The organism is Enterococcus sp. UD-01 (genome assembly GCF_044909655.1).
Classification (GTDB): Bacteria; Bacillota; Bacilli; order Lactobacillales; family Enterococcaceae; genus Enterococcus_L.
In genome coordinates this window covers 57,672-111,207 of the sequence record NZ_JBIYEU010000011.1, presented here as the reverse complement: position 1 = coordinate 111,207, position 53,536 = coordinate 57,672, and the positions used below count along the sequence as shown (strand labels likewise).

48 protein-coding genes are annotated in these 53,536 nt (G+C 38.6%); 10 read left to right on the top strand and 38 right to left on the bottom strand.

Features of this window, described 5'->3' with window-relative positions:
• Positions 1-154: 154 nt before the first annotated feature.
• The 9 genes from dhaM to ABH902_RS10525 all read right to left on the bottom strand — a co-directional run bounded on the left by dhaM (position 155) and on the right by ABH902_RS10525 (position 10,184).
• The gene (gene dhaM / locus ABH902_RS10565) at positions 155-523 is read right to left on the bottom strand and encodes a dihydroxyacetone kinase phosphoryl donor subunit DhaM (protein WP_404590684.1); all 369 of its coding nucleotides are present in this window, start codon (positions 521-523) and stop codon (positions 155-157) included.
• Positions 516-1,103 carry a dihydroxyacetone kinase subunit DhaL gene (gene dhaL, locus ABH902_RS10560; RefSeq protein ID WP_404590683.1) on the bottom strand — a complete coding sequence of 196 codons (588 nt, stop codon included), beginning with the start codon at positions 1,101-1,103 and terminating at the stop codon, positions 516-518. The genes dhaM and dhaL overlap by 8 nt, the downstream gene beginning before the upstream one ends.
• A gap of 527 nt (positions 1,104-1,630) precedes the next feature.
• Positions 1,631-2,614, bottom strand: coding sequence for a dihydroxyacetone kinase subunit DhaK (dhaK, locus tag ABH902_RS10555; RefSeq protein ID WP_404590682.1), 984 nt, complete (start codon positions 2,612-2,614; stop codon positions 1,631-1,633).
• 391 nt (positions 2,615-3,005) lie between these two features.
• Positions 3,006-3,764, bottom strand: a complete 759-nt coding sequence (locus tag ABH902_RS10550; RefSeq protein WP_404590681.1) for a hypothetical protein — start codon at positions 3,762-3,764, stop codon at positions 3,006-3,008.
• 11 nt (positions 3,765-3,775) lie between these two features.
• Complete coding sequence (locus ABH902_RS10545; RefSeq protein ID WP_404590680.1) at positions 3,776-4,639, bottom strand: ABC transporter ATP-binding protein; 864 nt, start codon at positions 4,637-4,639, stop codon at positions 3,776-3,778.
• Between the two features lie 296 nt (positions 4,640-4,935).
• Positions 4,936-5,319: a hypothetical protein gene (locus ABH902_RS10540; RefSeq protein ID WP_404590679.1), complete on the bottom strand. Its 384-nt coding sequence runs from the start codon at positions 5,317-5,319 to the stop codon at positions 4,936-4,938.
• Positions 5,320-5,511: 192 nt separating this feature from the next.
• Positions 5,512-7,278, bottom strand: coding sequence for an ABC1 kinase family protein (locus ABH902_RS10535; RefSeq protein ID WP_404590678.1), 1,767 nt, complete (start codon positions 7,276-7,278; stop codon positions 5,512-5,514).
• Between the two features lie 102 nt (positions 7,279-7,380).
• On the bottom strand, positions 7,381-9,396 hold the full coding sequence (locus ABH902_RS10530) for a hypothetical protein (protein WP_404590677.1): 2,016 nt from the start codon (positions 9,394-9,396) through the stop codon (positions 7,381-7,383).
• Between the two features lie 203 nt (positions 9,397-9,599).
• Positions 9,600-10,184, bottom strand: coding sequence for a TMEM175 family protein (locus ABH902_RS10525; protein WP_404590676.1), 585 nt, complete (start codon positions 10,182-10,184; stop codon positions 9,600-9,602).
• 135 nt (positions 10,185-10,319) lie between these two features.
• On the opposite strand from ABH902_RS10525, the gene ABH902_RS10520 reads away from it, so the two are divergent.
• Entirely contained in the window at positions 10,320-10,520 is a 201-nt protein-coding gene (locus ABH902_RS10520; RefSeq protein ID WP_404590675.1) for a hypothetical protein, read from the top strand.
• Between the two features lie 65 nt (positions 10,521-10,585).
• Here the strand turns inward: ABH902_RS10520 and ABH902_RS10515 are convergent, their stop codons facing one another.
• Positions 10,586-11,113 (bottom strand): HdeD family acid-resistance protein, encoded by a 528-nt coding sequence (locus ABH902_RS10515; RefSeq protein WP_404590674.1) that lies wholly within the window; start codon positions 11,111-11,113, stop codon positions 10,586-10,588.
• Positions 11,114-11,400: 287 nt separating this feature from the next.
• On the opposite strand from ABH902_RS10515, the gene ABH902_RS10510 reads away from it, so the two are divergent.
• Positions 11,401-11,928, top strand: a complete 528-nt coding sequence (locus ABH902_RS10510) for a hypothetical protein (protein WP_404590673.1) — start codon at positions 11,401-11,403, stop codon at positions 11,926-11,928.
• A gap of 262 nt (positions 11,929-12,190) precedes the next feature.
• Entirely contained in the window at positions 12,191-12,994 is an 804-nt protein-coding gene (locus ABH902_RS10505; protein WP_404590672.1) for a hypothetical protein, read from the top strand.
• A gap of 123 nt (positions 12,995-13,117) precedes the next feature.
• On the opposite strand, the gene ABH902_RS10500 is transcribed toward ABH902_RS10505, so the two are convergent.
• From ABH902_RS10500 to ABH902_RS10475, 6 genes are all read right to left on the bottom strand, one after another.
• The gene (locus tag ABH902_RS10500) at positions 13,118-13,498 is read right to left on the bottom strand and encodes a DUF956 family protein (protein ID WP_404590671.1); all 381 of its coding nucleotides are present in this window, start codon (positions 13,496-13,498) and stop codon (positions 13,118-13,120) included.
• 110 nt (positions 13,499-13,608) lie between these two features.
• On the bottom strand, positions 13,609-14,520 hold the full coding sequence (locus tag ABH902_RS10495; RefSeq protein ID WP_404590670.1) for a PTS system mannose/fructose/sorbose family transporter subunit IID: 912 nt from the start codon (positions 14,518-14,520) through the stop codon (positions 13,609-13,611).
• Positions 14,521-14,540: 20 nt separating this feature from the next.
• Positions 14,541-15,365, bottom strand: coding sequence for a PTS mannose/fructose/sorbose transporter subunit IIC (locus tag ABH902_RS10490; RefSeq protein ID WP_404590669.1), 825 nt, complete (start codon positions 15,363-15,365; stop codon positions 14,541-14,543).
• Positions 15,366-15,400: 35 nt separating this feature from the next.
• Positions 15,401-16,393: a mannose/fructose/sorbose PTS transporter subunit IIA gene (locus ABH902_RS10485; protein ID WP_404590668.1), complete on the bottom strand. Its 993-nt coding sequence runs from the start codon at positions 16,391-16,393 to the stop codon at positions 15,401-15,403.
• Positions 16,394-16,655: 262 nt separating this feature from the next.
• Positions 16,656-17,153: a mannose/fructose/sorbose PTS transporter subunit IIB gene (locus ABH902_RS10480; RefSeq protein WP_404590667.1), complete on the bottom strand. Its 498-nt coding sequence runs from the start codon at positions 17,151-17,153 to the stop codon at positions 16,656-16,658.
• Positions 17,154-17,419: 266 nt separating this feature from the next.
• Positions 17,420-20,281 carry a sigma 54-interacting transcriptional regulator gene (locus ABH902_RS10475; RefSeq protein WP_404590666.1) on the bottom strand — a complete coding sequence of 954 codons (2,862 nt, stop codon included), beginning with the start codon at positions 20,279-20,281 and terminating at the stop codon, positions 17,420-17,422.
• A 246-nt stretch (positions 20,282-20,527) separates the two neighbouring features.
• Between ABH902_RS10475 and ABH902_RS10470 the strand changes: the two genes are divergently transcribed.
• Positions 20,528-22,159 (top strand): ABC-F family ATP-binding cassette domain-containing protein, encoded by a 1,632-nt coding sequence (locus ABH902_RS10470; RefSeq protein ID WP_404590665.1) that lies wholly within the window; start codon positions 20,528-20,530, stop codon positions 22,157-22,159.
• Positions 22,160-22,232: 73 nt separating this feature from the next.
• Here the strand turns inward: ABH902_RS10470 and ABH902_RS10465 are convergent, their stop codons facing one another.
• The 8 genes from ABH902_RS10465 to rpsF form a co-directional block, all read right to left on the bottom strand.
• Positions 22,233-23,099 (bottom strand): DegV family protein, encoded by an 867-nt coding sequence (locus ABH902_RS10465; RefSeq protein WP_404590664.1) that lies wholly within the window; start codon positions 23,097-23,099, stop codon positions 22,233-22,235.
• Between the two features lie 126 nt (positions 23,100-23,225).
• Positions 23,226-24,518 carry an adenylosuccinate synthase gene (locus ABH902_RS10460; protein ID WP_404590663.1) on the bottom strand — a complete coding sequence of 431 codons (1,293 nt, stop codon included), beginning with the start codon at positions 24,516-24,518 and terminating at the stop codon, positions 23,226-23,228.
• A 260-nt stretch (positions 24,519-24,778) separates the two neighbouring features.
• On the bottom strand, positions 24,779-26,149 hold the full coding sequence (gene dnaB, locus ABH902_RS10455) for a replicative DNA helicase (protein WP_154776989.1): 1,371 nt from the start codon (positions 26,147-26,149) through the stop codon (positions 24,779-24,781).
• A gap of 230 nt (positions 26,150-26,379) precedes the next feature.
• Positions 26,380-26,832, bottom strand: coding sequence for a 50S ribosomal protein L9 (rplI, locus tag ABH902_RS10450; protein ID WP_404590662.1), 453 nt, complete (start codon positions 26,830-26,832; stop codon positions 26,380-26,382).
• A 120-nt stretch (positions 26,833-26,952) separates the two neighbouring features.
• Entirely contained in the window at positions 26,953-28,929 is a 1,977-nt protein-coding gene (locus tag ABH902_RS10445) for a DHH family phosphoesterase (protein WP_404590661.1), read from the bottom strand.
• 167 nt (positions 28,930-29,096) lie between these two features.
• The gene (gene rpsR / locus ABH902_RS10440; protein WP_154776992.1) at positions 29,097-29,336 is read right to left on the bottom strand and encodes a 30S ribosomal protein S18; all 240 of its coding nucleotides are present in this window, start codon (positions 29,334-29,336) and stop codon (positions 29,097-29,099) included.
• 25 nt (positions 29,337-29,361) lie between these two features.
• Positions 29,362-29,916 carry a single-stranded DNA-binding protein gene (gene ssb, locus ABH902_RS10435; RefSeq protein ID WP_404590660.1) on the bottom strand — a complete coding sequence of 185 codons (555 nt, stop codon included), beginning with the start codon at positions 29,914-29,916 and terminating at the stop codon, positions 29,362-29,364.
• Between the two features lie 47 nt (positions 29,917-29,963).
• A complete protein-coding gene (rpsF, locus tag ABH902_RS10430) occupies positions 29,964-30,266 on the bottom strand; it encodes a 30S ribosomal protein S6 (protein WP_154776994.1) in 303 nt (100 codons plus the stop codon).
• Positions 30,267-30,617: 351 nt separating this feature from the next.
• On the opposite strand from rpsF, the gene ABH902_RS10425 reads away from it, so the two are divergent.
• The gene (locus ABH902_RS10425; RefSeq protein WP_404590659.1) at positions 30,618-32,144 is read left to right on the top strand and encodes an AMP-binding protein; all 1,527 of its coding nucleotides are present in this window, start codon (positions 30,618-30,620) and stop codon (positions 32,142-32,144) included.
• Between the two features lie 45 nt (positions 32,145-32,189).
• Here ABH902_RS10425 and menC read toward each other — a convergent pair whose 3' ends face one another.
• The 7 genes from menC to ABH902_RS10390 form a co-directional block, all read right to left on the bottom strand.
• A complete protein-coding gene (menC, locus tag ABH902_RS10420) occupies positions 32,190-33,296 on the bottom strand; it encodes an o-succinylbenzoate synthase (RefSeq protein ID WP_404590658.1) in 1,107 nt (368 codons plus the stop codon).
• Complete coding sequence (menH, locus tag ABH902_RS10415) at positions 33,286-34,119, bottom strand: 2-succinyl-6-hydroxy-2,4-cyclohexadiene-1-carboxylate synthase (RefSeq protein ID WP_404590657.1); 834 nt, start codon at positions 34,117-34,119, stop codon at positions 33,286-33,288. The genes menC and menH overlap by 11 nt, the downstream gene beginning before the upstream one ends.
• 1 nt (position 34,120) lies before the next feature.
• Positions 34,121-35,845, bottom strand: a complete 1,725-nt coding sequence (menD, locus tag ABH902_RS10410; RefSeq protein ID WP_404590656.1) for a 2-succinyl-5-enolpyruvyl-6-hydroxy-3-cyclohexene-1-carboxylic-acid synthase — start codon at positions 35,843-35,845, stop codon at positions 34,121-34,123.
• Entirely contained in the window at positions 35,820-37,208 is a 1,389-nt protein-coding gene (locus ABH902_RS10405) for an isochorismate synthase MenF (RefSeq protein ID WP_404590655.1), read from the bottom strand. The genes menD and ABH902_RS10405 overlap by 26 nt, the downstream gene beginning before the upstream one ends.
• On the bottom strand, positions 37,205-38,674 hold the full coding sequence (locus ABH902_RS10400; protein WP_404590654.1) for an o-succinylbenzoate--CoA ligase: 1,470 nt from the start codon (positions 38,672-38,674) through the stop codon (positions 37,205-37,207). Before ABH902_RS10400 ends, ABH902_RS10405 begins: the two co-directional genes overlap by 4 nt.
• Before the next feature lie 12 nt (positions 38,675-38,686).
• Positions 38,687-39,502 (bottom strand): 1,4-dihydroxy-2-naphthoyl-CoA synthase, encoded by an 816-nt coding sequence (gene menB / locus ABH902_RS10395; protein WP_404590653.1) that lies wholly within the window; start codon positions 39,500-39,502, stop codon positions 38,687-38,689.
• A gap of 222 nt (positions 39,503-39,724) precedes the next feature.
• Positions 39,725-40,090 carry a YccF domain-containing protein gene (locus ABH902_RS10390; RefSeq protein ID WP_404590652.1) on the bottom strand — a complete coding sequence of 122 codons (366 nt, stop codon included), beginning with the start codon at positions 40,088-40,090 and terminating at the stop codon, positions 39,725-39,727.
• Between the two features lie 155 nt (positions 40,091-40,245).
• Between ABH902_RS10390 and ABH902_RS10385 the strand changes: the two genes are divergently transcribed.
• Positions 40,246-40,623 (top strand): PaaI family thioesterase, encoded by a 378-nt coding sequence (locus ABH902_RS10385; RefSeq protein ID WP_404590651.1) that lies wholly within the window; start codon positions 40,246-40,248, stop codon positions 40,621-40,623.
• 126 nt (positions 40,624-40,749) lie between these two features.
• Here the strand turns inward: ABH902_RS10385 and ABH902_RS10380 are convergent, their stop codons facing one another.
• The 7 genes from ABH902_RS10380 to dnaA all read right to left on the bottom strand — a co-directional run bounded on the left by ABH902_RS10380 (position 40,750) and on the right by dnaA (position 50,222).
• The gene (locus ABH902_RS10380) at positions 40,750-41,181 is read right to left on the bottom strand and encodes a hypothetical protein (RefSeq protein ID WP_154777002.1); all 432 of its coding nucleotides are present in this window, start codon (positions 41,179-41,181) and stop codon (positions 40,750-40,752) included.
• A 188-nt stretch (positions 41,182-41,369) separates the two neighbouring features.
• Positions 41,370-43,850: a DNA gyrase subunit A gene (gene gyrA / locus ABH902_RS10375; protein WP_404590650.1), complete on the bottom strand. Its 2,481-nt coding sequence runs from the start codon at positions 43,848-43,850 to the stop codon at positions 41,370-41,372.
• A 20-nt stretch (positions 43,851-43,870) separates the two neighbouring features.
• A complete protein-coding gene (gene gyrB / locus ABH902_RS10370) occupies positions 43,871-45,820 on the bottom strand; it encodes a DNA topoisomerase (ATP-hydrolyzing) subunit B (RefSeq protein WP_404590649.1) in 1,950 nt (649 codons plus the stop codon).
• Positions 45,817-46,944 carry a DNA replication/repair protein RecF gene (gene recF, locus ABH902_RS10365; protein WP_404590648.1) on the bottom strand — a complete coding sequence of 376 codons (1,128 nt, stop codon included), beginning with the start codon at positions 46,942-46,944 and terminating at the stop codon, positions 45,817-45,819. Before recF ends, gyrB begins: the two co-directional genes overlap by 4 nt.
• Positions 46,931-47,176: a S4 domain-containing protein YaaA gene (gene yaaA, locus ABH902_RS10360; protein WP_404590647.1), complete on the bottom strand. Its 246-nt coding sequence runs from the start codon at positions 47,174-47,176 to the stop codon at positions 46,931-46,933. The genes recF and yaaA overlap by 14 nt, the downstream gene beginning before the upstream one ends.
• A 373-nt stretch (positions 47,177-47,549) precedes the next feature.
• Positions 47,550-48,680, bottom strand: a complete 1,131-nt coding sequence (gene dnaN, locus ABH902_RS10355; protein ID WP_404590646.1) for a DNA polymerase III subunit beta — start codon at positions 48,678-48,680, stop codon at positions 47,550-47,552.
• Between the two features lie 201 nt (positions 48,681-48,881).
• Positions 48,882-50,222, bottom strand: a complete 1,341-nt coding sequence (gene dnaA / locus ABH902_RS10350) for a chromosomal replication initiator protein DnaA (protein WP_404590645.1) — start codon at positions 50,220-50,222, stop codon at positions 48,882-48,884.
• Positions 50,223-50,920: 698 nt separating this feature from the next.
• Here dnaA and rpmH point away from each other — a divergent pair.
• From rpmH to jag, 4 genes are all read left to right on the top strand, one after another.
• The gene (rpmH, locus tag ABH902_RS10345) at positions 50,921-51,055 is read left to right on the top strand and encodes a 50S ribosomal protein L34 (protein ID WP_002356012.1); all 135 of its coding nucleotides are present in this window, start codon (positions 50,921-50,923) and stop codon (positions 51,053-51,055) included.
• Positions 51,056-51,315: 260 nt separating this feature from the next.
• Entirely contained in the window at positions 51,316-51,654 is a 339-nt protein-coding gene (gene rnpA, locus ABH902_RS10340; RefSeq protein WP_404590644.1) for a ribonuclease P protein component, read from the top strand.
• Positions 51,655-51,669: 15 nt separating this feature from the next.
• Positions 51,670-52,497 (top strand): YidC/Oxa1 family membrane protein insertase, encoded by an 828-nt coding sequence (locus ABH902_RS10335; RefSeq protein WP_404590643.1) that lies wholly within the window; start codon positions 51,670-51,672, stop codon positions 52,495-52,497.
• Positions 52,498-52,512: 15 nt separating this feature from the next.
• Positions 52,513-53,286 (top strand): RNA-binding cell elongation regulator Jag/EloR, encoded by a 774-nt coding sequence (jag, locus tag ABH902_RS10330; RefSeq protein WP_404590642.1) that lies wholly within the window; start codon positions 52,513-52,515, stop codon positions 53,284-53,286.
• Positions 53,287-53,536 lie beyond the last annotated feature (250 nt).

Here is a 53,536-nt window from a genome sequence, read left to right as displayed (position 1 = left end):
GCAAAATTAGGGTATCTTTCACCCGTTGATTATCGATTAACAAGATCAAATTGAGTTGCTCTTTTTATTTTGTATCAAAAAGTAGTTGCACTTCCATTTGTATGTCCAGACTCTTATGATTAAAGCCAGTCGTTTGCCAAAACAGTGTCTTGCTTTATTTAATTTTCATCGGTGTCAATTGTTCCTTAATAGCTTCTAAAGAAGTGTCCACCTGCAGCAGTGCCGCCGCTGTATAGGCACTTTCAATCAATGCCGTATCAAATAAAAGTACGTTCTTCTCCGTTGCATCAATCGCCATTTCTAAATTCATTTTAGCGCTTCCCAAGTCATAAAAAGCCAACAGCGTTTGAGCAGAATTTTCGTCAAAAGCAGCCATAATCTTTTCAAAAGAAGTACCGACTTCTCCCTGCTCTAATCCAGCCGCAACTGTGATCGGTACATCCTGCGCTACTTCCCGAATTAAACGAGTAAGCCCCTCACCAATTTCCTTTACATGCGAAACAATCACAATTCCGTTATTCATTAAAAACACCCGCCTCTATTAAAGATTCAAAAAAATATTTACTGGACATTGCTCCAGGATCAATATGTCCGATAGAACGTTCACTAACATAGGAAGCACGTCCCTTGGTTGCTGTAAGATCTTTTGTTGCTTCTACGGCTGCATCTAAATCAACCTGCGTCAATTTTCCTTTCCTAAGCGCTTCAATAGCAGGAGCCCATTCATCCAGCATCGTCTTTTCTCCCGGCTGACTATTCCCGCGTTTTTCAATCCCGGCAAGACCTGCCTCTAATATCGGCAAAGCCTGATCGGTTGAAGCACTAGCCTTGGCCATCTCCAACATCGCTGTTCCATAAAGCGGCCCGGAAGCTCCTCCCACCTTACTAATCAACGCCATAGCCGTTAATTTAAACACATCCTGAACCGTTTCAGGCTGCTTACTGTCAAGACTTTCCTTCACAGCAGCCATTCCCCGAACCATATTATTGCCATGATCCCCATCACCAATCGGCGTATCCAATTCACTCAAATAATCCTTATTCTTATCAATCTTTTCCTTAAACAAATCCAAAGCCTTAACTAAATTCACAACAGAAAACATAAAATAACCTCCTAATTTAAAAGTGGAACAAATCGTTTAATCTTGTAGAAAATTAGGAAATTGACTTTGAAACGCTCTTTGTTTCACTGGCAATTTATCTATTTTCCTAAAGATTGATTTGTGTAGCTGGATAACTTAAAAGCGGAACAGGCTCGTCCAGCTCTGACAGAAAAATAGGAAATTGAGAAAAAGGCGCTTTTTGCCTTATTCGCAATTTATCTTTTTTCCGAAGAGCTAGCCTGTGCAGCTGGATAGCAATAATGTTCAACACTTTCTTGCGAAAGTCTTGTACTGTTCATCATCAGTTCAATTTCATTTCACTGTGATTCTCAGCAAAAGCGGAACAGGCTCGTTCAGCTCCGACAGAAAAATAGGAAATTGAGAAAAAGGCGCTTTTTGCCTTATTCGCAATTTATCTTTTTTCCGAAGAGCTAGCCTGTGCAGCTAGATAGCAATAATGTTCAACACTTTCTTGCGAAAATCTTGTACTGTTCATCATCAGCTCATTTCTTTCACTGTGATTGCCCCTACCAAGCTGGTGTTTCTACTTCTTCATTCAATCCGTCCACCCATGCTTGTTCTGCTTTCAACATTGTTAATGATAAGCCGGCCATTTCCAAAGAAGTCATGTAATTGCCCACTTTTGAAAAGACAATGTCTAATCCTTTTTCTGCCAACAATTCCAACGCATCATTACAGAAAATATATTGTTCCATCAACGGCGTGCCGCCTAAGCCATTCACTAAAATCGCATAACGGTCTCCTTTTTCCCATTGAAACGCTGTTTTTAGCTTAGATATCAACTCTTGGGCCATTTCTTTTGAGGTTTTGATCTTTTCTCTCTTATATCCCGGCTCACCGTGAATGCCTACACCGAATTCAACCTCATCATCGGCCAATACAAATCCTGGTTTACCCACTTCCGGCACCGTTGCTCCTGTCAAAGCGACTCCAATCGTTTTTAAATTTTTAACGACATTTTCGCCTAATGCAGTTAATTCTTCCACCGTCGCCCCATTCCGAGCAGCAGCACCTATTATTTTATGCACTAAAATCGTTCCGGCAACCCCGCGTTTTCCTTGTGTGTAAGTACTGTTTTCTACGGCAATATCGTCATCGACGACAATCATCCCGACCTTGATTTCTTCCATTTCCGCTAAATCCTTCGCCATTTCAAAATTCATAATATCACCAGAGTAATTCTTCACGATCATGACAACCCCTTGTCCTTGATCAATCGCCTTGATCCCTTCAAAAATCTGATCCGGTGTGGGCGAAGTAAACACCTGCCCACAAACAGCAGCCTGCAGCATACCTGAACCCACAAACCCAGCATGCGCCGGTTCGTGCCCGCTTCCGCCGCCGCTAATCAATGCCACTTGCTTCGAAATCTCTTTTTGCTTTAACACAAAGGTTTCCGGTACTTGTTCAATCGTTTTCTGATGAACACGTACAAAACCGGCGACCATTTCTGGAACCACATCTTGTGCTTGATTAATAATTTTTTTCATGACGTTCCCTCCTGATTTCTATACTTTTACAATACTACCTTCCCATAAAATTTACAAAAGACAGACACCACTTGTATCCGCTTTCATTCATTTTATTAGCAAGTGTCCAATTTAGCAACTAAACACTATAAAAATGAGAGAGGCTGGGACAGAAGCGTTAAACTCCGAGAAATAAGAAGGAATTCACGAAAATTGTTCTTCAAATTTTTGTGAATTTCGGCTTATTTCCGAAGGAGTTGCTTCTGATCCCGCCGTTTATTCGTACTTAGAGCGTGAAGCAAAAGTGTTATTTACTTTTGTCTCACGCTCCTCTACTTACAAATAAACGATAACCAAATGTCAGACCCTTCGGCAATTTCATGAAAATCCGATCAATATAAAAAGTATACTGTTAAAGATTCTGCTTTTCCAATACTCTTAAAGAAATATAACCAAACACAACCGTTGAAATAATCGTTAGAAGTAATTGGAAAGTATACACGCCGTTGAAACTGAAATCAAAAGCAATGGTCAGCGTGCTTAAAATACCTGTTACCAAACTATTCAGCATGTTGAAACCGATAAACAGCATAAATGAAAGATTTTTTCCTTTCATAATAATGCACGCCGCTGCGATTAACATCAACATATTTATATAACCAAAGATCCCTGAGAAGATCAGCTTGACTACACTCAAATCAGTATAATAAAACACGCTAGTAAAGCCTTCAACAAAATCATTCCAGCCGCCTTCCTGTGCTATTTTTGCCACACATAAAATGAACGGAATCAACGTAATTGCCACGGTTAAAGCAATGGTACAAATAAAAATTGCGCCGACCTTTGCAAAAAATAATTTTCTGCGGTTTACACCAGATGCCACCATCATAGCCATCACATTATTCTTATAGTCCATTGAAAGCATATGAAAAGGATAAATATAAGCAAAGATAACATTCCCCATGATCAAAATAACCCAAATAATTGCTAAAGTCCCAATCATAGCAGCTGTTGAGCCTGAATCATAATAAGAATCGGTAAGGTTAAAGGCACTCAAAGCCAATAACGTGAAAATAATATTTAAAACACCGATTATTCCGGCTGCAATTAAAAAGCTTTTGTCACGTAAAAATTTAAACAATTCCATCTTAAAAATCAGTTTACCAGTCATTATCGCCCCTCCTAATTCAATTTCTCATCTAAAATTTTCACTTTAGATAATTCAGAAATCTCGATTTCTTCCTCTAACAAACGTTTTTTCACTTCGCTCCAACGTTCATCTGAGATATCTAATTTAATTCCGTCTTCATCCATCTGATAATAGTAATTCACTTCATCAAGAATCGCTTGTAAACGAGTATTATTTGTTGTAGCTACTCGACGGATTTGTTTTTCTTTTTCAGCATTAATATCAATTGTTTCTGTAATGCGACCGCGGTCGATCACATAAACAAAATCACATAACGCTTCTAAGTCATTTTGGACATGACTGGAGATTAATAAGGTTAAGCCTTGTTCTGTTAATTGTTTCAAGTATTTCTTAAACCATTTTACTGTATCAATATCCAACCCGCGAAACGGCTCATCTAAAATTAAAATTTCCGGCGTATGCATTAACGCTATCAACAATATCAATTTCTTTTGCATGCCATAAGAATAACTTTTGACTTTTTGGTCCAACACAGAATATAAATCTAATTCCTTCGCTAAATCTCTAGCCTTTTCTTCATCAAAATTTCCGCGCAAACCAGAAAAGTACTGAATATTAAACCAACCCGTACGATTGGTATAAACGGACATTCCGTCTAAAACAATCCCCACATTTAGCAGGACTTCATTATGCTGTTTGACAGAAGTATCATCAATTGAAATATCCCCTTGATAATTAGAAATAATATTTGTCATACATTTGAATAACGTTGTTTTTCCGGCACCATTGTGACCTACTAAACCATAAGACGTGCCTTTTTCAAAGTCCAATGAACGAATATTCAATACTTCTACTCGACCATAGCGCATGATTAAGTCTCTTACTTTAATTTCCATAGTAAACTCCTTTAATTTTTTCTGCTGCTTTTCTTTTATTTTTCCTATATATAAAAGCTAACATTATCAGTTTATCATGTTTTTTCATGTACCGGGAGATAATTTCTGAAATAAGATCGTTTCATAAGATAATTTAAACTTATATATTGCTTTTTTCTAAACATTAAATATCATGATACAAATTTCAGACGATAGAAGCCAAACGACGCACCATGTAAAAGCTTCGTCTACTTCTCAGCTGAAAAATCCGAATAATTAGCCAATACTGTATAAAGCGCTTTTTTATCGATATATTTTTAGTCGTTTATATTGGTTTTCACCTGATTGCTATCATCATTTTCTCTTGTGAACAATAAAGTAAACGTACCATCACCGTAAGCAAAATCACTGATTACAAAGCGATATGTCCATTCCTGCATGTCAATCTTTTTAAAATGTTCCGCAACAACATTGTATACACCTCTTTCTCGATGCATGCGCCCTTCAATTTTTATTGTGTCATCTTTTATTTTAATGGTATGAATCGCTTTTTTAGAAAAAGGAAGTTGTCTTAATTGTTCTGGAAACTCAGCGATTGTGCGATCGATGAACCGCTGATGAGTATAATTATTGATAGCAATAATTGTTGTTAAAAATAAAACAACACAACCTATTCCTGCTAAAAAATAAGGCTTTTTCATATAATCTCCTTCCAGCTGTTATCTTAGGATCGAAATTGCTAGCCTATAACTAAGATAAATTAATTTTTCCAAAAACACTGTATTTTCTGTCTTTATTAAACAAAATTTAACCAAAAAACACCAAAAAAGGCGAGACAAATGGAAAAAACAGGTTTGTCTCACCCTATACTTCCTAATAAATAGCAGCTTCTGTTACTTCTTCCGCCCTTTGCGAATAATATCAATGACTAAAAATATAATCGCAAACAAAGCAATTCCATAGCCCATGATCCCTAAAATTGATACAAAATTACTTGTCACACCCTGATGAAACTCAACCAGCATAGAAGAACCAACAATCAATGCAGCTAAAATCAAACCAATCACGACACGATTTACCATATTTTCAATGCGATTTAGCAATTCATCTTGTCGTTTTAGTTCAAAATTAATTTTGGACTTGCCTCGCGTAAAATCATCCAGTGCTTCAACTATTTTCGTTGGGATTTTCGGCGCAGCTTTCGCTGAATAAAGCAAATCAATCCCCGCTTTTTTCGCTTCAAATTCCCAATTTATTTTTTCTGTAAAATACTTTTTGGCAAACGGCGTCGCAATTTCCACCAAAGAAATCGTCGGGTCCAGTTCGCGGATCATTCCTTCGAATGTCGCCACTGCCTTAATCAGCATCGTCACTTCCTGAGGAACCTGCAAGTTGTTTTGGTGACAAATATCAACTATTTGGAAAAATAGGGTCTGCAGATTCATTTCGCCGATACCTACATCATAATTATTATCCAGCAAAGGAGCCAACTGTTCAAAAAACAGATCCTCATCAAGTGGTCCTTTTTGTCGACAAAGCTGCAAAATCGCCCGGCCAATCACTTTCGCATTATTCCCATACAAGCTGTCCATGACATTCGTTAATTTTTGAATCATCGCAGCATCAATGCGGCCCATCATGCCAAAATCTAAGAAAACCAATCGATAAGGCGGCAGTTCTTGCTCTTTTTGATAATCAAATGAAGCCGAACCAAAACCGAAGGAACGCTTAATGTGCTGTTCTTTTATCGTTTCTGTTGCTTTTTGATGATCTGTTGGAAGCAACTGTACAAAAATATTACCCGGATGAGGATCTGCATGGAAATAGCCATCCTCAAACACCTGCTTCACAAAATTTTGAACCAAGATATCACCGAAATATTTCTTCCGCTTTATCTCCTGCTCTGATGGCTGAGCGGTGCTATTTTTCACAAATTGCTTAATGCTCATGCCTTCCATAAATTCCATAACCAATACTTTAGAGGTACAATATTCCTGATAAATCATTGGAGATCGAACGATTTTCCACCCATTATTTTTTGCATAAAATGCTTGCCCATTCTCCGCTTCCTTTAATGAATTCAATTCATCGATCAACGAACGTTTAATTTCCAAAAAAAACTCTCTGGGATCAGCAACCGTAACTTTGGGGATATATTTCATTAAAGGCAAGGCTTTTTCCAACAATGATAAATCCAGCATGATAGCTTCTTTAATTCCAGCGTGCTGGACTTTAACTGCAACCTCTTGACCATTTAGCAACGTTGCCTTGTGCGTTTGACCAATGGATGCAGAAGCAAATGCCTCCTCTTCAAAAGTCAAAAAGATATCCGTTAAGGCCAGCTCAGTTTCCGCTTCAATAATTGTTTTTACCGTTTGAAAGTCATCTTTTTTTACATTATCCTGCAATTTTCGTAGCTCTTTAATGAACGCCGGTTTTAAAATATCCGTTCGTACCGAAAGCATTTGTCCAATTTTGATGAATGTCGGTCCTAATGACTCAAATGCCTCTCGTACCTTTTCAGGATGCTCCTGTTTGGCTAAGTTTTGCAGTACATTATACGACAAAAAAGTTTTGAGAATTTCTTTGAAACGTGCCCGTTTAGTCTGTTCTTTTGCTGCTATTTTTTGCGTGTCTTCTTTTATTGAAGGTTCTGTCATAGTCATGCCCTCCCTTTGTCTTAATAGTAACGGGAAGCGGCTATTTGAGCAACTTAGACGATATCGGAAAAGAAGTCCTTTTTTTATTCCAGCCTCTTCATTTTACTGTCCAAGATACACTTCAAAATATTCACTTAGTAATTCATAGCCTGCAATTTTGTGCTCAATCTCTTTAGGACAATAGAGCCATTTTCCCATGACTTTGCGTTTTTGCGAAATTTCATTCACTTCTTCCAAAAACTCAGGCAATGCATCAATCAACTGCTGACAGCTTAACTCATTTCCCAATAGAATATCCCTTTTTTCTCTTTCAAAAACAGATAGCCAAAGATATGGCAGCACCTCGATTTTACGAATACTGGTATAAAACTCTTTTTTGGGCAGCATTCCTCTATGCCCTATTCCACGACTTACTTGAAACAATGCATGAATATCCCATTCTAACTTTTTTAAATGACTTAAGGTAGCGATGTCTCGTTTACTATGCTGCTTGTCGTTTGCCTGTCCGTTCCAAGGTCGGATGGAACTGTCCGGACGAGGATGTTTTTCTGACACACGCTCAAGCATTTCTTCAATAGCTAACGTTACTGTTGGTCTTGCTTCTGTCTGTTCCGCAGGACGATTAGGTTTAGTCGCTTGTAAAAAGGTTTCTTTAGATGGGAAATTCCGCTTATTTTCAAAGGCAATTTTTTCATTTTCCTTTGTATATGTATGATTTGCTGCAGCAGAAACCAAGGGTTGAATTGGCGGACTCGCCTCTTGTACTGTAGTTTCGTTACTTACGATTGCTTGATGCAGCTTTCGTTCCAAATCAGCAATTTTTTGATTCGCTTGAATGATCTGGCTATCTACATCGCCCACCGTTTTCGTTAACCTTTTAATTTCAGTAATATTATTTACCAATTGTACTTGTTCTTTTTGCTGTTGTTCTGTCAACTTCTGCTTATTATACAATTCAGTTTCAATTGTTTGTAATTTATTGGTCAGCTGATTGATTCCCTGAGACAAATTAACTATTTTGGAAATCGTTTCCTGTAATTGTCCATGATCTTTTTCTATTTTTTCCATTATTTCATCTTTAATCGCTACTTGTTCCATAGTGACTAATTTTTGATTCATCTGCTCCAGCTGTGTAGTGATATTCACTATTTCCTGACCGGTCTCTGCTAGTTTTTTGTCTAGCTCTGTTTGACGCTGGTCTACCTTTCTTGCTGTTGCAAACGTTACTTTTGGCTTTTTTTGTTTGTTTCTTTCAACAGATTGATTCAAGGCAACTATTTTTTTGTCAGAATCTTGAACCGCTTTATTCAGTTGCTCAATTTTAGCTAAAGCTTCTTCTAGGCGACTTTCAAGCGTAGGCGCTGCCTCATCTCCCGGTCCTAGAACGATTTTAAACTTAGGCGGCTTTTTAACTTTAGCGCGTTGCGCTACTGTATCTTTCACATGCGCTTTAACCTCTGTAAATTCAGTCATTAGCTGCGCAAGCTTTTGAGACAGTACTTCTAATTTTTTACTATTTTCACTTTCCAGCGCCTGCTTCCCAACTGCTTTACTTGGAACTACTTTGACAACCGGCGGCGTTCGCTTTTCTTTTATTGTTTGTATGTCACTATACACTTCATTCAAATTTTCGTTAAATTGATTCATCATTTCGGACAACAATAAAACTTCACTATTTGTTTCTTGTAACCCTTTGACCATCTCTAACGGAATTTCTTCTGAAAATTTGGATACATGCTCCAGAGCGGGCGTCATTACATTTAAATCGCTGAACCAATTGCGCAGTTCATTCATTTGTTCTTTATTTAATGGTTGCGCTAAGGCCAATAACACAGTCAGATAAGCCGCTTTGGCTGTAACACGTAAATAGAGTTTTTTGATCATATAATCATCGAAGGCTTGATTAAATTGGTCTGGTACATCTACAAGCAATCCTTCAATTTGCGTTAACTCTTGATAATCTACTTTCCATTCAAATTTTCTTAGAACATACACTGAATAATGACTTAAAATGTCATCTGAATAAAGTTCTTCCCCTAAACGATCTACCTCAACTTCTTTTCTAAGGAAAACCTTTTTATTAATGGCTGTATTTTTTGCAAAATTCAACTTTTCCATATGTACTAACGGCTCCTTTTAGTTATAACCTTACCCTTTTTATCCGTACTTCTATTTGCTAACTATAATTTTAACTCATAATTCAAGCTCTTTGTTTTCATAAAATAAACAATAATAGCAAAAAAATGATAATATAAGCTATTTTTTTGTCAATAATTTCGTTTTTACGTTTTTTATAAAATAAAACTAAAATAGCTAGTTTTTCAGTCTTCATTTTTATATTGATTTTCAATGCGCCGATCCGGAATGATCCACATGATTAAAATGCCAATATTCATTACAATCACAAAATAAGGGTGCAGCAGCCAGCCCAGCAATAAGCCGACGATGTTCAAAAAAATGGAAAAATAGGATTTATTGTACCGACGAAACAGCTGACTCAACTGAGATTTTTCTCCGTTAGTACGAATTAATGCGATGGTTAAAAGTAAATATGCGCAATTTGCCAGCAGTGTCACTACGCCATAAGTTAACTGTGGAATCAGACTATCAAGAAAATCACCCACCCAAGCCGTTGCAAAAGGAACCAGTGTCAGCGTAAAAATAAAAAAGTTATTCGCCCAAAGTACTCGGCCATCGATTTTTTTTACCAGCTGGAACATATGATGATGATTATTCCAATAAATGGCCAACATTACAAAACTGATAATATAAATAAATAATTTACGCTCAACTCCGATTAAACCAGCCAATGTATCGGATTGAGGCTGATGCAGCTCTAAAACTAGAATCGTCATAACAATAGCAATCACAGCATCTGTGAAGGCTTCAACTCTTGATTTTGACATACGATCTTCTCCTTTAATGTAAATGAAATGCTCCGACTTAAGACAGTCGGAAAATCAGCCTCAAGATGGATGCTCCAGACTTCTTTCCTTGCTATACTTTATTCATAGACAAAGACAAAGCGGAGGATGTACAACATGAGACAACGATCAATGGTAATGAACATATTAATGGTTATTGGGTTATTTATTGCAGGAAGTATTATTTTAAGTATAGTAATGGGCATCGTTGGCAGCCTATTATGGTTCGCCGTAAAAGTACTGATTCCTGTAGCGATCGCTGTTTGGCTGGTTCGCTTAATTGCAGGGCCTTCTAGACGAAACCGCCGATATTACTAATTCTAAAAGCTTAAAAGGATGAGGCAAAAGTTTGAATAACTTTTGCCTCATCCTTTTTCCAGATTTTATCTAAAGGCATACACAATATGAGTAATTCCGTAGAGCATAAAATAAAACCCGACTAAAAAGCTCAAAGTAAGGGCGGAAGACAATGGATTAAAGAAAAGCATTACTCCTAAAATAACCCCTATAACATCTACAATTAAGCGAAACCAAAAATAACCCGTACTTACACCTTTCGCTAAATCTAAGGTAAATAAATTAATAATAGAATCAAAAATAAACCACAACGCAAAAACAAATGGTAAAGCCGCTACACCGATTGCTAGATTAAATAATAAATAAATACCAATAATAATATCAATTACACCTAAAACAATCGGTGCATACGCCTTATAGCCCGTCAGTTCTTTCATTCTGTTACGGACAAAAATTTCAAAAACTCCTTTTAGGATCGCAAATATCGCAAAAACAATCACTAATGCAAGTAAGTTGCCGGCCGGATCTTGAAAAGATATTAATGCAGTTAAAACAAAAAGAATTCCTAAAATTAACGAACCCCAGTCAACGCCATTTTTCTTAACATCATTCATAAGCTTGATCTCTCCTTTACTATTATTACTATAATATTATGGTACTCCCAAAAATTGGTCTAGTCAAAAATAAAGGTCTTTAGATGCTAGCAGATCAGAAGCTTTATATATTTTAAAATTTATTATATATATCCCTTTATAAACAAGTAAATATCAGGTTTATAAATATATTTAAGTGAAAAATATCAAAAATAAACAAAATAAAAACAAAATTTGACAAAAACTTCTTGATAAGTTATTTTAAAAAAGTACGTAAAAAGTACAATAATAAAAGGGGGACTATTGGAATGAGAAAAAAATTGGGGCTATTGGTTATGTTGATTGGTACTGTCTTTGTAACATTAGCAGGCTGCGGCAGCAGCAACAATACTAACGGATCAAATGAAAAAGCCAAAGAAAACATCACTAAAAAGGCTAAGAAATCGACTGTTGAGGAATTTACTAAGCTGACAGAAGCTTACTATGAAAAGCAGCAGAATTTAATGAAGAAACAAGCTGAAGCACGTTCAGGAGATTTTGAGGTTGTGAGCAAGCACTCTAAGGATTTAGTTGCTTCTGAGGAGTACAAAGTATGGAGAGATGCAGCTGACCAGATAGATGCCTTCAAGATATCGGCAAAGGAAGAAAATGCTGGCCAACTTATTGAACTACAAGATGCCTTTAAAGAATACAATAAGGTACAAACAGAGTTCTTCACTAGATTAGCTGAAGCCACAGATGTTAATATGTATAACCAAGTGAATAAAGATCTGGTTCAACAATTGAATGATACACAAACGAAATTTATCAACATTATGAACGATATGAATCAATAATTTTATAGGCAGCCGGGACAGAAGCGTTTAACTCCGAGAAATAAGCCAAAGAGTTGCTTATGTTCCTGCCGTTTATTCCTATTGAAAGTGTGAGGCAAAAGTGCAATTTACTTTTGTCTCACATTTTTGTCTGTTTCTTGCTTGTTCTAACTATAGTAAAAAGCTATTCTTCAATGTTAAAATACTTTTTTAGCAAATCGTGGTATGATAGTTAAGAATATTCATGAAAAAATATATGTTTACCGGAATAGAGGCTCGAGACATGAACAAGTCATTCACTAAACAAAATAACAAACTAAAAGAACAGCTTTCTCCAGAAAATCAACAGTACTATGAAGAATTGTGCGCACACCTTAAAGGTCGCGACAGTAAAAATGCTGATGATTTAGAAGAAAAGCTCAATCAAATCTTAAATAAAATTCTAGCTGCACAAAAAAAACAGCAGTCTGCTCAAGAAGCTTTGGGTCAATCGCCCGCAGCATTAAGCAAAAGACTTTTAATGGAAAAACCCGCGCTCATACAAAAGTCCGTGAGTAAATTTATTTTTTTATTCTTTTTAATTTTCTTGCAATATAATTTATTTGATCATCTTTTACAACCAGTCATTGTGATTCGCTTTTTCAATACTGTACTTCCGATCGTTCTTTTAATAACCGCAACATTTTTAGGTCTTGCAGCAGCCAGCGCATCTTTTTCATCAAGAAATCGCAAAAAGCAATATAGCTTAGTAATTTTAACTTTGGCTTGTTGGCTTGGCAGCATTTTCAGTCCGCTATTCGATAAGCAGCCGCTACTTGCTCAGCAACAGATCGTTTCGCAGCAGTTATTTGCCGGCATTTTACTGCTCATTACAATCGCACTGTTGGTTATGCAGTTTCATTTTAAAATGAGCTCCGGCGGTATTTATATTACTACGTTTTTTGCTGTCTTAGAGGGGTGTATTCTGCTTCAATTAATTAATCCAATTTTATCTGCAACAGGAATTAGAATTTTACTTTGGCTAGTGAGCTTTATCATCCTGATGTTCAATTTTTGGAAAATAGCGCCAATAAAAAATAAGATCTAAGACACACCTTGTCTTGGATCTTATTTTTTTATTTATAGGTACCAAATAACCATTCAATGTATTCCTATTCTATAGCAAAGCAGATCGCTGTCCGCCTGCTCATTTTAAAGACATTCGACAGCTTTAGCTGTTTTTTTTCTTCCCCATTGATCGAAATGCGCGTTTAATGACATCAAAAAAGCTTAAAGACTGTACCATTCTTTCCGGTGCTACATAGGTCTGCATTTGACGCAGCACTTTTTTCGGTTGCTTAGAAGAAAATGTAAAAGTACCGTTTTTCTTTGTTTGAAGCGCGTAGCGGGGGATCCATTTACCTTTAAACATGACAGAGGCTATCACGTAATCCACTTCTTCCCAGGGAATCTGTATGAATTTTCGTGTATCGCGAGAATTGTAAAATTCAAAGCCTTTATCGCCTATCATGATTTTTCCATAATCAGTCAGTCCTGTAAAAGCAGTAGCATCTGTGATGAAATCTACTTGTGTGTTTAATGATTGAACCATTGTTCTGCCCTCTTTTCTTTTACCTGTATTTTCTATGTTTGTCTTTTGATTGAGCTATGTAAGGAAACTTGGGATAAGCAATAATTCCCCCAAGTTTCCGTGTTAGTAGATTATAATAAACCGATCAAATGTCCAACAACACCAACGACGAATAAGCCAAGGATGATGACAATTGGAGACACTTTTTTCTTAAGCAGCCACATACATAGGAATGTAAGCAACAATGCTGCTAAGCCTGGTATCAATTGGTCAAGGTTGTCTTGTAAAGTCGTTACCTTTGTAGCGGACAGTGCTTTACCTGAAGCTACATCTTGAAAGGCTTGCTGTAAGCCTGATCCGTTCATTGGAATTTTATCCCATTCAACATAGGCACCTTTATCCAGTTTAACGCTGGAAACGACTGGCAGGAATTTAATGGATACCCACCGTTGTACTAATGCTGCCAGAACGAACATCCCTAGTATAGAGGCACCTTTTGTTACATCCTGTAATAAACCACCGGAAAGGTCATCTGTGATTTTAGAACCTGCTTTATAGCCGAATTCTTGTGTATACCACATGAAGGCCCAACGAATCACGTTCCATGCAACGAAGAAGAGAATCGGACCTAAAATGCTGCCGCCCATAGCTAGAGAAGCACCTAAGGCACCAAGCATCGGACGAACTGTAAACCAGAACACAGGATCGCCGACACCGGCTAAAGGACCCATCATCCCAACTTTTACCCCTTGAATCGCTACGTCATCAACTGGTGCGCCATTGGCACGTTCTTCTTCAAGTGCTAAAGTAACACCTAAAATTGGGGAAGCAATGTATGGGTGAGTATTAAAGAATTCTAAGTGACGTTTCAATGCTGCGGAACGATCTTCTTTTGTTTTATATAATTTTTTAATTGCCGGAATCATTGAAAATGCCCAGCCGCCGTTTTGCATACGTTCATAGTTCCATGATCCTTGAATGAAGGTAGAGCGCCATGCAACAGCTAAACGATCTTTTTTCGTTAATTCAATTTTTTCTGCCATTTTTTTCTCCTCCTTCAAGACTAATAGTCATTTAAAATATCATCGAGCGGATCACCAGTATTTCGGTTGCCGCCACCGCCGCCGTTTGAAGAACCACCCATTTTAGATAGGTTCAAGTAAATCAAGGCTAAAGCAACACCTAAAGCACCAAGTGCGATTAAAGTTAATTGAGTGATTGCTGCAACAACGAAACCGATAATGAAAAATGGCCAAACTTCTTTTGTCGCCATCATGTTGATGACCAATGCGTAACCAACCGCTACGACCATACCACCACCGATAGCCATCCCATCAGTCAACCATGCAGGCATTGATTCCAATGCTGATTGTACCGTTTGTGCTGGAATGAATAGAAGTGCGCCGGCAGGGATTGCAATACGTATCCCTTGCATACATACAGCTAAAATATGCAACGCTTCAATTTTTCTGATATTGCCTTTTTCAGCCGCGGAATCCATCATATGAACGATTGGTACAGCTAAGGTACGCACGATCATTGTTAAGAATAGTCCTGCTACTGCAAGCGGAACGGCAATGGCGATTGAAGAAGAAACGGCATCTTTTACTGAAATACTTTGAGAGCCTAATGCTTTAACTAAAATAATTGCTGATGCAACAGATGCTAAAGCTGCATCCGGTGCGACTGCTGCTCCAATATTTGCCCAGCCTAGTGCGATCATTTGTAATGTTCCGCCTAAAATAATACCAGCTTCCAAATGTCCTGTCACTAAACCGATTAACGTACATGCAACTAGCGGTTGGTGAAACTGAAATTCATCAAGAATTCCTTCCATACCAGCTAGAAAGGCAACAATGATTACTAAAATAATTGATATAATAGACATGATAAGCCTCCTACTTTTGATTAAATTTTTAATGATTAATGCGCTTGTGCTAACTCACTTTTTGCTTTTTTAAGAATTTCATCCATGTTTGCTTTGGAATCATTCGGTACTTTGCGGACATCGAATTTCACGCCCATGTCAGCTAGTTTTTCAAAGGACTCAACATCTTCTTGGCCCATTGACAATACCTTGCTAACCACAACTTTACCGACTGAATGCGCCATAGAACCCACATTTACCTCTTGAATATCAACGCCGGCTTCTTTCACTTTGACCACATCTTCAGGATTTTCAAAAAGCAGTAACGCTTTCGTATTACCAAAACGAGGATCTTTAGAGATCTCAATCATTTTGCTAATTGGAATAACATTGGCTTTTACGCCTGGAGGGGCAGCCTGTTCAATTAATTTTTTACGAAGATCGTCTTTAGCCACAGCATCTGATACAACGATGATCCGGTTTGGTAAGACGGATTTCGTCCATGCAGTTGCAACTTGTCCATGCAGCAAACGTGAATCAATCCGTGTCAACACAAATTTGATTTTACCGTCTCCGACTACTGTTCCTTCCGGCAATGCGCCTTTAGGCTGTGCATCTTGTACAGCCGCTTTTGGAGCTTCTGCTGGTTCCAGCTCTTCCGGTTTAATTTTTACGCCTTCTTTAGCTGTTTCTAAAATATGAGCGGCAATTTCTTGAGCAGAGTTCATAGAAAAACGAGAAGCGTAGGCTTCGATCAGCATTGGCAAGTTCAAGCCGCTGACAATGGCCCATTTATCTTTGTGTTCTTCATATAAAGTATTTGCTTGGTTAAACGGAGTTCCTCCCCATAAATCAACCAGAAACAGAACCTCATCCTCTGGATCAAATGTTGCAATGGCCTGTTTTAATTTTTCTTTTAAATCTTCAGGTCCTTCGCTCGGCATCAATACAACTGCTTGTACTTTTTCCTGTTCCCCGAAAATCATGGAACCGGACTGCAAAATACCTTGAGCAAATTCCCCATGGCTAGCAAGAATAATTCCTACCATAATTTGATACCTCCCATTTAATTTAACGTTTTTTCAACTATCTGATCATTAGCATATCACTTTCTTTTCTGAAACAGCTTCTATAAAATAATGTAGATAGAAAATGGCTGGAGCTTTTTTAGTGTTTCAGTAAAGTGTATCCTTCACTCGCTGGTCACTGACCCTGTTTTCGATAGATCCACCTCTTTCATTCCTTTTACCTGACTCAACTGCTGCACCTACCGTGACCTAGCAACATCTATAGAATCTGAAAAAGGAACGCTTAAACCAGCTGCTCTTTTTTCAGTAATTCCATCAAATTTACTTGGTTGTCGGCGACCACTTTCCGGATTTCCAACTCGATACCCTGCTCATGTAAATATTTGAACGCTTGAATATCTTGTTCATCTACTGCCACTGCATTGGTAATCATTCGTTTTCCACCGGTGAAGCTCATACCGCCAATATTGACAGAACGAAAGGAAACATTTCCCTCTACTACGCGTTTGACATCAATGGGATTCGTGAACAGCAGCATGACCTTTACCTGTTCAAAGCGTGCATCGGCAAAAATTTCAATCATTTTTTCAACCGTAATCACATTCACGATAACGCCGGGCGGTGCTGCTTGTACCAATAAAGCTTTTCTTAACGTATCGTGTGCGACAGCATCACTAATAACTAAAATGCGATCAACGTTTGTACTTTTCGTCCAGACCGTTGCTACTTGTCCATGGATTAAACGATCATCAATTCTTACTAAGCGAATATCCATTCTCACTTGCACTCCCTTTAGTTCAATGCCACTAATACACAGGTTAACGCCAAGCCTAGTGGTTCCCTTTGTTTTGCTCTTTAGTATAAAATACTATGTCACGCCATTTATTGCCAAAATAACGACCAATAAAATTGTATTCTGTCACTATTTATTTAAAGCAAGTTTCGTGCCAAAAATAGTGTATCTATCTAAAACGCTGTTTTAACAATATTCTTAGAAAAAAACGAAACAAAAGCGATACACTTTATTTGTGTATCGCTTTTCTGTATCTAAATTAGTGTATTATCTGTATCTATTTGCTGATTTAACTGCGCGTTGGCTACCAGCTTAATAATGTAATAAATTTCGCCTGGCGGTAACGTTAAATTCAAGCTTTGTTTTAAATATAGTGCAGCTTTCATCGTTATTGAATAATTCGGTTCCTCCAACAGCACATCTAATTCTGACTGCTCCACACTAAGAATATCTCCCAACAAGATTCTTTCTACGGCTCCTGCTAAATGCATCACTAGATTCACATAAAACGAATAATCCTGCTGCATGGACAGTCCTGTACGAATAATATCCGCAAACGTCCATAATGGTTCAATTATTTTTTTACCATTAATATAAGTAAAGCTTTGCTCCATGTAGTCCACACAGACTTTTTTCGCTGATAATTCATTCAATTCCTGAGCTTCTACAGAAATATCGCTTTCCATTAGTAGCTTTTCGATAATTTCCTCTGCTTCACCGGAGAAGAAAGTTTCCATGGAGATGTAAGGCGCAGCAATTTTAGGATCTGTAATCCCTGTCGTTGCCAGCACATAATATTGCTTTTGGATATCTGCCAGTTGTTCCTTCATATCAATAACTGATAACGGCAACACTTCAAGCTCCAAGCCTAAATGCACCGAAACCGACGATTCGATCATTTCCTTCATTCGCTTAGCTGTTCCTTCACCAGACGCACAGATCGCTACAATCACCCGCTTTTTAGCATGAGCTGCAGGATCTGGTTTTTCCTGACGAATGCCGGCATATCCTTGGAAATTTTTCAGGGATTCATACAATGTATCTAATTGTGTATCAATTAAAGACGTTTTCCGAGCGGTTTCTAAAACGACCGGCGTTGTAACCATGTCAACCGTCCGTACATCAATTCCTGTTTGTCGTTTAATTTCATCTGTAAACGTTGCTAAAGAACCCATGTCAACTAAAAGTATAACCCCGCTATCTTCGTTCACTTCTTTGACTGCACTGACAATCTGATTCAGCGCTTCTTTGGGCTGCATCTCCAAAGGCATATCAACAGCTCTTAAATTATCTACATTCAACAGCTGTGACACAACCTGTACCATGCTGGTAGCAGTACTTTGCCCATGCGCAGCAACCACAATGCCAATGCGGCCGGCGTCTTTGTTTTCCCGTAAAGAAATTAGCAATACAGCCAAATAATACGTTTCGAATTCAGGGATTTTCATTTGATAGCTCATTTCAATAATCCGTTTAATTTCCTGCGCGGTTTCAAACTCCAGAGGATAATCAAGAACCATGTCACGAATATTTTCATTTAATTGCTGGCGCCGTTCTTCACCATTTTGAATACGTTTCAAAAAAGAACTGATATGCAAGCTCATAGCATAAACAAAATTGGACTGAAAATTATAGTTGAGCTTTTTCCGAGCAAAATTATAAATTTCCTTGGTCACGTCAATAATCCGTTGATCGACAATCTCGGCTAATTTATTTTCTGTATCGAAGGTAAAACCATGATCTTTGTAAAAGGATTTTAAATGGACGTTAATATCGGTTGTAATGAAGTTATTGATTACTTCTTGATCTAAGCCGTCCGCTTTTAACAAGGCAGCCTTATCTCCAATAATTTCATAAAGATTGTACGGCAGCTCATAGGAATCTGACTGAATCGTTACCAGCGGCTCATTTGGCGTAACCAGCATTTGCGGCTCCAGATATTTAGATAGCTCAGCCAACGTTTCACGATTACTGGCCAGCTGCATCATGCCGTCTTTGATACTATCGGTTAATTCATCAAGTGTGATGGTCAATTCATCCTGATCAATATGATTTAAAAAGCCTCGCGCAGTAACCAGCTGAACATTGGATTTCAGCTGGCCGACATTTCCGTAAGAAACACTGCCGATTAGTGCTTTAACCACATCCTCGGACAAGGAAATTTTACGCTGAATTCTGGAAGCTTCCATAGAAATCATTACTCTCAGCAAATCAATTTTTTCCTTCGCCGGACGATCAACAAAATTCGGCAGTTGAATAATGATCGGGATCCGCCGGACAAACGTATTTAACAAAGAAGAAGTTGGATTTTCCGTTGTAGCGCAAATAATTCGCACATCTGCATGCCGATTTTTTACTGTTTCACCTAAGCGAGAATATGTTCCATGATCCATAAAATAAAAGACCATTTCTTGTCCTTCCGGCGGTAAGCGGTGAACTTCGTCTAAAAAGAGAATACTACCATCTGCTTCATGAATAATGCCTTCTTTAGCTTTCGTTGCTCCCGTAAACGCTCCTTCGGCATAGCCAAACAAATGCGACATCAACAGCTCAGGGTTATGCGCATAGTCGGCACAATTGAAAACAACGAGTTTCTTATCCGCTTCAACTACATGATTTAACAACGCAAATTGAAACATGGCATGCGCAAAATAGGTTTTCCCGGATCCTGTCGGGCCAGTGATTAAACAGTTTAACCCTTTTGGCGGATACAAAATCGCTGCCTTAGCTTGTTCTACCGGTGTTCTCATACTGCCGGTAGAGCCGATCATGCCTTTGAAAATATCTTCAACTGGATACTTTTTAACAGGACGTTGCTGTAGATTATTTTCAGCAGGCTCTACCAAATTATTTTCACGATAGCTTTTGACCGGCTTCGTCAACGGTTGATATTTGAAAATGGCTTTATCGACATACTTCACAGGACGACCAGCTGTTTTTTCCAGCAAGCCATCACGCACGAGCTGATTTAAATCTTTACTGGCATTGGAACGCTGAATCGCCAGTACCATGGATACCTCTTCTGTTGTTACCCCTTTACCAAGAGAAACATCAGCGGGCGTTAGCTCTTCTGTTTGCTCTTTCACATACTGATAGATACGTTCAATCCGTTTCATCGTTATCTCTCCTTAAAAAGATACACTAAATTCTATGTGTATCATACAGTGTGTTGCTTAAAAAGTACACTAGAAGCCCTTGTAGATTAAAATGTTTCACATGGAACAGCATTTTTAAGAAAACCAGTAAGATTTTCAGGAAAAGCAGCGGCTATTTGTGAAAAAGGCTGAATTTCCTTGAAAAATGCCGCTTTCCTCGCTATAATGCAGAGAGGTTTACTATTATAAATAAAGTGAGGAAAACTATTGATTACTGTAAATGATGTAAGTTTGTTATTTTCTGACCGCAAACTTTTTGATGATGTAAATATTAAATTCACTCCTGGTAATTGTTATGGTTTAATCGGTGCTAACGGTGCCGGTAAATCAACGTTTCTTAAGATTTTAGCTGGTGAAATTCAACCAACTACCGGAACAGTGACACTTGGTCCGGATGAACGGATGGCGACTTTAAAGCAGAACCATTTTGACTACGAAGACCATACCGTTTTAGAAACAGTTATTATGGGTCACAAACGTCTTTATGAAGTTATGAAGGAAAAAGATGCTATTTATATGAAAGAAGATTTCTCTGATGAGGATGGTATTAAGGCAGCTGAGCTTGAAGGTGAATTTGCTGAGCTTGATGGCTGGGAAGCAGAGCCTGAAGCGGCTGTGCTGCTGCAAGGCTTAAACATACCAGAAAGTCTGCATGACCAAAAAATGAGCGAATTAACCGCCGGACAAAAAGTCAAAGTCCTACTTGCTCAATCTCTGTTTGGCAAACCCGATGTATTACTTTTAGATGAGCCGACAAACGGACTGGACACACGCTCCATCAATTGGCTGGAAGAATTCCTGATTAATTTTGAAAATACCGTTGTCGTTGTTTCCCATGACCGTCACTTTTTAAACAAAGTTTGTACACACATGGCTGACCTTGACTTCGGCAAAATCAAATTATTCGTCGGAAACTATGATTTCTGGCTGGAATCAAGCCAATTAGCGGCCAAACTACAAGCGAATGCCAATGCTAAAAAGGAAGAACAAATCAAAGAGCTGCAAGACTTTATCGCTCGTTTCAGTGCGAATGCTTCAAAATCCAAGCAAGCCACTTCTCGTAAGAAAATGCTGGACAAGATTACCCTTGAAGACATTCAGCCTTCGTCACGCCGTTATCCTTTTGTCGGCTTTACACCTGAAAGAGAAATTGGCAATGACTTATTACATGTCGAAAATGTTTCTGTTACAATTGACGGTAAAAAAGTGCTGGACAACATCTCCTTCTCTTTAAACAATACAGATAAAGTAGCGTTTATTGCGGACAATGATATTGTTACCACGACCTTGTTCAAAGTCATTATGGGTGAAATCACCCCTGATACCGGAAGTGTTCGCTGGGGTGTGACCACGTCGCAGGCTTACTTGCCAAAAGATACCAGCAAAGACTTTGATACAGATTTAACAATTCTGGACTGGCTGCGTCAATTTGCTGGCAAGGAAGAAGACGACAATACCTTCTTGCGCGGATTCTTAGGCAGAATGCTATTTTCAGGTGAAGATGTTATGAAGCCTGTAAATGTACTTTCAGGGGGAGAAAAGGTTCGCGTTATGCTATCTAAAATGATGCTTTCAAAAGCCAATGTACTCGTTTTAGATGATCCAACCAATCACTTGGATTTAGAATCCATTACTGCCTTAAACGATGGCTTAATGGCCTTTACCGGCGCGATTCTTTTCGCTTCACATGACCATCAATTCATCCAAACCTTAGCAAACCGAATTATTGCAGTTTCTGATAAAGGTGTGGTTGACCGTGCAGACACCACCTATGATGAATTTTTGGAAAATAAAGATGTTCAAAAACAATTAGAGCAATTGTTTTCTGGGGAATATTAATTAGATAAAGTTAAAAACCGCTCCTTCACTGTATCAGTGGAAGAACGGTTTTTATTTTTAGTAGTAAGTTCTTTTATCTTTTTTCACCCATAGAAAAGACAGCAATACAGCCATTGCCTGTATGACTAGTAATTGTTGGTCCTAAAGGATAAAGCTTAATTTCTTTAACTTGAATTTCCGCTTCAATCATTTCCTTAACTGCTTCAGCACTTTTCAAATCACCAGCATAAGCAATAAATAGGGTTTGTTCCAGCGGCTCTTTGATTCCTTTCACGGTTTCATCCGTTAATTTTTTTAACGCTTTACTACGGCCTCTAACCTTACCGATATTCTGTAGCTTGCCCTGATCGTCAACAACGATAATTGGTTTCACATTCATTAAACCGCCAATGGCTGCCGCAGCTTTTGAAATCCGACCACCACGTTCTAAATGCTTTAGATCATCTACCGTTACCCAAGAATGCACACACATTTTATTGTCAGCTAACCATAATAGAATTTCTTCTAGAGAATGACCGGCTGCTTTCATTTGAATAACCTTGCTGACTAGCAAGCCTTCGCCTAAGCTGGCTGCTTTCGTATCAATCACATAAATCTGAGCTTCCGGCGCTTCTTCTTTTAAAATAGCTACGGCTTGAACCGCACTTTGATAAGAACCACTTAAGCCGGAAGAAAAAGCTAAATATAAAATAGGCAGCTTCTTTTCAACATACGGTCTAAAAAATTCAATGTAACGACCCACATTTACTTGAGAAGTTGTCGGCATCGCACCACTTTTAATTTCTTGTAAAAACCAGTCATAATCAAAGGTTTTCCCTAAGTCATCCACTAATTCTTTTCCATTCAATTGAATCGTCATACTAATAAAATCAACATCATTCGCTTCCAAATACGTATAAGGTAAGTCACAACACGAATCTGTCATTACTTTAAATGGCATAATCTGTCCTCCCTGCTTTGGTTTCATTTTACCATATATATTAAGGATACTCCTTATTTATTAAAATAGAAAAAACTGGAACAAAAACAACTCCATTTTTCAGAGTCTTTCTGCTCCAGTACTTTTTTAAATTTGCGCCCAAACACTTTCCAACACATTTGTTTGGTTACGGTCAGGTCCTACTGAGAAGGTCGAGATACGAACACCAACCAGCTCAGAAATACGATGCACGTAATTTCTAGCATTATCCGGAAGATCTGCTAACGTCTTACAGCCAGTGATGTCTTCTGTCCAACCTGGTAATTCTTCATAAACAGGCTTGCAACGGCTTAATTCCTTTAAGCTGGCTGGATAATGATAGATCAATTCGCCGTCTAATTCATAAGCTGTACAAATCTTCACTGTTTCTAAACCACTCAATACATCGATTGAATTCAATGATAAGTTGGTAATGCCGGACACGCGTTTTGAATGACGCATAACCACAGTATCAAACCAGCCCACACGACGCGGACGACCTGTTGTTGTGCCGTATTCTTTACCGACCTTACGAATCGTTTCACCAGTTTCATCAAATAGCTCTGTAGGAAACGGACCGTCTCCAACGCGCGATGTATAAGCTTTACATACACCAACGACCTTATTGATTTTTGAAGGACCTACACCACTGCCGATAGTTACTCCGCCAGCCACTGGATTAGATGACGTAACGAATGGATAAGTTCCTTGATCGATATCCAGCATAACCCCTTGTGCTCCTTCGAAAAGAACCCGTTTGCCGGCGTCTAAAGCGTCATTTAAAATAACAGAAGTATCTGTCACGTATTGTTTAATTTGTTGGCCGTATTCATAATATTCTTCAAAGATATCTTCAAAAGCAATTGGTTCACTGTCAAACATTTTGACAAATTGACGATTTTTATCTTCCAAATTGATTTTTAAACGTTCTTCAAAAATTTCTTTATCTAATAAATCAGCGACACGAATACCGACACGGGCTGCCTTATCCATATAAGCAGGGCCAATTCCTTTGATAGTCGTCCCGATTTTATTCTCGCCTTTAGCATCTTCTTGTAATTGATCTAATTTTATATGATACGGCAAAATGATGTGTGCGCGATCAGAAATACGTAAATTGTCTGTAGCAACATTATGTTCCTTTAAGTAAGCAAGTTCTTTTACTAAAGATTTTGGATTAACCACCACGCCATTACCAATAACGCTGATTTTTTCTTTGTAAAAAATACCTGATGGAATCAAGTGTAGCTTATACGTAACACCATCAAACTTAATGGTATGTCCTGCATTATCTCCGCCTTGATAACGTGCGATGACTTCAGCATTTTCACTTAGAAAATCCGTGATCTTTCCTTTTCCTTCATCGCCCCACTGCGTTCCGACTACTACAACTGATGACATTCGAACACCTCGTTCTAAATTATTTTGTCCTGCTACATTGTACCAGTAAACAGCCATGCTTTCAACTTAAAAATCGAATAATATTTTCTTTGAAAAATGAAATACAACTAAAACACGAACATTAATTTTATAAAAGTGAAATTTTCAGTAAAAAAACGAATTTTTAGATATGTGCTGTCTAACTCAATCAACGCTTAGCAGGATAAAAAAATAGGAAAGTCGAACGAAAGTGCTACGCACTTTTTTTCAACTTTCCTTTATTAAAATTCTTCTCTTGGAGATAAGGACGAGAATTTATTATACTCTTTAATGAACAGCAGCTCCACCGTTCCACGGGCACCACTTCTGTTTTTTTCAATAATAACTTCGATCACATTATCAATTTCAGGCGGCTCATGGTCGCCGTCTTCACCACCGTCACCACGTTCGTAATAATCATCACGATATAAGAAGGCAACAATGTCCGCGTCCTGCTCAATCGACCCGGATTCACGAATATCACTCAACACCGGGCGCTTATCCTGACGCTGTTCCACCCCACGGGAAAGCTGTGACAAGGCAATAACCGGTACCTTTAATTCTTTTGCCAGCTTCTTCAACTGACGAGAGATTTCAGATACTTCCTGCTGACGACTTTCACGACCTGTACCTTCAATTAGCTGTAGGTAATCAATGAGGATTAACCCCAGATTTCCTCTTTCCTGTGCTAATTTTCGACATTTCGCGCGGATTTCAGTAATTTTAATACCGGGCGTATCATCAATAAAAATTTGCGCTCTGGACAAGCTGCCCATTGCAATAATTAAATTTTGCCATTCTTCTTCTGAAAGCTGACCGGTACGTAAATGACCGGCTTCAATTGAACCTTCTGCGCAAAGCATCCGGTTAACCAGCGATTCAGCCCCCATTTCCAGACTGAAGATTGCGACGGAGCGGTCTGTCTTAGTGCCAATATTTTGCGCTATATTCAACGCAAAAGCTGTTTTACCTACGGCCGGACGTGCGGCTAAAATAATCAATTCCTCCGCCTGTAAACCAGCAGTCATCTTGTCTAAGGCAGGATATCCCGTCGGTAGTCCGGTGATTTCTTCATCATTTTGATACAGCTGGTCGATATTCGCAATCGACGTATTCAAGACATCAGCGATGGATAAAAAGCCGCTGCGGTTTCGCTTTTCAGAAACTTCCAGAATGCTGCGCTCTGCATCATCCAATATTGTTTCAACATCTTCACCTTGTTCAAACCCTTTAGTTACAATATCTGTGGCGGTTTGAATCAAATTGCGTAGCAAGGATTTTTGTTCAACAATTTTCGCATAATAGACGATATTTGCTGCTGTCGGCACAGCCAAGGCCAAATCAGAAAGATAGCTTAAACCGCCAACATCCTCCAGTAAATTTTCCTGCTCCAAACGATCTTTAACAGTGATCACATCAATTGCTTCATTTCGATCATTCAACGTTAGCATAGTCTGAAAAATCAATTGGTGATTACGGCGATAAAAATCTTTGGGTTCTATGTATTCTAAAGCGTCAATAATGACCTCTGCATCTAAAAAAACCGACCCTAAAACAGCTTGCTCTGCTTCCATGCTTTGAGGCGGTACACGATCTTGCCATACTTCACTCATCTTTTTCTCTCCTAATGTGTTGAAATAAAAACAATAAAATCCTTATAATACAGGATTTACAAGCCAAATTTGCTCTCTTTGTTTTTACCGATTTTCAGTTCATTCAGTCTTTCTATTTTAACAATAAATAGCTGAAATGTACACCGAGAAAAATGTTGTCTTCTGGCCGAGTCTATAAAAAAACTCAAAGTAAAATTGTTTGTCAATTTTACTTTGAGTCCATCTTCTGCTTATTCTTCAATAACGTGTACTTTGATTTTAGCTGTCACTTCGTGATGTAGCTTCACTGGTACATTCGTATAACCTAAAGAACGAATGGGCTGTGACAATTCCAGCTTACGTTTGTCTAATTTCACCTTATACTGCTTATTAAGCGCTTCTACAATCTGTTTTGAAGGAATAGATCCAAATAGACGTCCATCCTCACCAGCCTTCGCTTTTAGCTCTACAACAGTTTCTTCCTTTTCCAGAAATTCCTGCATTTTTTTCGCTTCAGCTAAAACTTCTGCATCCTGTTTATCTTGTGCTTTCTTTTGAGCCGCTAAAGCACTGATGCTGCCTTTATTTGCTTCCTGCGCATATCCATTTTTGATTAGAAAATTTTGTGCATAACCAGTGGGAACTTCCTTAACATCACCTTTTTTACCTTTGCCTTTTACATCCTGTAAAAAAATAACCTTCATATAAAAAACCTCTTTCCTAAAAATTGATTTGTACCTAGGAAATTGAAGATGAGACGCTCTTCATCTCATTCACAATTTATCTTTTTCCCAAAAAATAGCTTGTTTAGCTGATATTTCCTTTCACGAAGTCGATTCATACATAACATCTTTATTTTGATGAATAACTTTCAGCAATTGTTCTTTTGCCTCTGCCACTGTTACTCCAGATAATTGTACCGCAGCATTAGTAAAATGACCCCCACCGCCGAGGTTTTCCATAATTAATTGGACATTGATTGAACCATTACTACGAGCACTAATGCCTATTTGCTTATCCGTTCGTTTAGTAATGACAAAAGCAGCATTGATTCCCACCATCGACAATAAGGTATCCGCAGTTTTAGCGGCTGTTACACTATTGTATTCCTTCTCTTCACTGCCACTGACAATCACCGTATCCGAGGTAACATATTCGCTTCTAGCAATTAAGCTGTTCATTTCTAAATAGCTCGTCAAATCTGAACTTAGTAAATATTGTACTAAAGATGAATCCGCACCACAAGTTCTTAAATAGCTAGCTACATCAAAAGTTCTAGCTGTGGTGCGAACACTAAAGCTTTTTGTATCAACTACGATGCCAGAAAGCAGGAGTGTCGCTTCAAACTTGTCTAAACGTCGTTGTGCATTACTTTGATATTCAATCAGCTCTGTGACTAATTCTGAAGCTGAAGAAGCAGAAGACTCGATATATGAAAGTAATGGTTTAGCTGGAAATTCATCTCCTCGACGATGGTGATCAATAATGACAACTTTAGCAAATTGTTCATAAAGCTCCTGAGAAATTGACAGCGACGGTTTGTGGTAATCAACCATAATAAGCAAGCTACTTTCTTTTTTCCGTTTCATCGCCTCTTTTGGCGTAATAATCTGCTTCGCAATATCCGGATAGTTTTCTAGCTCTTCCATTACTCTATCCACATCTGGAATGCTTTCTGTTTTATCTAAGACAATCCAAGCTTCTTTAGCATGAAATCTCACCAGCCGCGCCATTCCAAAAGCTGACCCAATCGCATCCATATCAGGAAATCGATGACCCATAATATAAACATCAGAGGCCTCTGACAAAATCCCTTGAATTGCTGTACTCATCGCACGAGAGCGAACACGTGTTCGCTTCGCTACTGAAGCCGATCTGCCACCGTAGAATAGCGGTTTCGCATTATCTTTAGCCTCTTTAACTACCACCTGATCACCGCCTCGAACTAACGCTGTATCTAAGTTGGTTTGGGCGATATTTCCTGTTTGACTCAAAGTTTCCCCACCATAAGAAATCCCCATACTTAAAGTAATAGCTAATTCTCTATCATTCGCTTCTTTTCTAACTTTATCAAGTATTTGAAATTTCGTTTCCATCATCTTTCGAATATCTTCCAATTGAGCAATAAAGAAATATCGTTCTGCATTCAACCTCTTGTAAAACACTTGATACTCATCCAGCCAATCAGAGACCATTGTCGTAATGAAGCTATTCAAATAGGATACTTGCTTATCATCCATACTATCCGTAATATCATCATAATTATCTACTGAAATAATACCAATAGCTGTTTGCATTTCAATTTTTTCTTGGTATAGATTACTTTCTTCTGTGATATCTCTAAAGGTAATAGTATTTTGTTTTTCATCTACATTAAAGCGATAAACATTATCTCCAACTTTAAAAATATCTTTTCCTTTTTCAGCTAATGATACATATGTTGTAATTAATTCAGGGCTGATTAATGCTTGGCCGTCTTTTTGAAAAATTCCTTCCGCAAACGGATTTAACCACTTAGCTTCTTTTGTTACTGGATCATAATTTATGATCCCTACTGACACTTCATTAAAGGCATAATCTAATGATTGTTCAGCAATTGTACTTGCTTCTCTGATTTTTTCTGTATTAGATATCTCCATCTTTTTAATTAAATAAAGAATCCAATTAACCAATACCACATTAAGAATGAGTAAACCAGCTACAAGAAAATACTTATTAGAAACAAAGAAATACAGCATCACTTCTAATAAAAAGAGAACGAACACAGAACCCAAAATCCGTTTCATTCTATTCTTTTCCATTATTAAGACTCCTCCACGGTTCTACAAGTTAACGTTATTTTAGCATAAAAATGTTAATTCTGCGAATCCCGTAATGTTTCACGTGAAACATTAGAATTAATCCTATTATATAAAAAAGGATCAAAGAATTAATTCTTTGATCCTCTCATTTATCTATATCTAAGTTCTTATTGTTCTTCGCTAACGAATGGTAATAAGCCCATGATACGAGCACGTTTAATCGCAATTGTTAATTTACGTTGGTTTTTAGCGCCAGTACCTGTTACACGACGTGGCAAGATTTTTCCACGTTCAGAAATGAATTTTTTTAATAATTCAACATCTTTATAATCAATGTATTCAATATGGTTTGCTGCAATATAATCGACTTTACGACGTTTACGTCCGCCTCTTCTTTGTTGTGCCATTCTTATTCCCTCCTATCAAATTCGTTTAGAATGGTAGATCATCATCTGAAATGTCAATAGTTGAACCTGAACCACCAAATGGATCAGCATCTCTATCGAAATCAGGCATACCGTTGTTGTTAGACTGAGAGGATGATGGTTGATTAAAATTGTTTTGTCCTGTTGAGAAATTATTATTTTGTGCTTGGAAACTGCCACCGTTGTTATTGTTATATGATGAAGATGAAGTACCGCCTTCTTGTTGTCTTTGTTCTGATGCAGAACGTGATTCTAACAATTGGAAATTCTCACATACAACTTCTGTAACATATACACGTTGTCCTTGCTGATTCTCGTAGTTTCTAGTTTGAATACGACCAGTAACACCAAGTAATGTTCCTTTGCGCGCGTAGTTTGCCATAGTTTCAGCAGGTTTACGCCAAATCACACAGTTAATAAAATCTGCTTCACGATTTCCATTTTGATTCGTAAAATTACGGTTTACAGCTAGAGTAAACGTCGCAACAGCTGAACCACTAGAAGTATATCGTAGATCTGGATCTTTTGTTAGTCGACCGACTAATACAACATTGTTAATCATTTGAACATCTCCTTTCGTCTATATAAATGTTTCACGTGGAACATTTATTATGCTTCTTCTTTAATAATCATATGACGGATAATATCCTCATTGATTTTAGCAAGACGATCAAATTCGTTGACAGCACTTGCTGTTGATGGAGAAGATACTTTAACGATATGATAGATGCCTTCACGGAATCCGTTCATTTCATATGCTAAGCGGCGTTTTTCCCAGTCTTTTGATTCGATAACTTCTGCACCGTTATCTTTCAAAATTGTGTCGAAACGTTCTACTAAAGCAGTTTTTGCTTCTTCATCAATGTTCGGACGAATAATATACATAATTTCATAATTCGTAGCTTGACTCATTGATTTTCACCTCCCTGTGGACTTTAAGGCTCTTAGGTTCCTAAGAGCAAGGAGAGTTATCTAAAATTTATAGACTACTCACAATAGTTCATTGTACAGTAAAACCTTGATAAAATCAAGCGTTCTTATATGTTTATATGAATCTTTTTGAAATATTATTTGTCTTCGTCCTTACTTTAAACATACGCTTAATTATGCTCTTTTTTCTTTTCATTCTGAAAAAATATTTATTTTTTTATCATATCAAATTTATTTAGCTAAAAACTTTTTCATGATATACTGTCTTTGTTCAATTTTACACAAGCTTTCAGATTAAACCATTATATTCTCTATTGAAAGGATGCTTAGCTGTTGAATCAACTATTAGAATACCAACCACTTAATCTGTATACCAATTACAAGGATGCAGCGAATGCTACACCTGAAGTTCCAATTATCCATGATGAAATTTTGCCGGCATTTCCTGAATTAGGCACAAACTACACTTACAAAGAAAGCCATGAAGCGATCTTAAAACGAGCATACCAATTAGCTAGCTTAGGTGTAAAAGCAGAAGATAAAATTATTATCTTCAAAAGTTCAAAATTCGATACGTATCTGTTAGCCGTGGCAGCCTCTTATTTAGGCGCTGTTCCTGCAATGATTTCCTATCATTTTCCGGCTGAAACAATCGAAGTCTTTGTCGATCGCTTAGAAGATCCTTTCATTCTTTTTGACGAAGAAACCCAAACAAAAATCACGGCAGTTAAAAACAGCTCACCTGAAAAACAAATTTCTGTTACAAGACTACTGGAAGCTTCTACAACGGAAGTACCCCAAACGGAATTGCCGAAGGATATGATTGCCTATATGACTCATACTTCCGGAACCACAGGCATTCCAAAGCTTATCTGCCATTCAGCGAATTCTATGGGCTGGCGAACAAAATGGCAAAAAACAATTTTCACTAAAATTGCTGAAAAAAAATTAGTCGGTTTTCATATTTCTCCTGTACACTCACGCTTTAATATCGGTATTTCTTCATTGATGGCAATGGGTTTCCCAATGATGCCTTTGTCTGTTTCAGCTAGTGACTCTGTCGCAGCGATGCTGCTTGAAAATCAGCCAATTGCCTTGGAAACACATCCGAATAATTTTGTACAATGGACTTCTTTAGCAAAGAATCACCCTGAAGCCTTTGCTAGTGTTCGTTATTATCATTCTACCTTTGATGCTATCAATAACGCGACCATGGCAAGCTTTTTGAAGGCTTCTGCTAAAAATGATCCGATTTTCCTACAAGTTTATGGTCAAAGTGAATGTGGTCCGATGATATTAAAAGCCCATACAGTGGAATCCTTAAAGACCTCTGATGCCAGAGATATGGGTGTGGGTCTAGCTGGTTTAACAGAAGCTAGAATTGCCGACAAAGAAGGCAATGTTTTACCCGCAATGACAGACGGACATATTCAATTTTTATCGAAAGGTCGCGCTATAACTTACTACAAAGAAGACGAACGTTTCCAAGCAACAGTCTTTGGTCCTTGGTGGGACAGCGGTGATTATGGCTATATTGACGAAAATGGACATCTTTTCCTAAAGGATCGTCAAGTTGACTTGATCGAAAAAATCGATAGTAATTTAGCTATTGAAGATCATCTTTTGGATGCACTGGATTTTCTTCAAGAAGTGATTATTGTTCGCGCTAAAGATAATTCACCACAACCGATTTTAGCTGTTGATCCAAAGCAAGGAATGAACTGGGAAGCTTGGTGGGAACAGGTAGCGGATCTTCCGCGTTTGAATGAACCAATTATTATGGCTTGGGAAGATATTCCTCGTACAGCGACGATGAAGGTGCAACGTTTGCAAATCGAAAAAATGTTAAAAGAACAATAATTCGACAGCCTTTGAGCCAGATAATGCTGGTTCAGGGCTGTCTTTTTAAGTATACAAATTTTCATACGCACCATACTTTAATAACGTCTCTTCGGCTAAAGAAACACCAATGCCCAAACCATCCGGCACTTGAATCATGCCATTTTGAATAGCAATCGGCTCAGACAAAATATCTTCATAATAATAACGATCAGAGGCCGAAATATCTCCTGGAAAAGTCAGCTGCTGCTGTGAGGCAAATTGTAAATTCAATGCTCTACCCACCCCAGATTCAAACATTCCGCCCAGCCAGACAAGCAGGTCCTTGTCACGGCAAAATTCAGTTATTCGTAAAGCTTCACTTATTCCACCCACACGTGGAATCTTTAAATTAATGCTGCGGCAGCTCCCTAAAGCAAAAGCAAGCTCACAATCCTTTAATGTTCGTATATTTTCATCTAAGCAGATGGCTGTTTCCAGCTCTTTTTGGAGACGTGCATGATCTAGAAAATCATTCGCTGCAAAAGGCTGTTCAATCAATGCCAACTGATACTTATCCAGCTTTTTCAAATGAGGAAGATCCGCTATTGTATAGGCTGAATTGGCATCGACCATCAGCAATAGATCAGGAAATTGCTGGCGAATTACTGCGATCGGTGCTAAATCGTAGCCGGGTCGAATTTTCAATTTGATTCGCTGATAGCCTTGATTCACATAATCAGTGACTTGTTCCAGCAATTTTGTTAAATCAGTTTGAATACCTAAGCTAACGCCAACCGGTACTTTCGCTCTAGTGTCCTTAAAATACGATTTAAGGCTCTTTCCCTGCCGTCTGGCATAGAGATCCCAAATCGCTGTTTCAAGGCTGGATTTCGCCATATAATTACCTTTTACTTGATCGAAATAATCAGCTGTTTCAAAAGGATGCGTAATCCAACGATTATGCAGTAATGGAATCAAATGCTTTTCGATAACAATACGTGCCGTATCCAGTGTTTCTTCAATATAGTCAGGCTGTTCAAACGGCACCAACTCACCAATACCTTGATTGCCTTTTTCATCAGTCACAAGCATCAGATCAAAGGCTTTCTCTGAAATTCGTCCATAGCTGGTTTCAAACGGCTGTTTAAGTGGCAGCCGCACACAGTAACGATCAATTCGTTTAATCTGCAAAAGTACTGCCCCTTTCTAAGAAGGCTAAAACCTTCTGTTCAAATGTACGCGGCTGTTCTAAATGAACACAATGTCCAGCCTGAGCCAAGCAATCAATCGATAAACTAGGTTGTTTTTTCTGCATATTCTGAGCAATTTGCTGAAACTTGCTGTCCGACTCCCCTACAATCGCCAAAATAGGCATGTTCAGCTCTGATAGTTGCTCCCAACAGCTTGGTTGTGCACCAGTTCCCATAAACCATAAGCTGCAGGCTAGACCAAATCGTTGCTGACTGATGCGCTCTTGATGAACTGCTGATTGACTCTCCAAAGGTAAATTCTTCTGGGTCGCAAATAACGGTAGTTGCTGCCACTTTGCAACAAATTCTTCCAGTGAATGTTTCATGATAAAAGCGGCTAAATGCTTATCCGAAAAACGGCGTTTTCTTCGTTCAGAATTCGTTTCCAACCCCGGTGAGCCACTTTCCAAAATCAACTGCTGGACTTTTTCAGGATACCGACAAGCAAAACTTAATGCCGTCCTCGCGCCCATTGAATACCCTAATAAAGCAAATGAAAAAATTCCTAATTGCTCTGTCAAACAAGCAAGATCATCACATAAACAAGCCATCTGATAGCGATAAGGGTGAACATACGTATCTGTAAACCCATGGCCTATTAAATCAATAGCTAGAATATTCAGCTTCTGCTGTTCCTGAAATACCGGCTCAAAAGTCTGACTTGTTCCAGTGAAGCCATGCAGACAAACTAATGTTGCCCGTCCTGCCTCATAAGGTGTAAGCCAGCTATAATAATAATTTACGCCGTTTATGTCGATTTTCATTTTAGTTTACTCTTAATTTTTCTGCCAAGCGTTTAGAAATTTCTTCATAAAGCTGTACATTGTCCTGACGATCACCCACAACCTCAATCAGCTGAAATTTAGGCGCTTTTTGTGTTTCTTCCAGTAAAGTAGCTAATTGCTCCAAGCTTTCGACTTTGGCATAAGCAGCCTTATACAATTGCGCTACTATAGAAAAATCTAAATCAATAGGCGTCCCGAATATTGGTTCAAAATCAGTTTCTGTCAATTGACGTTGAGATAAAAATGAAAAAATACCACCACCATTATTATTTAATAAAACAATTGTTAGTGGTAACTGATAACGTTTAGCTGCCAAAAGTCCATTCATGTCATGATACAAGGCTAAATCGCCAATCAATAAGACATTTTGCTGTTCAGGCTGTACGGCACACATCCCTAAAGCAGTTGACACAACGCCGTCAATGCCATTAATTCCACGATTACCGAAAAGCTGATAGCCTTGTCCAGCTGCAACGGTGAAACGGTCTAAAAAGCGAATAGCGTTGCTGTTTGATACAAATAATTGACCGTTTTTAGCCATTTTTTGATGAACTAAAACACTGGCAGAAGTCTCATTCAGCTCTTTTAATTCAGCAGCTTCAGCTAAAAACTCGCCCGTTACTCGCTGCTGTTTCGTCCAAAGCTGACTCCATTCTTCATTCGTCTGTTTTTGAATTTTAGTAAGAATTGCTTGCACAAAAGCTTGTTCTTCTGCTTGAATCACAACTTGCGCCTGCTTTAATTGATCCTGCCATTGACCAATTTCATCTACTAAATAAATAGCGGTTTGCTTTGCATCAAGGGCTTGCAGCCAGAACATCGTATTTTTCGAAACTGGCAACGGACCAAAACGAAGCACCACTTCCGGCTGAACATCTGATAAAACAGCTTGGATAAATAAATCCACATTGCTCATAATCAGCGGACTCGTTTTCCCGCAGGTAGTGATATTCGCTAAAGGATCACTGATAAGCGGCCAATTTAGTGCTTCTGCTAAGGTCACGAACTGTTCTGCTTCTACTAATGAATGGCTACCGCCAACTATCAGCACTCCTTTTTTTCCTTGCCATTGATTAACACATGTCGTAAGCTGCTCCTCACTAAGCTGTTGTTTGCCAGCAAGAATCATAGTTTTTTGCTTTACCTGTAGCTTTTGAGTTAAATCCGGTAACAATGGCTCTCTCAACGGAAAATTCAAATGAACAGGCCCAGCAGGCAGCTGACAAGCAGTAGCTGCAGCCTTTGCTCCCTGCCAATAGGCATAATCCAGCATAGTTGCCGAGCCTTCGGGAAGCGCCATTTCGACAAATAATTTCACATGATTTTGGAATAGCTGTAATTGATCCATGGCTTGTGGTGCCCCTACTTGTCGCAGCTCATGCGGACGATCTGTCGTCAGTACAACGAGAGGAACCTGACTAGCGTTGGCTTCACAAATGGCGGGATAATAATTTGCCGCAGCCGTACCGGATGTGCAAAGAAGCGCAACTGGTTTGCGGCTCGCTTTACTCAAACCTAAAGCAAAAAAAGCCGCAGAACGTTCATCTACTTCAATAAAGCTTGTAATCTGCTCTTGACGGTGCAGTAATAAAGCTAACGGCGTAGAACGTGAACCAGGACTAATAACTGCTTGAGTAACTCCGCTTGAAATCAATCCTTCAATAAATCGTTGCAAATAATTAGTTGTTTCTATTTGAGTCGTCACTTATTTTCCCACCTATTCCTCTTAACATTGGCTGAAACTTAATCTTTGTTTCGATTCGTTCCAGTTCAGCCTGCGAATCTGCCACAATTCCACAGCCAGCATATAAAAAGCCGGTGTTTTTATTCAAAATAGCTGAACGAATACCTACTGCAAATTCGCCTACATCTTCTTTTAATGCAATCCAGCCAATCGGAGCACCATATAACCCTCTAGCCAGCTTTTCGTGTTCATTTAACCAGTTCAAGGCCAGCTCCTTCGGCTCTCCGCCTAGTGCAGGGGTTGGATGCAGCTGCTGAATGCCTTGCAAAAATCGAAAAGCTTTTTGCCGTTGACCGATGATTGGAACATACAAATGCTGAATATCTCGATTTTTCAATAAACTGGGGGCTTCTGCAATTATAGGTGCATCCGTCATTTTTTCTAATTCTTTAACAATACGATCTACAACAATCTTATGCTCTTGACGATTTTTCAGATCATTCATAAGGTGAGCGCCCAGCTGCTCGTCTTCAGGAACATTTGTTCCACGTGAAACAGATCCGGCAATGCTCGCTGTTGAAAATGTCTCAACAGAGGCTTTTAACAGCCGTTCTGGTGATGCTCCAATAAACACTCGCTGCTCCGCTTCTAGAACAAAAAAGTACGTGTTTGATTGCTGTTCCTGTAAATGTTTTAAAACTAAATCCGCTTGAAAAACAGCCGTACTGCTTACTCGCATTTTTCTAGCAAGCACGACCTTTTTCAAAGGACCTGCTTCTTTGAGCTGAGCCACTGTTTTATCAACTAAACGCAGCCATTCTTCCACACCTATCTCCTCAGCAATTACTTCACCAACAGAAGTTTCAACGATATCTGTTTTCATCATTTCCGTAAACTGATTCATTAAATACGTCCACTTATCCTGTAATTCTTCTTGATTTGCAGCACTGAAGGTTACTGTCAGGTACTGCTCCTCTTCAATCTGAGTGATCAAATAGGTTGGCAAATAAAAGAGTCCTTGTGTCATTTTTCCCCACTCAGCTTGTCCAGCATGTTCACGATCAAAAGGAAATGCGCCAAATAAAAGTGCTCCTGTACCTGTAATAGCGAGATTTTGATAAATTTTATCACGTTCCTGTTCGATAAAATGCTCGACCTGCTGAAAAGTCGTCTGTTCAAACGTCAATTCCTCTTCCTTACCAAAACCAACTAGCGTCATCTTTTGATCCGGCGTCTGCCAATAGAAACGTTCTCCCTGAAAGAATTTTCGTCCCTTCTCAAAATAACTACGCAAAAGCTGCGGGTTTTCATTTATTTTTTTGACCCAGCTGAATTTTCGATATCCAGCATGATATGCTTCTATTAATTCATTAGGAATGCTCATTTACTAAAAAAAGCCTCCCTTTCTTTTGTTGTTAAACGTTGTTTTGCTAATTTCCCGCTTGCCGTTCGTGGTAAAGTGTCGCACAAATAAACCCTTTTAGGCAATTTAAATTTTGCTAAATAGGCTTGAGCAAATGTGTTCACTTTTTCAACAGTAATGGTAGGATCACCAACAATATAAGCGACTGGGACTGCTCCCCATTTCTGATCCGCTTCACCTACAACTGCTACTTCCTTTACACCCGGTAGTTCTTGTAAAACATGTTCGATTTCGGTCGGATATATATTTTCTCCGCCTGAAATAATCAATTCACTTAAACGACTGACTAAATATAAATAACCATCGTCATCCAAATACCCCATGTCACCTGTTCTAAACCAGCCGTCAGCCGTCCATTTTACCGCTTGCCACTGAGCACCGTTTAAATAATTTCCTACAACATTTTGACCTTTAAGCAAAATCTCACCTACTTCATTTGGTAAACAATTCTGCCCTTTATTATCAATAATCTTGATTTTCATTCCAGTTAAGGGCTTACCGGCCGATCCTCGTTTCGCCTGAGCATCCGCAAAACTTAACGCTACTACCTGCGAGCAAGTTTCAGTCATGCCATAAGATTGAATAACGCAAAGTCCATATTCCTCACATAGCTCCAGAGCTTTAGGTGCAATAGGACCGCCGCCCAAAAGCATTGCTTTAAAAATAGTAGCGTAGCCGGAAGCAGGATACCCCGCCAGCAGTTCTTTAAGCATCACTGCCACCACTGAAATAATGGTGCCTTTTCCCTGTACTAGATCTGCTGTAATTGCTGATGCATCAAATTTTGCATAAAGACGTACACTGCAGCCTAAAACCAGCTGTCGAATGATGATGGACAAGCCGCTAATGTGAAATATAGGCACTGGACAAAGCCAGCAATCTTCCGCTGTAAGCTGCATATTTTCCTGCGTAGATAAAGCACTCGCACGATGATTTTCAAAACGCTGCACCACGCCTTTCGGCTTGCCGGTAGTGCCGGAAGTATACATAATTGACGCTGTCATTTCAGGTTGATAGACATCTATGTTCGGTAACTTCAGCTTTGCTGCTTGTTCAGAGCGCTGCATAGCTACTGTCGTTACCTGTGTAATTTCAGCCAAAATAGCCATTTTTTCTTCTGCAACAACGACATAATTCACTTCAGCATCTGTTAATTGATAACGCAGCTCCTCAACACTCAACTGGATGTTTAAAAATACTAGCTCTTTGCCTAATTCCCACAGTGCTAAAATAGAAAAATAAAGCTCTTTGGAATTACGACTGAATAAAGCAACACGTTTTTCTTTAAATGGAATTTTTTCTGCATATTCGTTCGCCCAGTAATTCACCTCTTGAGCCACTTCTGCAAAAGACCAAACCTCATCCTGCCAATAAAACGCAGGATGTTCGGGTCTTTGACTAGCTTGTTTTTGCAGCCAGCTATTCATGTCTGTCACCTTCTATGGAAATTTAGGAAATTGATCAAAGTCAGGCTCCCGTTTTTCTTTAAATGAATCGCGGCCTTCTTTTGCTTCATCCATTGTGTAATAAAGCATGGTTGCATCGCCTGCTAATTGCTGAATTCCTGCAAGTCCATCCGTATCTGCATTCAAAGAAGCTTTAATCATCCGCAAAGCAATCGGACTTTTCTTCAGCATTTCATGCGCCCACTCCATCGTCACATCTTCTACCTCAGCAAGTGGCGCAATCGTATTGATCCAGCCCATATCCAAAGCTTCTTGAGCAGAATATTGTTTGCATAGGAACCAAACCTCTTTGGCTTTTTTATGACCGATTACTCGTGCTAAATAACCGGAACCATAACCGCCGTCAAAACTACCGACATTAGGGCCCGTTTGACCGAATACTGCATTATCTGCGGCAATTGTTAAGTCGCACACTAGCTGCAGTACATTCCCGCCGCCAATAGAGTAGCCTTTTACCATGGCAATAACCGGCTTCGGAATCACACGAATTAAACGCTGTAGATCCAATACATTTAATCGAGGCACACTATCTTCACCGACATAGCCACCATGCCCGCGCACCTTCTGATCACCGCCGGAACAAAAAGCCTTATCGCCAGCACCTGTTAAAATAATGACACCGATATCTTGTCTATCACGACTAATGTTAAACGCATCAATCATTTCCATCACAGTCTTTGGCGTGAACGCATTATGCACCTGAGGACGATTAATGGTAATTTTCGCTACTTTACCTTCTTGTTCAAATAAAATCTCTTCATATTCCTTGATTACTGTCCAGTTTCTCATGGGAAACCTCCTTAAATAATAAAAAATGTTCAACTCTTTCTTACGAAAGTCTTGTACTGTTCATCCTTATTTATTTTCAACGGTTCTATTATACACAAATATACTTTTTTTAGAATGATAGACGATTTAAAGAGGAATAAAAGTTCAAATATTATTATTTATTCCTTAAAATAAAACAAAAAAGATACATCATTCATTGACATATCTTCTTTTTATAAATTATTACTCAGATACAACCTGTGCGCCAAACGGCATCAGCGCTAGTTTTGCTAATTTAAATGACTGCATCCCAAAAGGAATACCGATAATCGTAATGCACAACAAACATCCGCTTATAAAATGACCGACAGCCAGCCAAAAGCCACTAAAAATCAACCAAAGAATGTTGACTAAAAATGACATGCTACTTGTACTGTAAACCACTTGTTTACCAAACGGCCAAAAACTCAAGCCAGCCAACTTAAAGCATTGAAGACCAATAGGAATCCCTACAATTGTCACACACCAAATTATTCCTGCCAATAACCATGATAATCCTCCAAAAAAGCCTCCGAAAATAAACCAAATAACATTTCCCAAACAACCCATAAAAATCACGCTACTTTCTTTTTAATAATAATTCCGATTATACTATAACTTTAAAAGAAATTCTTTTACTTATCATAATAAAACTTCTTGCATTCAAGTATAAGCCAATTCTGTGTTATACTGATCTCATTAAATAACGTAAAAGGATTGATACTATGGATCTGTTACAATATTTACAAATCAAGACCAAAGAGTCCTCCAAAGATCAAGTGGTTCTAACTATGGATATATCAGATTTTCACAAACAGCCACATGGCATTGTTCACGGCGGCGTCAATGGCGTTTTAATTGAAACAGCTTGTAGTATCGGCGCTAATGAGCAGCTTTCCGAAACTGAAGCATATGCGGTCGGAGTGGATTTACAAATCAATCATTTAAAAAGTGCCGCCAGCGGAACATTGAGCGTCATCGCTCAGCCCAACCATGTAGGACACTCTATCCAAGTCTGGGAAGCAAAAATCTTTAATGACGCCAATGAACTCACATCTGTTGGACGATGTACGTTAATGAGAAGAGAAATAAAAAGCAGCTAAAAGAACATGGCAATTGGAACAGACCTCAAAAAATAGAACAAGACTCTAGCTTTTTGAGGTCATTACAATCGCTGTTTGCTTAGCTGTTTTTATTTACTTTCAAATCTCGTAAAACGAAACGATTATTTAAATAATTTCTCCTGTGATAATTTTCAGCTTCATCAATAAAGAAGAAACCAATTCTAATTCATTTTGATTTACGTCTGCATATTTTTGTTCAATAATATGCTCTCGTTCTTTTTTTACTAACAAACGCATCACACTTAATTCTTCCAACGTTAAATTAGATAAATAGCTGTGATTTGGTTCAGAATAAGCTTTTGCTTCAATATCAAGCGTATCCGGATTTCGTTTAAGACTGGTCCGCACTTTAAAATGGTTGGAGAATGTGATCAATTCAACGTAGAAATATTCTGAAAATGTAATAGGTTTACGTTCTATAACAATCGTTTTCTCTCCAAATACTTCTAGAATATCATCAATAAAGTTGGATAATGCTGTACCGATATTCAATTGCTTCGAAAACGTTTTATCTAATAATAGTTTTTCTTGTATCATCCTCTTACCTCACACTTCTTATTACTTTTTATTATAAACGTACTTTTTATTAAAGTAAAAGAAATGTTAATTAACATTTTTATTTATTTTAATAAATATTGTTCTGAAAAAGGGTGGTTCTATCTTAGAAATAATAAAAAAACAGGAATAAAAGACATTGAGCCTTTATTCCTGTTTGAAGTGTGCTTCTATTCTTCTGTCGCTGCCTGATTTTCTGTTGTTTCTGTTTCTTCTTCCGGCTCTGGTTCAACCACTGCCATTGTGACTACTTTCGCATCTTCTTCCATTCTCATCAAACGAACACCTAGTGTTGAACGTCCGGTTTGTGAAACTGAATCGACATTAAAGCGGATAATAACGCCTTTATTTGTAATCACCAGAATATCTTCGTCACCACGAACTGTAGTAAGTCCAGCTAATGGACCATTTTTCGCCGTAATATTGGCTGTCTTAATTCCTTTACCGCCACGGCCTTTTACAGGGTACTCAGAGGCTTTTGTGCGCTTGCCGTAACCATTTTCCGTCAAGACTAGAACTTCCGTGTCAGCGTCCAATAAAGAGGCTCCTACAACGTAGTCATCTTCTCTTAAACGAATACCGCGTACACCAGAAGCCGTTCGTCCCATATCACGGACAGCTGTTTCGGCAAAGGTTACAGAATACCCATTATGCGTACCGATAATCATGTTCTGTTCACCGTTGGTTAAGACTACATTTACCAGCTCATCGTCTTCTTTTAGACCTATCGCAATCAGACCGTTGCTTCGAATATTTGAAAAAGCAGTGACGGCGGTACGTTTGACTGTACCTTTGCGAGTGGTAAAGAATAAGTAGTGCCCTGCTTCAGCTTGGCCTTCAACGGCAATGATTGCCTGAATTTTTTCGCTGGAATCAATCCCCAGCAAATTAATTACAGGAATTCCTTTGGCTGTGCGGCCGTATTCAGGAATTTCATAACCTTTTGCACGGTAGACTTTTCCGTTATTAGTAAAGAATAATAAGGTGTCATGAGTAGAACAAGACACTAAATTCTTCACGAAATCATCATCATGAACACCCATGCCTTGAACACCGCGACCACCGCGACGTTGTGCCCGGAATTCACTGTTAGCTACACGTTTAATATAGCCATTGTTCGTCAACGTGATGACCACTTCTTCTTCTTCGATTAAATCTTCGTCTTCAAGACTCAAGACTTCACCGACTAATAATTCCGTACGGCGAGCATCGCCATATTTATCACGGATATCCCCTAGTTCGGTTTTGATGATTTCAACAACACGTTCAGGACGTGCTAAAATATCATCCATGTCAGCGATAAATGCCAATAGCTCTTGGTATTCATTTTCAACCTTGTCACGCTGCAAGCCGGTTAAGCTACGTAAACGCATATCCATGATTGCTTGTGCTTGACGATCTGTAAAATCAAAACGTTCAATCAATGATGCTTTCGCTTCATCATCCGCTCTTGAACCGCGGATAATTGCAATGATTTCATCGATATGATCTAAAGCAATCCGCAAGCCTTCCAAAATATGCGCACGCGCTTCCGCTTTTTTCTTATCAAATTTGGTTCTGCGGACAATAACGACTTTTTGGTGTTCGATATAATTTTCAAGAATTTGTTTTAAACTCAAAATCTTCGGTATGCCTTTTTCAATCGCCAGCATATTAAATCCAAAAGAACTTTGTAAAGCGGTCATTTTATATAGATTATTCAAGATAACAGATGCACTAACATCGCGACGCACATCGATAACGATCCGCATCCCTTCACGAGAAGATTCATCACGTAAATCCGTAATACCTTCAATTCGTTTTTCACGATGGAGCTCTGAAATACGCTCGATTAATTTTGCTTTGTTAACCATATACGGTAGCTCAGAAACTAAAATACGTTCTTTCCCGTTCGGCATTTCAGTAATTTCGACTTTCGCACGAACAGTGATTGACCCTTTACCAGTTTCATACGCACGACGAATTCCTGATTTTCCCATAACTAACCCGCCTGTAGGAAAATCCGGACCAGGCAAGACTTCCATCAGTTCATTTGTTGTTACGTCAGGATTGTCCATTAATAAATTGGTTGCCTCAATAACTTCCGCTAAATTATGCGGCGGAATGTTCGTCGCCATCCCTACAGCAATCCCGGTGGTACCATTGACCAGCAGGTTAGGAAAACGCGCCGGTAATACATCCGGTTCTTGTTCTGAATCATCATAGTTTCCGTGGAAATCAACGGTATCTTTATTGATATCACGCAGCATTTCCAAAGCGATTTTTGTCATACGCGCTTCTGTATAACGCATCGCAGCGGCACCGTCGCCATCGACAGAACCGAAGTTTCCGTGACCATCCACCAGCATGCTGCGGTAGCTAAACGGCTGCGCCATCCGGACCATTGACTCATAAATTGCACTGTCGCCGTGAGGATGGTACTTACCCATAACATCCCCAACGATACGGGCAGATTTTTTATGTGGTTTATCAGGTGTAACACCCAACTCATTCATCCCGTATAAAATACGGCGGTGAACAGGCTTCAACCCATCACGTACATCCGGCAATGCCCGAGCTACGATAACGCTCATCGCATAATCAATGAAGGATTCTTTCATTTCACTGGTCAGATTGACGTCTTGAATGTTTTCTTTCATTTCTTCACTCATGAATTTTGCTCCTTCTTAAACTAAATATCTAGATTTTTCACGTAATGGGCATTTTCTTCAATAAACGCACGGCGTGGTTCTACCCGATCGCCCATCAGCATTTCAAAAATTCGATCTGCTTCAATTGCATCATCTACACTGACACGGGACATTAAGCGTTTTTCCGGATCCATTGTTGTTTCCCATAATTGGTGATCATCCATTTCGCCAAGTCCTTTATAACGCTGAACGCTAGGTTTAGGGCTTGCTGGTAATGATTCTAACACTCTTGCCAATTCTTCTTCAGCATTTTTTCCAGGCTGAACATAGGTAATATTTTTTCCTTGCTTCACTCCGTATAACGGCGGCTGAGCAATATACACATAACCTGCTTCTACGACTGGACGCATGAAGCGATAGAATAAAGTCAACAGCAACGTACGAATATGAGCGCCATCGACATCGGCATCGGTCATAATAACTAATTTATGGTAACGAGCTTTAGAAACATCAAAGTCAGCACCAAAGCCCGTGCCCATTGCTGTAAATAATGAGCGGATTTCTTCATTTGCTAAAATTTTATCCATGCTGGCTTTTTCAACGTTCAAGATTTTCCCGCGAATTGGCAAAATTGCTTGGAATTCACGACTGCGGCCTTGTTTTGCTGAACCGCCGGCAGAATCTCCTTCGACGATAAAAATTTCACATTTTTCCGGATCTTTACTTGAGCAGTCCGCTAATTTACCAGGTAAATTACTGATTTCAAGCGCGCCTTTACGACGAGTCACTTCGCGGGCTCTTTTTGCAGCTAAACGAGCTTTAGATGCTAATAAGCCTTTTTCGACGATTTGTTTTCCAACTGTTGGATTTTCCATTAAGAACTTAGTGAAATATTCTGAGAATAGACGGTCAGTAACTGTACGAACTTCAGAATTTCCCAGTTTGGTTTTGGTTTGTCCTTCAAACTGCGGTTCCGGATGCTTGATGGAAATAACTGCTGTCAAGCCTTCACGCACATCTTCACCTGTCAGGTTTTCATCATTTTCTTTCATGATCTTTTGTTTACGTGCATAATCGTTAATCACACGTGTTAATGACGTTTTGAAACCTGATTCGTGGGTTCCGCCTTCATAAGTATGAATGTTGTTGGCAAAGCTTAAAATATTGGAATGGTAGCCGTCCGTATATTGCATAGATACTTCAACGGTAATATCTTGTTGCTCCCCTTCAATGAAAATTGGTTCAGGGAATAAGACTTCTTTATTGCCGTTTAAATGCTCAACGTAGCTCTTAATTCCGCCTTCATAATGGTATTCTTTCAAGACAGGCTTTTCTTCCCGCTTATCTTCGATCGAAATTTTCAAACCACGATTTAAGAAAGCCAGCTCTCTTACTCGTGTCGCTAATTTATCGAAATTAAAAATAGTTGTTTCGGTAAAAATTTCAGGATCCGGTACAAAATGAACGGTTGTACCATGACGATCTGTTTCACCGATTACTTTTAGATCATCGACTACTGCGCCGCGCTGAAATTCTTGGTAATGAACCTTACCGTCTTTGTAGACTTTTACGTCCAATGTAGTAGACAAGGCATTAACAACTGAGGAACCAACCCCATGCAGACCACCGGATACTTTATATCCGCCGCCGCCGAATTTACCGCCGGCATGTAAAACAGTAAAGACTGTTTCCACCGCAGGTCGTCCGGTTTTTGCTTGAATATCAACCGGGATTCCTCGACCGTCATCGACTACTGTAATGCTGTTATCCGGCTCAATGACTACTTGAATACTTGTAGCAAACCCAGCCAGTGCTTCATCGATTGAGTTGTCGACAATTTCCCAAACTAAGTGGTGCAGGCCTTCTGAACTCGTCGAGCCGATATACATTCCGGGACGTTTCCGAACCGCTTCAAGACCTTCTAATACCTGAATCTGACTGGCATCATATTCTTGGGCACGTTCTTTCATGTTCTTTTCTTCTTCTGTCATATAGATGCTTCCCTCTCTATCTCTCCCTGATGAACATTAAAAATATCCGGTTCAACAGTTAATTTATTCGTTAAATGATCCAGACTGGTCGTTGTTAAAAATGTCTGAACCTTTCCTTCGATTGTTTCCAGCAAATGCAGCTGTCGTTCGTTGTCCAACTCACTCATCACATCATCCAGCAGCAACACCGGATATTCTCCAGTTTCTGAATACATGAGATCAATTTCAGCCAGCTTGACACTTAAAGCAGTGGTTCGCTGCTGCCCTTGTGAGCCATAGGTCTGTACATTTTGACCATTTACATTAAAAATCAAATCATCCCGATGCGGACCTAAAAAAGTATTCGCTTTAAATAATTCACGCTTGCGGCTGTCCAATAGACTTTGCAGCAGCTGTTTGTGGATCTCCTCTAGTGAAAATTCTGCTTTATTTAAAGGGATACTTGAAAAATACTCAATCGCTAGTTCTTCTTTTTCATGGCTGATCTTTTTATGCAGCACATTTGCCCAATATTCCAGCTTTTTAATGAATGCCAAACGAGCATAAAGCACCTTACTGCCGAATTCGGCCAGCTGCTCTGTCAAAATGTCCAAATAAATGGTATCCGTCTGCTTCTTTTCAGCAAGCTGTTTTAAATATTGGTTACGCTGCTTTAGTACCGACTGATACTGCACAAGATCATACAAATAAATCGGATTCACCTGACCAAGCTCCATATCGATAAACTTTCGGCGCAACTGCGGCGATCCTTTAACCAGCGATAAATCCTCCGGCGCAAATAAAATAACATTCAGCTGTCCTATGTATGAACTCAAGCGTTTTTGCTCAATATGATTCACTTTGGTTTTGCGCCCTTTATTGGAAATGAGGATTTCTAAAGGAACCGTGCCGCTCTTTTTTTCAATCACTCCGCTAATTTTGGCTGCCTCAGCATCCCAGCGAATCAATTCTTTTTCGTTACTCGTCCGGTGACTGCGAGTCATCGCCAAGACATAAATACTTTCCAGAAGATTCGTTTTGCCTTGCGCATTCTCTCCTAAAAAGATATTTAAGGTCTTAGGAAAATCTAAAGTCAGCTGTTCATAATTTCGATAATGCTGTACTTCGATTTTATTCAGTCTCATCGATCGGCTCGTTTCCTTTTTTTGCCATAAAAAAAGTACCTTCTTCAGGTATTTCGATCATCATACCGGGATACAATTTTCTTCCGCGGCGATTTTCCGGCTCCCCATCGACAAACACGCTATTTTCAGCTAAATACCATTTGGCTTGTCCGCCGCTTGCAATAACATTGACTTCTTTTAAAAATTGACCAAGTGTCATGTAATCTGTTTCTAAAACAAGCGTTTTTTTCAAAATGCATCCCTCTTTTTTATTTTCACTTTCATTCTTATATTATACTCTTTTTTTGGTCAGAAAACAAATTTATCCGTCTAATTTTCATTCTAAGCAATTTTAATTTCAAACGACTAAAAATATTCTAACGATTGAAAAACTCTTAAAATGCATTTTAGAAAGAAATATGAGCAGATAATCTTTGTTATATTTTTCATTTGTTTTCAAAAAAGCTGAAAATAGCTGTAATTCACTTATAGCACAAAAGCTCCTTGTGACAGAAGTATAGTCACAAGGAGCTTTCTAAGTACGAATAAACGGCGGGAGCAGAAGCAACTCCTTCTTATTTCTCGGAGTTAAACGCTTCTGACCCAGCCACTTGTTTTTTTATAGCTTAATTGGTACGAACAGGTGTAATCAGCTGAATGAAATCCAACTCTGTTTCTGTTGGTTCCAGCGTAAATGGTCGAATGGCAGAAATGAATTTAACAGTAATATTCATATCGCCAAAGGCACGTAGCGCATCTTTCATGTAATCTGGATTGAAAGAAATTTCTAATGGATCTCCCGTAACGTTTTCGTAATTCAACGGTTCTTCAACTTTTCCGATTTCAGGAGAATTTCCATAGAGAACCACAGAATCGGAAGCAATCGCTAAACGAACAATGTTGTTGCGGCCTTCATGTGATAATAAAGACGCACGATCAATCGCAGAAAGTAATTCAGGAACATAAAATTCAATCTCTGTATTAAAGCTGGTTGGAATTAAACGATTGGTATCAGGATAATTGCCTTCCAGTAAACGCGAATAGAAATACATATTTTGCGTTTTGAACAGCACTTGATTTTCCATGATGCTGATTTCAACCATTTCTTCTTCATTAGTGAAGGAACGGGAAAGCTCCGTTAAGCTTTTTCCTGGAATCACGATATTGAAATCTTCTGCTGCTTGTTCAATTGGAATAACACGCTGACTTAAGCGATGAGAGTCTGTTGCTACTGCCAATAATTTTTGGTTTTCCAGAATAAAATGAACACCGGTTAAGATCGGACGACTTTCATGCATAGAAACGGCAAAACCAGTTTCATTGATAATTTTTGTTAACAGATGAACAGGTAATTGAATTTGATTTTTGGCATCAATGACCGGTAGATGTGGATAATTTTCGGCATCTAAGCCGTTAACTGTAAAGTCAGCTTTTCCGGAAGTAATCGCTACTTGGTTATTTTCCAAAACTTCTAATGTAAAGGAATCTTCAGGTAATTTACGAATAATTTCACCAAAGAAACGTGCTTGTAAAACAATGCTCCCTGTTGATTCAATCGTCATTTCAGCTTTTTCATCCTCTTGACTTAAAAAGCTTTCAATGGAAATATCCGCGTTGCTGCCTGTTAAGGATAATCCTTCTTCTGTCAGGACAATTTTCACCCCGGTTAAAATTGGAATAGTCGTTTTAGATGAAATTGCACGTTGAACGGTTTGCAGTTCTTGTAGAAAAGTATTTCTTTTCACGGTTACTTTCATAATAATTAGGCTCCTTTTTTCTTATAGTAGTAGCTGTTGAATGTTAAGAGAAATTCATAAGTCTTTATATATAAATAAATAATAAAAGTAGTAGGTCTTGTTAATTCTGTGGAAAAGTAGAAAAACGAAATGAATTAGCAGTTTTCCACTTGTGTATAACTTGTGGAAAACTTTTTTGTTTCTGGCTTTTTTATCCACAGGCTAAGAATTGAGCAAATTTTTGATTTCGCTGACTTCTTTTTGAATCGTCGGATCTTTTTCCATTAATTGCTGAATTTTTTCATGCGCATGAATGACCGTTGTATGATCTTTACCGCCAAATTCAGCACCGATCTTTGGTAAGGAGTTATCCGTCATTTCTCTGGAAAGATACATGGAGATTTGGCGCGGAACAACAATGGATTTGACGCGTTTTTTCCCTTTTAGATCTTTTAATTGGATATGATAATATTTTGCCACTTCTTCTTGAATCTGTAAAATGGACAAATGATTTTGACTACCGACGGACTTCAGTGATTTCAACGCATCCGCCGCCAGACTGGTCGTGATATCCTCTCCATTAATAGTAGCAAAAGCCTGCACGCGCACCAAAGCACCTTCTAGTTCACGAATATTGGAATCAATTTGACCGGCGATATAGCTTAACGTATCATCTGGAATTTCCAAACGTTCCGCATCGGCTTTTTTGCGTAAAATAGCAATCCGGGTTTCTAGATCCGGCGGAGTAATATCGACGGACAAGCCCCAAGCGAAGCGGGAAACTAAACGCTCCGGCAATTTAGGGATATCATTCGGCGGCCGGTCACTGGTTAGGACGATTTGCTTATTTTCATTATATAGATCATTAAATGTATGGAAAAATTCTTCCAAGGTCGCTTCTTTTTCAGCTAAAAACTGAATATCATCGACTAAAAGTAAATCAACATTGCGGTATTCTTTCCTAAACTGTTCTGAGTTCTTTGTCTGAATGGAGTTGATAAATTCATTCGTAAATGTTTCACTACTCACATATTTGACCTTGGCATCGGGTTGATTTTGCAGCATTTGGTGACCAATCGCGTGCATCAAGTGAGTTTTACCCAAGCCGACACCGCCATAAAAGAATAGCGGATTGTAAATGGAACCAGGATCTTCAGCGACAACTAAAGCAGCTGCGTGCGCCATTTGGTTGCCTTTTCCGATGACAAACGTATCAAAGGAATACTTGGGATTCAGCAAGGCTTTTTTGCTGTTTTCAATGAGATTTTCTTTTGGCGCAGGTTCTTTTTTCTCTTCAATAGGTGCAACTTCTTGTTCACCGGCTACGATAAAGCGAGGCATCACTTCGGCACCAGTCAATTTAAAGCCAGTTTCGACAATTTTTGCCGCTAAATTCTTTTCCCAGTAATCTTTATGAACCGCGGAAGGAACTTCCAGCCAAAGCTGATTATTCTCTAATCGCAATGGGGTAGTTGTCTTGATCCACGCATCAAAGCTGGGTGCGGATAAAACAGATTGGTAAGCATCTTCTAAACTTTTCCAGAAACTTTCCATATCCGGCATATAGTGACCTCCTTAGTTAAAAGCTGACAGACGAACACCAGTGCAGGCGAAAGAAGTAAAACAAACGATGGCTTCTCAGTTGTTTTACCTGCATGTCACAACGTGCAAGTCTATGACGCTACATAATATGAGTAATAGTGTTACTAAAACTTTTTATGAAACTTCTATCTTATTTAAAGTGCCAACCAGCCCTTAAAAATTTCTATGTAAAAAAGCAGGAAACCCCCAAATAGATAAGCAAGTAAAATTTTAGCATTTTTTTCAAACTTTTTCCACAGGCAAATTGTGAATTGTGGAAAAAAAATTAACAAGAGGGAAAAAAATTATCCACAAGGAACAGTGAAGTCGTGGATAACTTGCTTATTATATTATTATCCACAGCCGATTCTGTAAAACAAATGCAGGATTTAAAGGTTTTTTTAAAAGTTATGCACAAAAATAAAATAAGTTGTGCATAACTTTTTAACAACCTGTTTTTTTGTGCAAAAGTGAAAAAGAAATGAAAAGTAAACAGAAAATTTGTGGAAAGCTATCCACAATTTCATTCAGTTTTTTTTCATTTTGTGGATAACTTTTTTAGTGGAAACGAAAAATTAATTCACGGAATTTTATTGACAAATCCACCCAATACTAGTTATACTATCAAAGTATGTCTATATATTGATGAAAAGTTACATTTTCAGGAGGTGGAACAACAGATGAAAAGAACATATCAACCAAATAAACGTAAACGTCAAAAAGTTCATGGTTTCCGTAAACGTATGAGTACAAAAAATGGTCGTCGTGTATTAGCAAGCAGACGTCGTAAAGGCAGAAAAGTTATTTCCGCTTAATTAATGAAAATTTTTACCAACGTGATAAACGCAAGAACCCTTTATTATCTTCACAGAATAATGTGTGAACATAATAAAGGGTTCTTTTTTTGCAAGAAATGAAGTGAAAAAAACCGGAATCAATGCTAATATATAAATTTGAACCCCTCACCGGCGAATTCTATAGATATTTTCGTGGAATTTTGAAAAAAAATCAGGCAAAATATGCTATTATTGTAGAGTGAGTAAATAGAAAGACAGAAAGAAACAAAGGGATGCAGATGAAAAAATCCTATAGAGTAAAAAAAGAAAAAGAATTTCAGGCAGTTTTCCAAGAAAAACAATCTTGTGCAAACCGCAGATTTGTGGTCTACATTTTGGAAAAGCCTAACCAAAAGCATTTTCGTGTAGGAATTTCGGTAGGTAAAAAAATCGGCAATGCAGTCACTAGAAATGCAGTAAAACGGAAAGTCCGCGCCGCTATTTACCAGTTAAAAGATCAGATCGAGCCGGCGTGCGATTTTATCATCATTGCCAGACCCGGTGTTGAACAATTAACAGCAGAAGAAATTCATACAAATGTTAGACATGTCTTGAAGCTTGCAAAAATTTTAAAATAAGAGAGGAACAGTTTTGTGAAGAAGTATAAACGCTTATTATTGATGGCGGGTCTCATTTCCCTGATTTTTGTGTTATCTGCCTGTGGTACAGCACCAATTAATGAAAGTAGTACGGGAATTTGGGATCGTTACATTGTTTATTATTTTGCTCAGGCGATTAAGTTCTTATCCGTTTCAGGCAATACTGGGATCGGGATTATTCTATTTACTTTAGTTGTTCGAATCTTCCTGCTACCACTGATGCATTTCCAAACGAAAAGCATGCGCAAAACGCAGGAATTACAACCGAAATTAAAAGCATTGCAAAAGAAATATTCATCAAAAGATCCAGAAACGCAACGCTTATTTAGAGAAGAGCAACAAAAGTTGTATGCCGAAAATGATGTGAATCCATATGCTGGTTGTTTGCCGCTGCTGATTCAAATGCCGATCATGATGGCCTTGTATCAATCCATTTCCAGAGTACCGGAATTAAAACAGGGCAGCTTCATGTGGCTGAATTTAGGCAAACCCGATCCATATTTGATTTTACCGATTTTGGCAGCAGTCTTTACGTTTGCCAGCACTTATTTAACAAGCATGAGTCAGGTTGAGTCTAACGCTTCATTGAAGATCATGAACTTTGCAATGCCAGTGATGATTTTTGTCATGGGTATGAGCTTAGCTAGTGGCTTGTCATTATATTGGGTAATATCTAATGCGTTCCAAGTAGGTCAAACACTTCTAATTAATAATCCGTTCAAGATTCGTAAAGAACGGGAAGCAGAAGAAAGAAAAGTTAAAGAACGGGAAAAAGCACTGAAAAAAGCGCAAAATCCTAAGAAAAAGAATAAAAAGAGATAAAAGGAGGTTTTCCGGATGCCGGTTTATGAGGGAAACACAATTGAAGAAGCGACAGCTAAAGGGTTGCAAGCATTGAATTTAACCAAAGAGGACGCAGAAATTAAAGTAATTGCGGATGCCAAAAAAGGGTTCTTAGGTTTAGGCAAAAAATTAGCGCAAGTAGCGATCGAGCCTACAGTTAGTGAACAAATTACTGAAGCAGTTGAAGAAACGGTTGAAGAGGTTCTTACGACAGATGAGCTGCCAGAAGAAACAGCTGCTGAGGAATTGTTGAGCACTTCAGAAGTGGACATCACTTCAGAACCAAAAGCTCTGGAAAATCTTGACGATGAAGAAGCAATTACTGAATTAGCTTTATATTTAACATCAATCTCTAAGGAGTTAAATGCGCCTGCCTTAGTGCGTTTGGAACGTCAGGACGGTCTGTTGATTTTCCATTTAGATACGGACAAGCAAGGAATTCTGATCGGAAAACACGGCAAGGTCCTGAATGCGCTGCAGTATCTGGCACAGGTTTTCGTTCATCGGGCAGCAGTCAATAAATTATCCGTTGTGGTTAATGTTGGCGATTACCGGGAAAAACGTCAGGCAATTTTACAGCGTTTAGCAGAACGAACAGCTGAAAAAGTCAAACAAACCGGGCGCCCGGTCTTCTTAGAACCAATGCCTGCTTTTGAAAGAAAACAAATTCACTATACTTTAAGTAAAGATGAATACATCAAAACTCATTCAGAGGGCGATGAGCCTTATCGCTATTTAGTAGTAGAACCTGCGAAAAAACACTTTTAAAAAAACAGGACAGAAGCCGCTTGAGCTTCTGTCCTATTTTTTTATGGAATTGATGGAAAACTTAAGTAAAAATACAATTGAATCAACATTGATTTACCAAGCTTTTTGCAGAAACAGATTGACAAATACCTTTAAACAAAGTATATTTTAATACGAAATCATTCTTATCAACGTACAAAATACGATGATAAAGTAGTTGAGGCAGACATGCTTCTTCCAGCCTGGTTCTTTTAGGATCAGGTCTTTTTTT

Bases quoted from the DNA above. Each gene is read 5' to 3' on its own strand.
- dhaM (WP_404590684.1), bottom strand. From the start codon at position 523: ATGAATAACGGAATTGTGATTGTTTCGCATGTAAAGGAAATTGGTGAG.
- dhaL (WP_404590683.1), bottom strand. From the start codon at position 1,103: ATGTTTTCTGTTGTGAATTTAGTTAAGGCTTTGGATTTGTTTAAGGAA.
- dhaK (WP_404590682.1), bottom strand. From the start codon at position 2,614: ATGAAAAAAATTATTAATCAAGCACAAGATGTGGTTCCAGAAATGGTC.
- ABH902_RS10550 (WP_404590681.1), bottom strand. From the start codon at position 3,764: ATGACTGGTAAACTGATTTTTAAGATGGAATTGTTTAAATTTTTACGT.
- ABH902_RS10545 (WP_404590680.1), bottom strand. From the start codon at position 4,639: ATGGAAATTAAAGTAAGAGACTTAATCATGCGCTATGGTCGAGTAGAA.
- ABH902_RS10540 (WP_404590679.1), bottom strand. From the start codon at position 5,319: ATGAAAAAGCCTTATTTTTTAGCAGGAATAGGTTGTGTTGTTTTATTT.
- ABH902_RS10535 (WP_404590678.1), bottom strand. From the start codon at position 7,278: ATGACAGAACCTTCAATAAAAGAAGACACGCAAAAAATAGCAGCAAAA.
- ABH902_RS10530 (WP_404590677.1), bottom strand. From the start codon at position 9,396: ATGGAAAAGTTGAATTTTGCAAAAAATACAGCCATTAATAAAAAGGTT.
- ABH902_RS10525 (WP_404590676.1), bottom strand. From the start codon at position 10,184: ATGTCAAAATCAAGAGTTGAAGCCTTCACAGATGCTGTGATTGCTATT.
- ABH902_RS10520 (WP_404590675.1), top strand. From the start codon at position 10,320: ATGAGACAACGATCAATGGTAATGAACATATTAATGGTTATTGGGTTA.
- ABH902_RS10515 (WP_404590674.1), bottom strand. From the start codon at position 11,113: ATGAATGATGTTAAGAAAAATGGCGTTGACTGGGGTTCGTTAATTTTA.
- ABH902_RS10510 (WP_404590673.1), top strand. From the start codon at position 11,401: ATGAGAAAAAAATTGGGGCTATTGGTTATGTTGATTGGTACTGTCTTT.
- ABH902_RS10505 (WP_404590672.1), top strand. From the start codon at position 12,191: ATGAACAAGTCATTCACTAAACAAAATAACAAACTAAAAGAACAGCTT.
- ABH902_RS10500 (WP_404590671.1), bottom strand. From the start codon at position 13,498: ATGGTTCAATCATTAAACACACAAGTAGATTTCATCACAGATGCTACT.
- ABH902_RS10495 (WP_404590670.1), bottom strand. From the start codon at position 14,520: ATGGCAGAAAAAATTGAATTAACGAAAAAAGATCGTTTAGCTGTTGCA.
- ABH902_RS10490 (WP_404590669.1), bottom strand. From the start codon at position 15,365: ATGTCTATTATATCAATTATTTTAGTAATCATTGTTGCCTTTCTAGCT.
- ABH902_RS10485 (WP_404590668.1), bottom strand. From the start codon at position 16,393: ATGGTAGGAATTATTCTTGCTAGCCATGGGGAATTTGCTCAAGGTATT.
- ABH902_RS10475 (WP_404590666.1), bottom strand. From the start codon at position 20,281: ATGAAACGGATTGAACGTATCTATCAGTATGTGAAAGAGCAAACAGAA.
- ABH902_RS10465 (WP_404590664.1), bottom strand. From the start codon at position 23,099: ATGCCATTTAAAGTAATGACAGATTCGTGTTGTGACTTACCTTATACG.
- ABH902_RS10460 (WP_404590663.1), bottom strand. From the start codon at position 24,518: ATGTCATCAGTTGTAGTAGTCGGAACGCAGTGGGGCGATGAAGGAAAA.
- dnaB (WP_154776989.1), bottom strand. From the start codon at position 26,149: ATGAGTGAAGTATGGCAAGATCGTGTACCGCCTCAAAGCATGGAAGCA.
- rplI (WP_404590662.1), bottom strand. From the start codon at position 26,832: ATGAAGGTTATTTTTTTACAGGATGTAAAAGGCAAAGGTAAAAAAGGT.
- ABH902_RS10445 (WP_404590661.1), bottom strand. From the start codon at position 28,929: ATGGAAAAGAATAGAATGAAACGGATTTTGGGTTCTGTGTTCGTTCTC.
- rpsR (WP_154776992.1), bottom strand. From the start codon at position 29,336: ATGGCACAACAAAGAAGAGGCGGACGTAAACGTCGTAAAGTCGATTAT.
- ssb (WP_404590660.1), bottom strand. From the start codon at position 29,916: ATGATTAACAATGTTGTATTAGTCGGTCGACTAACAAAAGATCCAGAT.
- rpsF (WP_154776994.1), bottom strand. From the start codon at position 30,266: ATGAGTCAAGCTACGAATTATGAAATTATGTATATTATTCGTCCGAAC.
- menH (WP_404590657.1), bottom strand. From the start codon at position 34,119: ATGAAAATCGACATAAACGGCGTAAATTATTATTATAGCTGGCTTACA.
- ABH902_RS10405 (WP_404590655.1), bottom strand. From the start codon at position 37,208: ATGAGCATTCCTAATGAATTAATAGAAGCATATCATGCTGGATATCGA.
- ABH902_RS10400 (WP_404590654.1), bottom strand. From the start codon at position 38,674: ATGAATAGCTGGCTGCAAAAACAAGCTAGTCAAAGACCCGAACATCCT.
- menB (WP_404590653.1), bottom strand. From the start codon at position 39,502: ATGAGAAACTGGACAGTAATCAAGGAATATGAAGAGATTTTATTTGAA.
- ABH902_RS10390 (WP_404590652.1), bottom strand. From the start codon at position 40,090: ATGGGTTGTTTGGGAAATGTTATTTGGTTTATTTTCGGAGGCTTTTTT.
- ABH902_RS10385 (WP_404590651.1), top strand. From the start codon at position 40,246: ATGGATCTGTTACAATATTTACAAATCAAGACCAAAGAGTCCTCCAAA.
- ABH902_RS10380 (WP_154777002.1), bottom strand. From the start codon at position 41,181: ATGATACAAGAAAAACTATTATTAGATAAAACGTTTTCGAAGCAATTG.
- gyrA (WP_404590650.1), bottom strand. From the start codon at position 43,850: ATGAGTGAAGAAATGAAAGAAAACATTCAAGACGTCAATCTGACCAGT.
- gyrB (WP_404590649.1), bottom strand. From the start codon at position 45,820: ATGACAGAAGAAGAAAAGAACATGAAAGAACGTGCCCAAGAATATGAT.
- recF (WP_404590648.1), bottom strand. From the start codon at position 46,944: ATGAGACTGAATAAAATCGAAGTACAGCATTATCGAAATTATGAACAG.
- dnaN (WP_404590646.1), bottom strand. From the start codon at position 48,680: ATGAAAGTAACCGTGAAAAGAAATACTTTTCTACAAGAACTGCAAACC.
- dnaA (WP_404590645.1), bottom strand. From the start codon at position 50,222: ATGCCGGATATGGAAAGTTTCTGGAAAAGTTTAGAAGATGCTTACCAA.
- rpmH (WP_002356012.1), top strand. From the start codon at position 50,921: ATGAAAAGAACATATCAACCAAATAAACGTAAACGTCAAAAAGTTCAT.
- rnpA (WP_404590644.1), top strand. From the start codon at position 51,316: ATGAAAAAATCCTATAGAGTAAAAAAAGAAAAAGAATTTCAGGCAGTT.
- jag (WP_404590642.1), top strand. From the start codon at position 52,513: ATGCCGGTTTATGAGGGAAACACAATTGAAGAAGCGACAGCTAAAGGG.